The organism is Peribacillus sp. NPDC097264 (assembly GCF_050277925.1).
Classification (GTDB): domain Bacteria; phylum Bacillota; class Bacilli; order Bacillales; family DSM-1321; genus Peribacillus.
Map to the genome: position 1 here is coordinate 1 of NZ_JBNNSR010000013.1, position 57,671 is coordinate 57,671.

Annotated in this window: 57 protein-coding genes, 1 pseudogene and 1 riboswitch (1 of these 59 running past the window's edge); of the genes and pseudogenes, 14 read left to right on the plus strand and 44 right to left on the minus strand. The window is 41.3% G+C overall.

Annotated features, from left to right (window positions below):
* The first annotated feature begins 257 nt into the window (after window positions 1–257).
* Together ACQKL0_RS17800 and rluF are read left to right on the plus strand one after the other, a co-directional pair.
* Window positions 258–1,151 (plus strand): DMT family transporter, encoded by an 894-nt coding sequence (locus ACQKL0_RS17800; protein ID WP_427688913.1) that lies wholly within the window; start codon window positions 258–260, stop codon window positions 1,149–1,151.
* 87 nt (window positions 1,152–1,238) lie between these two features.
* On the plus strand, window positions 1,239–1,946 hold the full coding sequence (gene rluF / locus ACQKL0_RS17805; protein WP_402872080.1) for a 23S rRNA pseudouridine(2604) synthase RluF: 708 nt from the start codon (window positions 1,239–1,241) through the stop codon (window positions 1,944–1,946).
* Between the two features lie 201 nt (window positions 1,947–2,147).
* Here rluF and ACQKL0_RS17810 read toward each other — a convergent pair whose 3' ends face one another.
* From ACQKL0_RS17810 to ACQKL0_RS17895, 18 genes are all read right to left on the minus strand, one after another.
* The gene (locus ACQKL0_RS17810) at window positions 2,148–3,116 is read right to left on the minus strand and encodes a sugar phosphate isomerase/epimerase family protein (RefSeq protein WP_427688915.1); all 969 of its coding nucleotides are present in this window, start codon (window positions 3,114–3,116) and stop codon (window positions 2,148–2,150) included.
* A 21-nt stretch (window positions 3,117–3,137) separates the two neighbouring features.
* Window positions 3,138–4,178: a Gfo/Idh/MocA family protein gene (locus ACQKL0_RS17815; RefSeq protein WP_402872084.1), complete on the minus strand. Its 1,041-nt coding sequence runs from the start codon at window positions 4,176–4,178 to the stop codon at window positions 3,138–3,140.
* Window positions 4,179–4,196: 18 nt separating this feature from the next.
* Window positions 4,197–5,219 carry a Gfo/Idh/MocA family protein gene (locus tag ACQKL0_RS17820; RefSeq protein ID WP_402872086.1) on the minus strand — a complete coding sequence of 341 codons (1,023 nt, stop codon included), beginning with the start codon at window positions 5,217–5,219 and terminating at the stop codon, window positions 4,197–4,199.
* An 18-nt stretch (window positions 5,220–5,237) separates the two neighbouring features.
* Window positions 5,238–5,960, minus strand: coding sequence for a ThuA domain-containing protein (locus tag ACQKL0_RS17825; RefSeq protein WP_427688917.1), 723 nt, complete (start codon window positions 5,958–5,960; stop codon window positions 5,238–5,240).
* 189 nt (window positions 5,961–6,149) lie between these two features.
* Window positions 6,150–7,193, minus strand: a complete 1,044-nt coding sequence (locus ACQKL0_RS17830) for a LacI family DNA-binding transcriptional regulator (RefSeq protein WP_402872092.1) — start codon at window positions 7,191–7,193, stop codon at window positions 6,150–6,152.
* A 54-nt stretch (window positions 7,194–7,247) separates the two neighbouring features.
* Entirely contained in the window at window positions 7,248–8,069 is an 822-nt protein-coding gene (locus ACQKL0_RS17835) for a carbohydrate ABC transporter permease (RefSeq protein WP_402872094.1), read from the minus strand.
* Window positions 8,066–8,926, minus strand: a complete 861-nt coding sequence (locus tag ACQKL0_RS17840; protein WP_402872097.1) for a carbohydrate ABC transporter permease — start codon at window positions 8,924–8,926, stop codon at window positions 8,066–8,068. Before ACQKL0_RS17840 ends, ACQKL0_RS17835 begins: the two co-directional genes overlap by 4 nt.
* Before the next feature lie 110 nt (window positions 8,927–9,036).
* Complete coding sequence (locus tag ACQKL0_RS17845; RefSeq protein ID WP_402872101.1) at window positions 9,037–10,332, minus strand: ABC transporter substrate-binding protein; 1,296 nt, start codon at window positions 10,330–10,332, stop codon at window positions 9,037–9,039.
* A 390-nt stretch (window positions 10,333–10,722) separates the two neighbouring features.
* Window positions 10,723–10,908 carry a hypothetical protein gene (locus tag ACQKL0_RS17850; protein WP_402989277.1) on the minus strand — a complete coding sequence of 62 codons (186 nt, stop codon included), beginning with the start codon at window positions 10,906–10,908 and terminating at the stop codon, window positions 10,723–10,725.
* A gap of 197 nt (window positions 10,909–11,105) precedes the next feature.
* Window positions 11,106–11,945 carry a YitT family protein gene (locus tag ACQKL0_RS17855; protein ID WP_402872314.1) on the minus strand — a complete coding sequence of 280 codons (840 nt, stop codon included), beginning with the start codon at window positions 11,943–11,945 and terminating at the stop codon, window positions 11,106–11,108.
* A gap of 173 nt (window positions 11,946–12,118) precedes the next feature.
* A complete protein-coding gene (locus ACQKL0_RS17860) occupies window positions 12,119–12,796 on the minus strand; it encodes an ABC transporter ATP-binding protein (RefSeq protein ID WP_402958533.1) in 678 nt (225 codons plus the stop codon).
* Window positions 12,793–13,881, minus strand: coding sequence for an ABC transporter permease (locus ACQKL0_RS17865; protein ID WP_402958535.1), 1,089 nt, complete (start codon window positions 13,879–13,881; stop codon window positions 12,793–12,795). Before ACQKL0_RS17865 ends, ACQKL0_RS17860 begins: the two co-directional genes overlap by 4 nt.
* A gap of 108 nt (window positions 13,882–13,989) precedes the next feature.
* Window positions 13,990–15,369, minus strand: a complete 1,380-nt coding sequence (locus ACQKL0_RS17870; protein WP_427591639.1) for a sensor histidine kinase — start codon at window positions 15,367–15,369, stop codon at window positions 13,990–13,992.
* On the minus strand, window positions 15,369–16,043 hold the full coding sequence (locus tag ACQKL0_RS17875; protein ID WP_402958539.1) for a response regulator transcription factor: 675 nt from the start codon (window positions 16,041–16,043) through the stop codon (window positions 15,369–15,371). The genes ACQKL0_RS17870 and ACQKL0_RS17875 overlap by 1 nt, the downstream gene beginning before the upstream one ends.
* A 666-nt stretch (window positions 16,044–16,709) precedes the next feature.
* Window positions 16,710–17,084: an immunity 22 family protein gene (locus tag ACQKL0_RS17880; RefSeq protein ID WP_402958541.1), complete on the minus strand. Its 375-nt coding sequence runs from the start codon at window positions 17,082–17,084 to the stop codon at window positions 16,710–16,712.
* Window positions 17,085–17,096: 12 nt separating this feature from the next.
* Entirely contained in the window at window positions 17,097–18,620 is a 1,524-nt protein-coding gene (locus ACQKL0_RS17885) for a T7SS effector LXG polymorphic toxin (protein WP_427688919.1), read from the minus strand.
* Window positions 18,617–18,817, minus strand: coding sequence for a DUF5344 family protein (locus ACQKL0_RS17890; protein ID WP_427688993.1), 201 nt, complete (start codon window positions 18,815–18,817; stop codon window positions 18,617–18,619). Before ACQKL0_RS17890 ends, ACQKL0_RS17885 begins: the two co-directional genes overlap by 4 nt.
* A gap of 451 nt (window positions 18,818–19,268) precedes the next feature.
* A complete protein-coding gene (locus tag ACQKL0_RS17895; RefSeq protein WP_427688921.1) occupies window positions 19,269–20,675 on the minus strand; it encodes a M28 family peptidase in 1,407 nt (468 codons plus the stop codon).
* 253 nt (window positions 20,676–20,928) lie between these two features.
* Between ACQKL0_RS17895 and ACQKL0_RS17900 the strand changes: the two genes are divergently transcribed.
* From ACQKL0_RS17900 to ACQKL0_RS17910, 3 genes are read left to right on the plus strand one after another with little or no spacing between them, the layout of a single operon-like run.
* A complete protein-coding gene (locus tag ACQKL0_RS17900; protein WP_427688923.1) occupies window positions 20,929–22,077 on the plus strand; it encodes an iron-containing alcohol dehydrogenase in 1,149 nt (382 codons plus the stop codon).
* 11 nt (window positions 22,078–22,088) lie between these two features.
* Window positions 22,089–23,684, plus strand: a complete 1,596-nt coding sequence (locus ACQKL0_RS17905; protein ID WP_427688925.1) for an ATP-binding protein — start codon at window positions 22,089–22,091, stop codon at window positions 23,682–23,684.
* 1 nt (window position 23,685) lies between these two features.
* Entirely contained in the window at window positions 23,686–25,116 is a 1,431-nt protein-coding gene (locus ACQKL0_RS17910) for a sigma-54-dependent transcriptional regulator (RefSeq protein ID WP_427688927.1), read from the plus strand.
* Window positions 25,117–25,168: 52 nt separating this feature from the next.
* Here ACQKL0_RS17910 and adhP read toward each other — a convergent pair whose 3' ends face one another.
* The gene (gene adhP, locus ACQKL0_RS17915; RefSeq protein ID WP_402872317.1) at window positions 25,169–26,182 is read right to left on the minus strand and encodes an alcohol dehydrogenase AdhP; all 1,014 of its coding nucleotides are present in this window, start codon (window positions 26,180–26,182) and stop codon (window positions 25,169–25,171) included.
* Between the two features lie 274 nt (window positions 26,183–26,456).
* Between adhP and ACQKL0_RS17920 the strand changes: the two genes are divergently transcribed.
* The gene (locus tag ACQKL0_RS17920) at window positions 26,457–26,753 is read left to right on the plus strand and encodes a DUF3892 domain-containing protein (protein WP_402872134.1); all 297 of its coding nucleotides are present in this window, start codon (window positions 26,457–26,459) and stop codon (window positions 26,751–26,753) included.
* 158 nt (window positions 26,754–26,911) lie between these two features.
* Here the strand turns inward: ACQKL0_RS17920 and ACQKL0_RS17925 are convergent, their stop codons facing one another.
* Together ACQKL0_RS17925 and ACQKL0_RS17930 are read right to left on the minus strand one after the other, a co-directional pair.
* Complete coding sequence (locus ACQKL0_RS17925; protein WP_402989301.1) at window positions 26,912–27,724, minus strand: hypothetical protein; 813 nt, start codon at window positions 27,722–27,724, stop codon at window positions 26,912–26,914.
* Window positions 27,725–27,825: 101 nt separating this feature from the next.
* Window positions 27,826–28,335 carry a YbaK/EbsC family protein gene (locus ACQKL0_RS17930; RefSeq protein WP_402958553.1) on the minus strand — a complete coding sequence of 170 codons (510 nt, stop codon included), beginning with the start codon at window positions 28,333–28,335 and terminating at the stop codon, window positions 27,826–27,828.
* Window positions 28,336–28,498: 163 nt separating this feature from the next.
* A riboswitch (PreQ1 riboswitch) is annotated at window positions 28,499–28,543 on the plus strand.
* Between the two features lie 6 nt (window positions 28,544–28,549).
* On the opposite strand from ACQKL0_RS17930, the gene ACQKL0_RS17935 reads away from it, so the two are divergent.
* The 5 genes from ACQKL0_RS17935 (at window position 28,550) to ACQKL0_RS17955 (ending at window position 34,183) form a co-directional block, all read left to right on the plus strand.
* The gene (locus ACQKL0_RS17935) at window positions 28,550–29,035 is read left to right on the plus strand and encodes a QueT transporter family protein (RefSeq protein WP_402872143.1); all 486 of its coding nucleotides are present in this window, start codon (window positions 28,550–28,552) and stop codon (window positions 29,033–29,035) included.
* A gap of 112 nt (window positions 29,036–29,147) precedes the next feature.
* Window positions 29,148–29,807, plus strand: coding sequence for a TVP38/TMEM64 family protein (locus ACQKL0_RS17940; protein ID WP_427688929.1), 660 nt, complete (start codon window positions 29,148–29,150; stop codon window positions 29,805–29,807).
* A gap of 107 nt (window positions 29,808–29,914) precedes the next feature.
* Entirely contained in the window at window positions 29,915–31,546 is a 1,632-nt protein-coding gene (locus ACQKL0_RS17945) for an ATP-binding protein (protein WP_427688931.1), read from the plus strand.
* A gap of 325 nt (window positions 31,547–31,871) precedes the next feature.
* Entirely contained in the window at window positions 31,872–33,500 is a 1,629-nt protein-coding gene (locus ACQKL0_RS17950; RefSeq protein WP_427688933.1) for a copper resistance protein CopC, read from the plus strand.
* Between the two features lie 20 nt (window positions 33,501–33,520).
* Window positions 33,521–34,183 (plus strand): YcnI family protein, encoded by a 663-nt coding sequence (locus ACQKL0_RS17955; protein ID WP_402872155.1) that lies wholly within the window; start codon window positions 33,521–33,523, stop codon window positions 34,181–34,183.
* Window positions 34,184–34,229: 46 nt separating this feature from the next.
* Here ACQKL0_RS17955 and ACQKL0_RS17960 read toward each other — a convergent pair whose 3' ends face one another.
* From ACQKL0_RS17960 to ACQKL0_RS17985, 6 genes and pseudogenes are all read right to left on the minus strand, one after another.
* Complete coding sequence (locus ACQKL0_RS17960) at window positions 34,230–35,207, minus strand: S8 family peptidase (RefSeq protein ID WP_427688935.1); 978 nt, start codon at window positions 35,205–35,207, stop codon at window positions 34,230–34,232.
* A 296-nt stretch (window positions 35,208–35,503) separates the two neighbouring features.
* Window positions 35,504–35,611 (minus strand): annotated as a pseudogene (locus ACQKL0_RS17965) (SEC-C metal-binding domain-containing protein); the annotation flags it as partial.
* Between the two features lie 580 nt (window positions 35,612–36,191).
* Window positions 36,192–36,812, minus strand: a complete 621-nt coding sequence (locus ACQKL0_RS17970; RefSeq protein ID WP_427688937.1) for an AmiS/UreI family transporter — start codon at window positions 36,810–36,812, stop codon at window positions 36,192–36,194.
* A 205-nt stretch (window positions 36,813–37,017) separates the two neighbouring features.
* Complete coding sequence (locus tag ACQKL0_RS17975; protein WP_402872166.1) at window positions 37,018–37,587, minus strand: nitroreductase family protein; 570 nt, start codon at window positions 37,585–37,587, stop codon at window positions 37,018–37,020.
* A gap of 13 nt (window positions 37,588–37,600) precedes the next feature.
* Window positions 37,601–38,773 carry a toxic anion resistance protein gene (locus ACQKL0_RS17980; RefSeq protein ID WP_402872169.1) on the minus strand — a complete coding sequence of 391 codons (1,173 nt, stop codon included), beginning with the start codon at window positions 38,771–38,773 and terminating at the stop codon, window positions 37,601–37,603.
* Window positions 38,770–39,423 (minus strand): 5-bromo-4-chloroindolyl phosphate hydrolysis family protein, encoded by a 654-nt coding sequence (locus ACQKL0_RS17985; RefSeq protein ID WP_402872172.1) that lies wholly within the window; start codon window positions 39,421–39,423, stop codon window positions 38,770–38,772. The genes ACQKL0_RS17980 and ACQKL0_RS17985 overlap by 4 nt, the downstream gene beginning before the upstream one ends.
* A gap of 261 nt (window positions 39,424–39,684) precedes the next feature.
* Here ACQKL0_RS17985 and ACQKL0_RS17990 point away from each other — a divergent pair, with 261 nt between their 5' ends.
* Entirely contained in the window at window positions 39,685–40,002 is a 318-nt protein-coding gene (locus ACQKL0_RS17990) for a hypothetical protein (RefSeq protein WP_402872175.1), read from the plus strand.
* Window positions 40,003–40,155: 153 nt separating this feature from the next.
* On the opposite strand, the gene ACQKL0_RS17995 is transcribed toward ACQKL0_RS17990, so the two are convergent.
* The 8 genes from ACQKL0_RS17995 to ACQKL0_RS18030 form a co-directional block, all read right to left on the minus strand.
* Window positions 40,156–40,899, minus strand: coding sequence for an ABC transporter ATP-binding protein (locus ACQKL0_RS17995; protein ID WP_402872178.1), 744 nt, complete (start codon window positions 40,897–40,899; stop codon window positions 40,156–40,158).
* Window positions 40,896–42,047 (minus strand): ABC transporter permease, encoded by a 1,152-nt coding sequence (locus ACQKL0_RS18000; protein ID WP_427688940.1) that lies wholly within the window; start codon window positions 42,045–42,047, stop codon window positions 40,896–40,898. The genes ACQKL0_RS17995 and ACQKL0_RS18000 overlap by 4 nt, the downstream gene beginning before the upstream one ends.
* Window positions 42,047–43,264, minus strand: a complete 1,218-nt coding sequence (locus ACQKL0_RS18005; RefSeq protein WP_427688942.1) for an ABC transporter permease — start codon at window positions 43,262–43,264, stop codon at window positions 42,047–42,049. The genes ACQKL0_RS18000 and ACQKL0_RS18005 overlap by 1 nt, the downstream gene beginning before the upstream one ends.
* Before the next feature lie 16 nt (window positions 43,265–43,280).
* The gene (locus ACQKL0_RS18010) at window positions 43,281–44,849 is read right to left on the minus strand and encodes a hypothetical protein (RefSeq protein WP_427688944.1); all 1,569 of its coding nucleotides are present in this window, start codon (window positions 44,847–44,849) and stop codon (window positions 43,281–43,283) included.
* Between the two features lie 51 nt (window positions 44,850–44,900).
* Window positions 44,901–45,158, minus strand: a complete 258-nt coding sequence (locus ACQKL0_RS18015) for a zinc-ribbon domain-containing protein (RefSeq protein ID WP_427688946.1) — start codon at window positions 45,156–45,158, stop codon at window positions 44,901–44,903.
* A 332-nt stretch (window positions 45,159–45,490) separates the two neighbouring features.
* Window positions 45,491–45,718 (minus strand): hypothetical protein, encoded by a 228-nt coding sequence (locus ACQKL0_RS18020; protein WP_402958590.1) that lies wholly within the window; start codon window positions 45,716–45,718, stop codon window positions 45,491–45,493.
* Window positions 45,719–45,890: 172 nt separating this feature from the next.
* Entirely contained in the window at window positions 45,891–46,601 is a 711-nt protein-coding gene (locus tag ACQKL0_RS18025) for a GDSL-type esterase/lipase family protein (protein WP_427688948.1), read from the minus strand.
* Between the two features lie 140 nt (window positions 46,602–46,741).
* A complete protein-coding gene (locus ACQKL0_RS18030) occupies window positions 46,742–48,433 on the minus strand; it encodes a methyl-accepting chemotaxis protein (protein ID WP_402872195.1) in 1,692 nt (563 codons plus the stop codon).
* Between the two features lie 289 nt (window positions 48,434–48,722).
* On the opposite strand from ACQKL0_RS18030, the gene ACQKL0_RS18035 reads away from it, so the two are divergent.
* Entirely contained in the window at window positions 48,723–48,917 is a 195-nt protein-coding gene (locus ACQKL0_RS18035; RefSeq protein WP_402958596.1) for a DUF1657 domain-containing protein, read from the plus strand.
* Between the two features lie 25 nt (window positions 48,918–48,942).
* Window positions 48,943–49,800 (plus strand): DUF421 domain-containing protein, encoded by an 858-nt coding sequence (locus ACQKL0_RS18040; protein WP_427688950.1) that lies wholly within the window; start codon window positions 48,943–48,945, stop codon window positions 49,798–49,800.
* A 6-nt stretch (window positions 49,801–49,806) separates the two neighbouring features.
* Here the strand turns inward: ACQKL0_RS18040 and ACQKL0_RS18045 are convergent, their stop codons facing one another.
* From ACQKL0_RS18045 to gatB, 9 genes are all read right to left on the minus strand, one after another.
* Entirely contained in the window at window positions 49,807–50,355 is a 549-nt protein-coding gene (locus ACQKL0_RS18045; RefSeq protein WP_427688952.1) for a YitT family protein, read from the minus strand.
* Between the two features lie 171 nt (window positions 50,356–50,526).
* Window positions 50,527–51,897: a 23S rRNA (uracil(1939)-C(5))-methyltransferase RlmD gene (gene rlmD / locus ACQKL0_RS18050; protein ID WP_402872214.1), complete on the minus strand. Its 1,371-nt coding sequence runs from the start codon at window positions 51,895–51,897 to the stop codon at window positions 50,527–50,529.
* Window positions 51,898–52,343: 446 nt separating this feature from the next.
* A complete protein-coding gene (locus ACQKL0_RS18055) occupies window positions 52,344–52,919 on the minus strand; it encodes a GNAT family N-acetyltransferase (protein ID WP_427688953.1) in 576 nt (191 codons plus the stop codon).
* A gap of 64 nt (window positions 52,920–52,983) precedes the next feature.
* Window positions 52,984–53,898: a diacylglycerol kinase gene (locus tag ACQKL0_RS18060; protein WP_402872220.1), complete on the minus strand. Its 915-nt coding sequence runs from the start codon at window positions 53,896–53,898 to the stop codon at window positions 52,984–52,986.
* Window positions 53,899–54,078: 180 nt separating this feature from the next.
* Entirely contained in the window at window positions 54,079–55,002 is a 924-nt protein-coding gene (locus ACQKL0_RS18065; protein WP_427688954.1) for a LiaF transmembrane domain-containing protein, read from the minus strand.
* Window positions 54,999–56,072, minus strand: coding sequence for an NINE protein (locus tag ACQKL0_RS18070; protein ID WP_427688956.1), 1,074 nt, complete (start codon window positions 56,070–56,072; stop codon window positions 54,999–55,001). Before ACQKL0_RS18070 ends, ACQKL0_RS18065 begins: the two co-directional genes overlap by 4 nt.
* Complete coding sequence (locus tag ACQKL0_RS18075) at window positions 56,065–56,529, minus strand: hypothetical protein (protein WP_402872228.1); 465 nt, start codon at window positions 56,527–56,529, stop codon at window positions 56,065–56,067. Before ACQKL0_RS18075 ends, ACQKL0_RS18070 begins: the two co-directional genes overlap by 8 nt.
* On the minus strand, window positions 56,526–57,068 hold the full coding sequence (locus ACQKL0_RS18080; RefSeq protein WP_427688958.1) for an RNA polymerase sigma factor: 543 nt from the start codon (window positions 57,066–57,068) through the stop codon (window positions 56,526–56,528). The genes ACQKL0_RS18075 and ACQKL0_RS18080 overlap by 4 nt, the downstream gene beginning before the upstream one ends.
* Window positions 57,069–57,214: 146 nt before the next feature.
* On the minus strand, window positions 57,215–57,671 hold the final stretch of the coding sequence (gene gatB / locus ACQKL0_RS18085; protein WP_427688960.1) for an Asp-tRNA(Asn)/Glu-tRNA(Gln) amidotransferase subunit GatB. The gene runs 971 nt beyond the window's last position; the window shows 457 of its 1,428 coding nt (coding positions 972–1,428); its start codon lies off the right edge, out of view — the gene reads right to left on this strand; its stop codon occupies window positions 57,215–57,217.

Sequence of the window (57,671 nt, forward strand, 5' to 3'; positions counted from 1 at the left end):
TCAGTAAATTATTATAGAAATAGAAAAACAGGTGGAGAAAAACAACTCGTTTTTCTCCACCTGTTTTATTTTAGGGACTTATTAGACAGCCTCTTTTTTCTTTATTTCATAATTCAAAGCTTCCCGCGATGAATGAATAGCATCCCTTCCTGGACAAGAATAATCCCTCAACGTAATCTTCACTATTTATATTGCTTCCCTTTTTCTATATTGGTATATTTATTGAATATTCAATCACTAAAGAAAGAGGCTACCCCATGAAAAAATCTTATATTCTTTTATTTCTTATCTTGGCTAACTTATTCTGGGCCGGTAATTATATTTTCGGCAAATACGTCGTTGCTGAACTTTCGCCGATTCAACTCACGTTTTCACGCTGGCTAATTGCTGTTATCCTATTATTTCCTCTTGCTCATTGGATTGAAAAACCCGATTGGAAAAGTGTATGGAAAGCATGGAAAGTACTATTACTGATGGGCATGCTCGGCATCATCGGCTATAATTTTTTCCTGTATTGGGCTTTGACCTATACGACTTCCATGAATGCCGCTCTCGTTAATTCGATTACCCCTGCGGTCATCGTCCTGTTTTCCGTCTTACTATTAAAAGAGAACATTTCATTCCTACATGTGATTGGCCTTATTCTATCCTTATTCGGAGTATTATTGGTCTTAACGAATGGACATCTTCAGACCATTTTCCATCTTACCTTCAATAAAGGAGATCTGTTGATGATTCTGGCGATACTTGTCTGGACCTTCTATTCACTCATCGCCAAAAAGATAAAAAATATCCCGGCCATATCAGCCACCGCCGTATCCGTTTTACTTGGACTGATTCTGGCTGCTCCGTTCGCCTTTAGTTCGGGGCTGAACCTTGATTTAAGTACTCAAGCGATGGTAGGCATTTTATATATTGGAATCTTTCCATCCGTTTGTTCCTTCATTTTCTGGAACATTTCACTGCGTCATATTGATGCAAGCCAAGCTGGCGTTTACCTTAATCTCATTGTCGTCTTCACTGCGATTCTAAGCTTGATGTTGGGTCAAAGCATCACAGTAGTCCAGATTCTTGGCGGCCTTCTTGTCTTCTCCGGTGTCTACTTAGCCACTAAAAAGAAGAAGGATAAAAAAGCTGTGGCTTCTGCTTAAGTAGACATTTTAGCTTTCCCCTTGTTTATCTAGCATGATTTACGTTATCTTTATAGAAGAAAATCTGAATGTAAAGGTGTGCTTTAGTTGAGAATCAATAAATATATTAGTGAATCAGGGATTACTTCGAGACGAGGCGCCGATAAATGGATTGCTGAAGGTCGAGTGACCATAAACGGAGCTGTAGCCGAACTTGGCAGCCAAGCTGAACCGGGCGATGATGTTTGTGTCGATGGCAAACCGATAAAAGTGGAGCAGCAGTATGTATATATTGCACTGAATAAACCAACAGGCATCACAAGCACGACTGAAAAACATATCAAAGGAAACATTGTCGATTTTGTTAATCATCCGCTACGCATTTTTCATGTGGGTCGTCTTGATAAAGACTCAAGCGGTTTGATTCTGCTTACAAATGACGGAGATATCGTAAATGAAATCCTCCGGGCAGAAAACAAGCATGAGAAAGAGTACATTGTCACTGTTGATAAGCCACTTACGGATTCCTTCCTACAAGAGATGTCATCAGGCGTAGAAATCTTGGATACGAAAACACTTCCATGTGAAGTCAAGCCGCTTTCACGCCATACGTTCAACATTACCTTAATGCAAGGGTTGAACCGGCAAATCCGCCGCATGTGTACAGCACTAGGTTATGAAGTCCGTGAACTGCAGCGCGTTCGCATCATGAACATCCACTTGGACAGGTTACCCCTCGGTCAATGGCGCGACCTGACAAAAGAAGAATTAAACGAACTATTTGCAGAATTGAATTACACACCAAGAAAAAGATGAGTGAAGAGGATGCCCCCAGATTTGGGAGCATCTTTTTTAGCTAGCTGCATTCCTTTTATCGGTCAAACTGCGTAATATATCAGTCAATTTCAACATTTTATCGGTCTAGTTGAAGATATATCGGTCTAATCCAGCTTTTTTTCGGTCAAAGTCCAATTCGACTCCAAAATAAAAAGCAACCATTAGGCTGCTCATTATCGGTTATACCCACCATAGATCGGTTGGACTTTCGTTGATCAGGACGGTTTTCAAGTTCGTCACGGCTCGTTGGAAACCTTCTTCGATCGACATGAGCGGATCTTCGTGTTCGATGCTGACGACGTAGTCATAGCCATAAGTACGAAGGGCACTCATCATGTCGGACCATTCTTGGAGGCTATGGCCGCAACCTACTGAGCGGAAGTTCCAGGCACGTGTCTGGATGTTGCCGTATGGTTGCATGTCGGTGAGACCGTACATATTGATATTATCTTGGTCCAGATAGGTGTCTTTAGCATGGAAATGATAAATGGCTCCAGCTTTTCCAAGAATTTTAATGGCGCCGACAGGTTCGATTCCCTGCCACCAGAGATGGCTTGGGTCAAGGTTGGCACCGATTGCGTTCGATGTGGCTTCCCGTAGCTTCAACAAGGTGTATGGTGTGTGGACAAGAAAACCCCCATGCAGTTCGAGTCCAATTTTAATATGATGTTCATCAGCAAGCGCAGCGATTTTTTTCCAATAGGGAATCAGTTTTTCTTCCCATTGCCATTTCAAGACGTCCGCATATTCGTTCGGCCATGGAGCAACCGGCCAATTCGGATATTTGGCACCTTCGTGATCACCTGCGGTACCGGAAAAGGTATTGACGACAGGTACATTCATCAAGGCAGCTAACTTAATCGACTTTACTAGATTTTCATCACTTTCCCTTGCCCATTTTTCATCTGGGGAGATAGGGTTGCCGTGACAGCTGAACGCACTGATGGCTAGCCCCCTTGATTGGATGGCTTCCATGTAGCCCTGCCGCTTTTCTTCACTCTCCAATAGCTCATCCAGTGGACAATGGGCATTACCTGGGTACCCGCCTGTACCGATTTCCACTGTTTTCAATCCAGAGGCTGCCACATAATCAAGCATTTCCTCAAATGTTTTTTGTCCGAATAGTACTGTAAAAACGCCTAGTTTCACTCGCCTCACCTCACCTTTGCATTAATTGATGCTCATGACTTTTCCGCTTGCGGAACTTTGGTAAATAGCTTCAATGATTTTCGATACTTTCATGGCTTCCGCCGGTTTTACCAACGGTTCGGCAAAACCAAGGCAACTATCGATAAAGTTCGCCGCCTGTTGAAGATCCGGTGTGTCCTCACCTGGCATCCAAACCGCTTCACTATTCAAAAGCATCCCGTGCTTCGCCTGGTTCAATATGAGCGGGAACACATCTAGACCACCCTGTGTTCCGGATAAACTCAAGACTGTCGCTTCTTCGCGGATATTCGCGGCCCACGACGTTTCAAATAACAAAGAAGCTCCATTTGCAAATTTGATATAAGCCGTTGCATGATCATCCACTTCAAAAACGGAAGCATCGAAATTGCCCCATAGATTGACTTGATCGACACCCTTACTGACATAATTATATGTCGAACCTACAATTTCGATTGGTTCTGGGTCATCCATCAGCCATAAAGCCAAGTCAAGCAAGTGACAGCCATAATCGATCACACTGCCTCCGCCTTGCAATTCCTTGCTCGTAAATACGCCCCAACCGGGGACTTTCCTGCGTCGAATGGCCTGAACTCGTGCCACGTATGGCTCTCCAATTTCACCTGCTCGAATCATTTTTTTGGCAGCCTGGGCTTCCTTCATGAACCGGTAATGATACGCAATGGAGAGCACTTTTCCAGATAAGTTTGCCGCATCGGTTATTGCCTTACATTCCTCAGTCGTGATGGCCATCGGCTTTTCACATAAAACATGTACACCAGCCTGCAATGCCGCTATGGAAATCTCGGCATGAAACTTGTTCGGTGTGGCTATCGTGACCGCATCCACTTCGGCAAACATATCTTCATAATTGGTAAAAACTTTTTCAATATGATGTTGCCTGGCGACATCTCTCGCCTTCAATTCATCAATATCCTGAATTGCATATAAAACCACTTTATCCTGTAATGTTTGGAAGGCTGGGATATGCCTTTTTTGGGCAATCCCCCCAGCACCGATAATACCCATTTTCAATTTGTACATGATGACTATTAAACCCCTTTATAAGCGGACGATTTGTCTGGATGCATTTGATTCCATTGCGCCGAGAATGACTTTTAGTGATTGTAATCCTTCAATTCCTGTGACAAGAGGCTCTTCATTGTTTACCACACTTTTTATAAAGTGGCTGATTACTCCAGTATCATGCTGTCCGCCAGAGTCATTTGTCTGGATGCCCCCTAATTCGAAGGTTTCGGTCTTCCCATTCTTATGATGGATAATCAGTGAATATTTAGGGTCGTCTTCTAGACGCAATACGGCTTTTTCCGCATAAATGACCGTTGCGTTGTCTTCTTTTGCGTACGACCAGCTTGCCGTCAGGGTACCAATAATACCGCTTCCCGTTCGCAGGATGCAGGCAGCGCTATCATCAACATCCGCCTGTTGCTTTGCACTCGTTTCCACAAAAGCTCCGACTTCCACAAATTCCTCGCCTAACACATATCGCAGTAAATCGGCTTTATGAACACCTAAGTCCCCCATCGCCCCGATGACCGCTTGATCTTTTTTAAAAAACCAGCTGTTCTCCCCATCGACACTCCAAGTTTCAGGTCCTGAATGTCCAAAAGCTGTCCGGAAGCTGTAAATCTTTCCTAATTCCCCACTCTCAATTAGCTTTTTGGCTTTTTGATGTGAAGGGACAAACCGCTGATTATGACCAATCATTAATATCTTGCCGCTTTTTACAGCTGCTTCATTCATTTTTTCCGCATCTTCTAAAGAGGTCGCCATGGGCTTTTCACAAAGAACATGCTTTCCAGCTTCAAGAGCAGCGATCGTGATGGGGGCATGCAGGTAATTCGGTGTACATACACTAACCACGTCAATATCCTTATTCTTTAAGAGTTCTATATAATCAGTATATGCTTTTGCGTCATACCTTTGTGCCGCTGCATTCGCCCTGTCTTGCGCAATATCACAAACGGCTACAATATCGGTTTCCTGATGCGCTTCATATTCCGGAAAATGCCTATTTTTCGCAATGCTCCCACAACCAATGACTCCCACTTGTACTTTGACCATTCTGCTCTCTCCTTCACTTCATCTCTTGGATGAGATATTCTCCAATGGTACCGCTTTTCCATAAACCACATTGTTGTGAGAACGTGGCTTGACCCACTTGACCGCATTCTTTATCACCCGCTGTATCTCTGGGTTATAGTAGGTCGGATACGTTTCATGGCCAGGCCGGAAATAGAATATCCTTCCTTTTCCACGTTGGTACGTGCATCCGCTTCGGAAAACTTCGCCGCCTTCAAACCAGCTCATTAAGAGCAATTGATCTGGTGCGGGTATATCGAAATGCTCCCCGTACATTTCTTCCTTCTCAAGCTCAATATATTCACCGATTCCTTCAACGATGGGGTGAGCGGGATCCATGACCCAGAGCCGTTCCCTTTCATCCGCTACGCGCCATTTCAGATCGCAGGTCGTTCCCATTAATTGTTTGAAGATTTTCGAAAAGTGTCCTGAATGGAGGACGATAAGGCCCATCCCTTCGAGCACCCGCTTATGAACACGTTGGACGATTTCATCCTGCACTTCATCATGTGCAATATGCCCCCACCAGAGGAGTACATCCGTTTCCTTCAGTACCTCTTCCGTCAGACCATGCTCTTTTTCGTCAAGCGTAGCCGTGTTAACCTCAATCTGATCTTCTTGTAAGAACTCGGCAATCGCGCCATGGATCCCATTTGGATAAATCTCTGCTACCTCTGGCTTCGTTTGTTCATGGCGATACTCGTTCCATACCAAAACCTTCATCAGAATCTCCTCCATATGTTTTTTCGGCGACTTCCCCTGCATGTTTAACTAATACCTCTTATTTTGTTACGCAAACGTTTGCGTTAGAAACAATAAAAAAATAATTTTGAATAATAAGATTAAATACATTGGTAATCTATATTGTAAATTTATGTTAGGAAAAATCAAGCTTTAATTGCTAAAACAATTCTACAATTTCTCTGTAATTTCTTTTTCAATAGCGGAATGTGACTCACGCTGTACGATTTTGGTAGGAACCCGGATACTCTTTTCCATCATTTTAGGATCGGCTATTAAATCAAATACGCACTTTGCTGCTTCATAGCCCAGTTGGTACGTATGAATATCGACCGTGGTTAGTGGTGTACTTAAGAATTCGATAAACTCCGAGTGATTAAAGCAGACGACACTTATTTGTTCCGGAACTTTCAACTTCTTTTCCGCTAACACGCCCAATAACAGCACACCCAATAATAGGTCCATGACTATAAATGCCGTTGGTGATTCAGGTAAATTCAGCAGTTCCTCGATGGCTTTTATGCCATCGGCGCGATTCAATGGAATCAGTTTAATACTTTCCTTTGGCACGCTTAACTTTGCCTGTTCCATTGCTTGTCGGAATCCGCTTAAACGCGCCTGGATCACTTCGAATTCAGGACTGCCCCCTAAAAAGGCAATCCGTTGATGACCAAGATTGATGACGAACTCCGATAATTCCTTAGCCGCTTGAACATTGTCGTTATCAATGAAAGTGATGCCACTCATATCCGTCCTTGGCTTCCCTACCAAGACAAATGGGAAGCTTTGTTTCACTAGATAGGGCACCACTTTATCATCCTGCTTCGAATACAAAACAATCATGCCATCCACGCGTCTACCTTGAACCATTTTAACGACGTCTTCAAAAATGGCATCCTCGGTTTCCCCAGTCGTTAGCGAAAGGCTATACCCCTCTTTATTACAAAAGTCGCCAATGCCTCGGATCACTTCTGGAAAGAATGGATTGTACAGGGATTCCCTAGCCGAATTTTTCATTACGATTCCAATGGTCTTCGTGGATTTTGTAACCAAATTCCGGGCATTTTCATTCATATGATAGCCCATTTCCTTCAATACCTTCCGTACTTTACGCTTTGTCTTTTCACTAATGGTCGGACTGTTATGAATAACACGCGATACCGTGGATGGAGCGACATTCGCTTTCTTGGCAACGTCTTTGATCGTTACAGACATTTTCATCTACTCCCGTTCATCGCACAGGGCTTATTATTCCCTATATCTAAATAGTTATTTAACCGCACCGTCAGCAATTCCTTTAATAATTTGTCTTTGGGCAAAAAAGTACGCAATGATGACTGGAATGATTGACAAGGTAAGTCCTGCCAAGGCAAGATGCCATTGTTTCGTATATTGACCGAAAAAGAAGAATAATTTAAGTGGAATGGTCTCAGATCCCGCACCCCCGATAACAAGCGATGGCAAAAGGTAATCATTCCAAATCCAGATGACATTCAAGATCCCGACCGTGATTGACATCGGTTTCAATAATGGAAAAATGATATACCAGAATACTTGAAAACGGTTGGCTCCATCGATTTTAGCCGCTTCATCCAGCGTGATGGGGATCCCTTTTAAAGTACCATGATATAGGAATATGGAGAGACTGCATCCAAACCCTAAGTACATGATGATCAATCCGGTGCGATTCAACATACCCATCTGACCAAATTGGGCTACAAGCGGGATCATCACCGATTGGAATGGAATAAGCATGGCTGCCACAAACACGAAGAACAGCAAAGAACTAAATTTACTTTTATTTCGTGATAGCGCGTATGCGGCCATTGCTGAAAAGATAATAATTATCACGACACTGACAACCGATATAAAGATGGAATTGAATAAAGTCCGAAGAAAATCCAATTGTTCGAAGGCCTGAGTGAAATTTTCTAGTGTCCAGGTATCCGGCAAGCCCAATGTGTCAGAGAAAATCTCGCGTTTCATTTTAAAAGCATTTACGATCATTAAATAAAAAGGGGTGAGCCATAACAAGGCCAATACAAACCCGATCAATCCGACCAGCCAAAGCTTCCAATTCTTTCTCATCATAGCTCAACCTCCCTTTTCTTATTGATATATACCTGTGTCAAGGAAACGGCTGCCACAATCACGAAAAAGATCACGGCCTTGGCCTGTGCATAAGCCATATCATTTTCGGTAAACGCGGATTTAACAATGTTCATTGCGACCATTTCTGTTGAATTGTATGGCGCACCGTTCGTCAAAGAAAGGTTTTGATCATATATTTTGAAAGAGTGTGAAAGCGTCAGGAACAAACTAACCGTGAAGGCTGGTGCCACAAGCGGAAAAGTTATATGGCGAAAACGTTGGAAGCTATTGGCCCCATCGATTTTAGCCGCTTCAATCAGGTCTTCAGGAACTGCCTGTAAATAAGCGATATAAATGATCATGATATATCCCGCCATCTGCCAGGACGTTAAAATGATCAATCCCCAAAATCCAGTCTCGGTTGTGGAAAGCCAACCATTAAATGCCTCTATGCCGGTTACATCGCCAATGGCACCAAAGACTTTGATGAAGATGAACTGCCAAATGAAACCAAGAATCAATCCACCGATTAAGTTCGGCATAAAGAAAATGGTCCGAAGAAGGTTGCTCGATTTCAGTTTTGAAGTCACGATAAGTGCCAAGCTCAAACCAAGAACGTTTATGACCACAATCGCTGTTACAGAAAATTTGATGGTGAACCAAAATGTATCCAGGAAGCCCTTGTCCGAGAATAGGTTTATATAATTTTTGAGACCCGTGAAATCGGGCGTACCCAAACCGTTCCAATTCGTAAATGAATAATAAAACCCGTAAATGAGCGGCACGATCACGACCAAAATGAGCGCGGCTAGAACAGGTGTCAAGAACAGCCAATATGCAGCATCTCGATTTCGCATTTGAAACCGACCTCCTAATATAGTGTGTAAGTAGCGGATATATTTATAGAACAAACAACCAATCGACACAAGTTAGGCTCGATTGGTTGTTTCCCTATTTAACGGAATGCCTATTTACTGTGGATTTTCTCCCAGTTTTCAATGTTTTGTTTGACGAGTTCATCCCATGTCATTTTACCGGTTACATATTTTTGGACACTTGCACCCAGATCATCGTTCCACCCGACTGGATATCCATTGAACACCCATCCAATGGTATTTCCCTCTTGTGAATACTTATAAATTTCTTTTGATAACGGATCGGCAATTTTTTCAACGTCATACCCTTCATAGGCTGGAATGAATTTAAAATCTTCTAATACAGCTTTTTTACCTGCATCGGATGTATACATCCAGTCTAGGAATTTCCTCGCTTCTTCCTGAACTTTCTCATCCGATTTCTTATTTACTGCCCAATAGTTCGGTACCCCGACCGGCATGGCTGCCGTGTCCCCATTCGGAATAGGGATGATGCCTATGCCATTTTCAGCTAATTCGGGATCCATGTCATACACTGTGTTATACACCCAGTTCCCTTGCTGGATGATTGCAACCTTTTCAAGGGAGAATAACTCTTCTACTTGTTGGGAGTAATCAAGGCTTGCCGTTGGCTGAACAGAATATTTATTTTGAATATCGACCAGTTGTTTGAACTTGTCTCCATCCGAGAACTTGACGGTTTCCGCCTTGCTTGCCGTCAACACGTTTCCATCAAACTCCGGTGCTAAAAAGACATTGGATAAATGGTTTCCCGTTACCCATTTCTCTTTGACCGGATACGCGAATACTGCATCAAGCTTCAATTTGCCTTTCTGTGAATCCAGCTTCTTCACTGCATCCTCTAGAGCTGTATAGCTTGTAAGTTCTTCCGCCTTGATTCCGGCTTCTTTAAAGACCCTTTTGTTATAAATCAGGCCATACCCTTCCTGATTGAATGGAAGCCCAAGAATCTGCCCGTCCTCTTCAACGCCATCCAACGTCCCATCCAGTGCTGCCTCTGCAGCTTTCGTATCCTTCAAATCTGATAATCTATCTTTATATTGTTCCACATCGATCGGTCCGCCAATATTAAACACCGCTGGTTCCTCACCGGAAGCAAATTTTGCGGTAATGGCTGATTTATAATCATTCCCGCCGCCAACTGTCGATACTTTGATTTTCACATTTGGGTTCTCTTTTTCATACTGCTTGGCCAGAGTCTCAAATTGCGGCTTAAACTCTACTTTAAATTGGAAAATATCCAGCGTCACTTTATCTTTATTATCGGAATCACTGTCCCCGCCAGTAGAAGAAGAGCAACCTGCCAAGACCACACTAAATATCAATAAAATAGAAAAGATTCCCCCATACCATTTTTTACGCTTCATGCCTATCAACTCTCCCTTTTTCCGTAATTTCCTATTCCTTTTAAGAAAACGTTTGCATAAAGTATGAAAAGTAGATATCTTATAAACTGTCATTTCACTATTCTATTGAAAGATAAACCACCACCTTACAAACCTAATTGTAATCGGTTACATTTCTTTTTCTTTATATTACCACTTAATGACATTACTTACAATTAAATGTATAAGTCTACGAATATATTACGTTTCTTCTTCTAAATTATATGATTGAATACCCAAGAATTATTCCTTCTCCTGATTATATAATTTGAACGGATATCCATTCTGGGTATTTCTTCATCTTTTTCAACCATTCAGAATGCAAGCTGTATTTCATTAGAGAAATGGGAAACCAAAAGGCTTCCCTTCCATTCACTTCAAAACCATTTTCACGTTGGAAGACCCATACTCTTCCTTCAATTCGTAATATTTATCACTTGCTTGTCCAAATTCCTCGAACACACCACTAATAAGTAATTCATCCGTTTCCTTATCCACTATGCTGTACTTAATATTGCTCTTCCCAAACTTTCTGTCATCCACTTTTAAAAGAATCATGCTAAACACCTCCATATATAATGGCTGTATTCCTCATGATGGTTGGATTCTTACTTACATAATATAACAATTTATTCAAAATTCACAGATTTTTTTGTCATTTTCAGGGAAATAAAAAAAGACCTGCCTAGGCCCCTTGAAATAAAGTCCGTTTATCCATATAAAAAAAGGAGCCCAATCCGGCTCCCAAAATGATTTTATGACTTCGAAATATCCACGAACCCCTCACCAAATACATCCCTTACATCATGTATCGCGATAAAAGCTTGGCTATCGGTAGACTGAACAATTCTCTTTAACTTGACGACCTCTTGTTTACTAATGACAATATATAGAATTTCCTTCGCATCTTTCGTATAGTAGCCATGTCCATCAAAAACTGTGACCCCTCTATCCATTTTAACCGTTACTTGTTTCGCAATGAGATCTGCTTCTTTCGAGATGATGGTGATTGCCTTTTTCGGGTTTACACCCTCAATGATGAACTCCATTACTTTCGTTCCAATATATAGCATAAGGATGGTTAGCATGAGACCTTCCGCACCGATAATGAAATAGGATGAGACGGCCACGATTATATCAAAGAACAATAACCCATAACTTATGCTCCAGCCTAAATATTTATTTGTGATCCGAGCAAGAATGGTAGAACCTGCCGTCGTACCGCCCACCCGAATGATCAAACCAATTCCTACACCAGCAAACACACCGCCAAATATGGCATTGATTACGATTTCATCCGAAGAAACGTTCCAATTCTCCGTTAAATGTAGAAAAAGAGAATGGAAGGTGACGGCAATAATCGTATAAATGGTTGTAATCCTCGATAAAAATTTATATCCGACAATCAGAAGGAATGCATTCATAATGAAACTTACCAGGCCCGGTGACCACTGGAATAAATAGAATAAAATGATGGTAATCCCCGTTACTCCACCTTCACCGAGATCATTGGGAATAACGAAAAGATTGATTGCCAACGCAAAAATGAACGCACCTATTATTATAATGAGAACATCTAAAGAAGTCTTTTTCATATGTAACTTACCCGCCTTTATATAAACAATTTCCTTGCTATATAGTAACACGTAATTGATTCCTTCATTGATTTTCTTAATCTGTTAAAATAATTCATCTCTTAAATCAGGAATGGTAAAAGGCCACTGTACTCCCGCTAAACCGGAATACAGTAGCCTGCATACTACCTCTTTTATAGAAGAATCTTGCCATCCGTAATGTTGACGACACGGTCACACAAATCTAACATTCTCTCATCATGCGTCACCATGATGGCTGCCTTGTTTCTTAACTTCACCTCGGTCGCAAGCATTTCCACTACCTCTCGCCCCCGCTTTGAATCAAGGCTTGCAGTGGGTTCATCTGCTAAAATGATGTCTGGATTATTCATCAACGACCGCGCAATTGCTACCCGTTGACGTTCACCGCCTGAAAGCTCTTCTGGCAAATGATTGCACCGATGACTAAGTCCGAGATGACTAAGTAATTCATCAGCTTTTTTCACAGCTTTCTTGTCACGTTGCCCAATCAGTTCTGAAATAAGCAGAAGCTGGTCACGTACGGTAAGGTACGGAACAAGATTGGATGATTGAAAAACAAAGCCAATTTTCTCTAGACGGACACGTGTTAATTTCTTCGGAGAAAATGATGTTATATCCTCATTATTTAAAAGCAAACTACCTTTACTTGGGGAAAGTAAAGCACCTGCTATAGAGAGGAAAGTACTTTTCCCCGAACCTGATGGACCAACAACGGCCACAAATTCCCCAGCTTTCACTTGAAAGGTAACATCGTCAAGAGCCCTCACGATATTCTCACCTTCACCGTAAATTTTGCTGACGTGATCGAATGATAGTTTATGATTCATCATGCTACCCTCCCAATGGCTTCAATGGCATCAATTTTTGACACTCGATATAGTGATAACAAGGAACCCAATACCGAAACAATCAATAAAAGAATCGAATATTGAATGACCAAAGAAGTACTTAATTCAAAAGGCATTCCTTCTGGCATGATGAAAGTGACCCCGTATGTTAGTGCAACACTACTTGCTATACATACCACCGCAAGCATGAACACTTGGCCCACGATACTTTTTGCAAGGTAGCCAGTACTTGCTCCGAGTGCTTTCATGACTCCAAATTGATTCGTCTTCTGTAAAGTGATGACATAGAAGAACACAGCAAGAACAAATGCAGCAATCACAAACAGAAAGGCTATCATCATCGCCAATGTACCTTGTTCTTCTTTAAATCCCGGGATACTTTGAAGCATCTCATCCTTCGTAATGAGATCCACATCAGACACAGACTTCAACGGACCTACTTGATCCATTTGAACCGCAATTGTGCTAATTGCGTCCGTGTTTTTCAACCGAGGATTAATCCCCTGCCATCCCTTAACGTTCATGTATACAACAGGTGTATGGCTGTAGGATTGATTTTCGGTGAATCCTACGATAGTGAATTTGTTACCGGATAATTCATCTACTACCGTATCCCCTACCTTATAGCCGTCCTCTTTTAAAGAATCATTGGCTACTATATCGCCTTTCTTCTTATTATCATAGCTTTTCCCTTCCACGATTTTGGGTGCAAGGAACCCATTGGCATCCGTTGCAAAAATCGTGACATCCGTCTTTTTCGATGTACCTTCTTTATTGAAGGTCAACATCATTTGACCCAGGGCCTCCGCTCCTTCAACACCCGTTGAAGAACGAACCTCACTTAATGTATCCAGCGGAATAGTAGATCGGTTTAGTTTATGCTCCACGTTAGACTCCATCATGAAATAGTCAGCATCCATGCCTTGTATCGATGAAGCATTTTCAGCTGAAAGTCCATTAGCCAATCCAGAAATGATAAAGACCAGCCATGCGACCAAAACCATGATCAACCCGATCAGTAAGTAACGCACCTTTGAATGTTTCAGCTCACGTATTGCTAAAAACATTTTTTCATCTCCCAATTCTTTTGTTACCGTTTGAACATCCAATCCCTTATGTTCATGTGGTATACATCGATTGTAATGAATCATTATGAATGGAAGATGAACAATTGATTACATAAGCGGCAAACGAACATAAAAAGTAGACCCTTCCCCAAGTTCACTCTGAACCGCAATCGTTCCACCGTGAAGTTCCACCGTCTTTTTCGTAATGGAAAGACCTATGCCGCTCCCGTTCTCACTGCGATTACGCATTTTATCAACTTTATAAAACCGTTCAAAAATATGAGGAAGCTCTTCATCAGCTATCCCCATACCGGTGTCTTTAATGATCACTTCGACCATCCGGCCAATTTTTTTGATGCGTATAATGATTGAACCCCCACTTTCAGAGTACTTAATGCTATTCGTTATCAGGTTTGTCCATACTTGAATTAACAGCTTCTCGTCTGCAGAAATCATGGTGGATGGTAGATCCATTTCAATCACCATGTCTTTTTCCCGCCAACTCCATTCCAGCATGAACAGCACTTGCCTTATTTGCTGAGCTAAATCAAAGCTTGTACGCTGTAGGGGATCGTCTCCTTTATCCAATGAAGCGAGAATCAGAAGCTGCTTACTCATTGCCGACATACGCCGACTCTCCTTTTCAATAATGGACAAGTACTCCTTTCGTTTTTCCTTCGTTAACTCTTCCGATTGCAGGGTTTGGGAGAAGCCCTGGATCGAGGCGAGCGGAGATTGAATTTCATGTGAAACATTGGAAACGAATTCCTGTCTCATGTCTTCCAATCGTTGGATGCTCTGAGTCATTTTCGAAAAATGTTTCGCCAAATCCCCAATTTCATCACCACGGGTAACGTTCAATTCACCACTATAATCCCCATCAGCAATCCTTTTTGTCGCTTCCGTTAATTTGGTAATGGGCTTAACTAGAAAACGTGTGTTAAAAATAATGAAAAAGAAACTAAGTAAGATCATAAGAACGAGCAAAACGGCCAGGAAAAAGCGAATTTCCCCAAACTGCTTTTCAATATCAGGCCTAACGAACAAGGCGTATTTTTCGCCATCCACGTTCAGCGGAACCCCAATACTATTTTCTAATGCATCTTCAAAAAAACCGGTAATGAACAGCCCGTTATTATAGGTTTCAATCCCTTCATAGACTTTCCCGTTCAAGACATCAGAAACCGTATCCCCATCCAAATCCGTTTGATGAAACGATTTGCCATAAGAAGTAGCCTTACCCTGTTCATTGATTAAGTACAGCTGGTAATGCAATCCTGATACATGGTTTAAATAAGCATCAATATCCTGATCAGGATTTTCCTCATACAAAGAAACGATCTCCCTTGCGACCTTGCTGATTTTCTCTCCATTGTAGGGTTTAAGAACTTGATGGTAATACACATTAGAAAGTAAAAAAGCAATGACGCTAGCAAGCACCATGATTAAGATCGTTTGGACAACGATTCGAAAATAGAGTGTTTTCACTATTTTTTGACCCCCAGCTTGTATCCCAATCCCCTGACAGTCGTGATGACAAAATCATCCGTACGTCCTGTGAATCGTTCACGTAACCGTTTGATATGAACATCCACCGTCCGGTCATCCCCTTCAAAATCTGCTCCCCACACAAGTTCGATAAGTTGCTCCCGCGTAAAAACCTGATCGGGAAAACTCCCTAATTGAGCAAGCAGTTCAAACTCCTTAAGCGGAAGAAGCAATGTATTTCCCTGAATTCGGACTTCATAACTTCTTCGGTCGATGATGGTTTGATTTAATGTTATTAACTCAGCATTCACCATACGGTACCGTCGCAAAAGCGCTTTTATTCTAAATAAAAGCTCTTGTGGCTCGAAGGGTTTAACGAGATAATCATCCGTCCCGGCATAGTATCCCTTTTCTTTATCAATGAGCTGATCCTTAGCCGTAAGTAAAATAACCGGTAAATCATATTGATCGCGTATCTCCTTACAAAGATCCAGTCCGTTTTTATAAGGCATCATGATATCCACAACAGCCAGATGAATCCGTTCTTTCTCTAATAATAAGGAAGCCACATTCCCATCCTTCGCTTCGAACACCATGTATCCTTCTTTTTCTAAGTGAAATTTCAGTAACTCTCGAATATGCCGATCATCATCTGCAATTAATATATGTATCAAAGAAACACATCTCCGCTTCTTAATATGAATATCCCTACAATAGCAATATTCGAGCTCTTAAAACAACCCAAGCCTATTTAAAATAAAACAGGTAGAGGGTTTTTATCCCTTCATCAAAACCTATAAAGAAGTGATATATCCTTCTGAAGCTAAAAACCTTGAAGTGTATATTAAACACATATAAACCTAGACCACTTATTCGTCTAGGTTTTATGTTTTGCCTATTAAAATTATTCCTTCCAAATATGTTTTACTTACCTTCGTATTTATTCAATGTCCACAAGTAAGATAAACTAAAAAGTCTGCGGATAACCAAACATCCCTCATCATATTTAGTTAGAAAATTATCCTCTAAATCAGTTGTCCCTTAGGTATAGCTTTGGAGAATAAAATGGTGGTAACTGATGATATTATGGTTATTTACTTAACAAAATTAAGAGTAAATTGGGCATACGTTTAAAAGGTGTTGTACGTACTATATAATTTGTAAAAACATCAAATTTGGGATTGCAAGGGTTATCTCTATTCTGTAAGTAATAAATAGTTCATTCGTCACTAGGTATCTCTTCAAACTTTGCCAATCAAGGTTTCACATAAATTACATTATCTCAGGTATATCAATCTCTTTGCCTGGAGACTTACTAATTAGAACCTTTAAGAGTTCTCTTATTCATAATTAGTAGTAGCAATAAAATCAAAAGCACCAGTTGAACTAATTTCATTGTTATATTCAAAATTATATATTAAAATTACTGCATTATATGATTTCTTTAGGTTTATACTTTTCTGGATTTTTGGGATGACAATTTCTTCATACGAACACCCATCTAATAATGCTGATATATCACTACTACTATTCTTATAGACTGCTTTTTCTATTGTATCCTCATCAGTTTCATCCATATCAATATTAAAATCGATAAAGAATTGGGAAGGGACAGACTCGCCATCCTCATCATACGTTAAATCAACATACTCTCCTATTGGGTCCTCATCGTTAATATTCCCTAACCAAATTGAAACCCATCCTTGTTTTTCCATTATAGTACCCTCCTACTTTAATCTTAGACCTTGTGGTAAAGACGAAACTCCACCCTCTAATCTATAATTAGCCCAATTATTAAGCCGTCTAACAAATGTATTATAGTCGCTAGAAGTATCTATTATTGCTAACAATTCATTATGTGCTTTAGTTGAGCCTAATCCTCCGTGAACACCCTTTGGATTGACAAATTTGACATCGGATATAGCTGTTCTTAAGTCTTTAATCTCTTCAGCACCAATATTCCAACACTTAAATTGCGGAGCTCTTGAAACTAAGTGCCATTCATGTAAACCTCCAGGTTCTCTAAGCTGACGTTCAATTTTCTTTCTAATCTTTTTATCTTTCCAAAGTTCGTCTAGTTCATTACTTGTAAGGGAATTGAAGAATTTATTAAAATTCCCATTCTTTGCAGTTGGTATATCATCAACAGTTAATTTGTTTATATCTTTAGCATTATCTATACCCTTACCAGCATCCTTAATCTTAACACCTTTTAGCACATCATGACCCTTATCTAAGACTTTTATGGGTTTAATGAAAGTGAACGCTGCAGCTGTTATTCTTTCATTTGTAGTGGAACCGGGACCAATCATAGTAGCTATATCGCCTAGAAGGAAATCAGTTGCCGCTATGGCATATGGGGCTAGGCCATCCGGAGTTCCTGAACCGTTACCACCAAGTACCTTCCTTTTCCCTTCAAATGTTAAAGCATAGTCCCCAGTATTTGAATCCATTATTGAATCATCGCTTCGATTGCTTTTAATATTCTGTTTGGCCAGCCCTGCATAGATTGCTTCCATTTCCTTTTCGAGCTTCCGGGCTTCGGCCTCTTGTTTCTTAAACTCCCGGTAGCCTTTCATGTTCTCGGCCACTTCATCCTTCACTTGATAGGCTGCACTCACTTGAAAGGCGCTTTGGTTGAAGTTCATCGGGGAAATGGTACCGTCCTGACTGGTGGCTTCAATGAGAGCCTGCACAAGTCCAATGGCCACTTTTTCCTGGTCCTCGCTCACTTCATATTCCTCGACCAGTTTACTGTCTACATCCTTCACTTTCTTGATGGTCGTATTCTTTTCTTTTTCGGCTTTTTCCATTTTCTCATGGAAATCTTCTTGTTTGAACACCGTAAGTGGAAGGATATCATCAATGTTTTGAAAAATCTTCTGGAGATCGGTGGACTGCTGGTTCACCATCGATTTGGCATTGGAAAGACCATGGGTCACTTCCCCCTCTAAAAAGGGCACCTCGACCACGGTTTCACCGGATAGGTCCGCTTCTTCCAATATGGCCGGAATGCCTTTTAGGAAACTGATTTGCGTGGTGAATAATTCGATCCAGGCATTCGCCACGGTGACCTGTGCCCGATAAAAGTTCTTGATGGCCGTCGCCCCGGCTCCGGCCAATTCTTCATCAAGGTCGACGATTCCCTGGATTTCCTTTTTAAGCGTTTCGACCTGCCCCTTGAGGTCCTCATATTGCTTGGCCCGTGACTTGACGGCCGACTTCAAAGGCTTAGCTTCGAATATCGTCATAATGGCTGATACCCCTGTGCAGTATGGGTGATGGCTTCATCCTGCTCTTTCAGTAAATCCACGTTGGCCCGGGTGTCTTCCAGATTCTTTTTGACGATCGTCAGGTATTGATTGAAGGTCTTTTCCAGATTGGTTTCCCTTTCCTCCCAATTCGATGTAAAGCTCAGATCGTTATTGCCGAGCTGATCGGCCGGCAGTGCCCCATTGCCGTCCCATCCACGGCCATTTTCACCTGGCCCACTTGCTTTGTCACGGCGGAATGATTCAGTTTAATTGTCGTCATTTACAACACCAACTTCTTTAAATCGGATATTTCTACATGTATCCTTCTGTTCTAATCGGGTATTCTTCCCATTTATACTATCCATTTCACTAAAGAAAAACGTAGAGTGAACATCACTCCGTCCTTGTACGTATCCCAAAAGAATCACCTCATAAATAATTTCTCGAATAAACAAATGTCATATTTTACATATTTTTCATTATAAGGATTAAAGTCCGAGAGATAAATAGGGATAAATACGCTACTTTAGTAGTTTTATAGGAATTTCATCACAACAATCTCGATATAGGATTAAGTCTTTTCACCTCCTTTTTTTTAAATAAATCAAAAAAAGGATGCAATCTGCATCCTCTTGGCTTTCATTTTTATCTAATATCCTGTTTGAAGTGTAAATGAGGCATTCTTTGTTTCTTACCTTTTTTATGTTTCGGTTTCGGTTTTTTCTCTTGCACTTTTGCTTGGTCATAGACCGCTGTCCCCGCAATACGTGCTACATCTTGAAGCTTTTCTTTTGAGATTTTATCAATCGTATCATCTGGGGAATGATACCAAGGCTCTGATGGATTGTGGATGAACAAGGCAGCAGGGATACCTGCTTCAGAGAAGGATACATGGTCACTTCGACCTCCCTCTCCATAAGGGGTAGCTACACCGTTCAGTCTCTTGCTAGAAGCCTGTGCAAGATCCGTTACTAGATTCGGTTCACCATCATTCGTCAAGAGGATCAAGTCCCCCGCATCCCTACTACCGACCATATCCAAGTTGAAGTTCGCAATGCTTCTATTGATTTCATCTTCTGATAGATTGTCCACATAATCCTGCGAACCTAGCAATCCATTTTCCTCTGCTCCAAAGGTGATGAAGCGAATTTCCGTGTCTGTAGGCAGGTCCTTCAGAACACGGGCAAGCTCAAGCGTGACAGAAGTTCCTGATGCATCATCATTTGCACCTGGTGCCCCAGCTACTGAATCATGATGTCCGGTTACATATATGATGTCACTCTTCTTCGCCTTTATATTCTTGGTTGCTTTTTTCGTTGCCACTACATTATAGGACGTTTTTTCTCCCGAAGAAGCACCCTCGATTTTCAAGGAGGCCTTCACCTTTTCTCCATTTTCCAATTTTGCTACGACTGCTTCACCTGCCGTTTTCGTAATTGTGACAGACGGTGCATATTGGTCATTGACTCCTCCGAGTGTCCCGTTTAAATCTCCCTCTGCATTATTGTAAATGATGACTCCCACAGCCCCTTTTTGAGCTGCATTCACTACTTTCTCAGCAAAAGAAAGGCTTCCTCGTTGTATGAGAGCAATCTTTCCGGCAACATTGGCTTGTTCAAGCTCCTCCAACGTTCCTAATCCAGCGTATACCACATCACCTGAAACGTCCCCATTTACTGAATAGGTTAAATGTTTTGGTTGAACTTCCCCATCATATCCGTCGAAAGCCAGTTCCACCTTGTCAGGATCTGTGTAGGATAAGAATTGAAACTCTTCAATATCCGCTTTGTAGCCATATGACTTAAACTGCTTTTTGATGAACTGGACCGCTTTATACTCCGATTCTGTCCCAGCCACGCGAGGTGTTTGCGAGAGGTATTCAATATTCTTGTAGATTTTGTCGACATTGATTCTCTTAACAATTTGCTTATCTGTGGAGGGGGCTTTTTCACTCGGAGATGAATGAGCAGGTGCCGCCAATGCAGTGGTACTACTAACGCCTCCCAACGCTAACGTAGTAGCTAATGTAAGAGATAGAAATGGTTTTTTCATAGATTTCCTCCTAATTTCAATAGATTCTTATAATCCATTGTAAATTATTCAGAATATTTAAAATAGGTATATTCATCCTAATTATCCCATTTCCCCGCTAGTCTATAATACCTTTTATAAGCGTTTACGCTGGGATACGATTTATTTTTTGTCATCCTATATAAAAATTCTTTCGAACATACAGGAATTTAGCTTTTTTTCTGGAAAGTAGTACAAAGAGAATACGACTTTAATCAGGGAAGAAGGGGCGAGGATGTCCATTACTAAATTCGTGATGCCTGAAGTGATTTTTGGAAAAGGTTCGATAGAGCAAGCGGGAGAGGCATGCCTACGTTTAGGGGCCAAAAAGGTGCTGATTGTAAGTGACCCTGGTGTAGCCAATGCCGGCTGGCTGGATATCGTCATAAAATCCTGTCAAGATGCAGGACTTGCCTACGCTTCCTTTATCGATGCAACGACAAATCCTAAAGACCGTGAAATAGAAGCCGGCTGTTTGACGTTTCATAATCATGAGTGTGATGCCATCATAGGGGTTGGCGGAGGAAGTGCGCTGGATGTCGCCAAAGGGGTCGCTTTATTGGCATCAAACGGCGGAGTCACCAGTGATTATGAAGGGGTCGATAAAGTCCATTCGCCTCTTCCACCCATGGTGATGATCATGACCACGGCTGGATCCGGCTCGGAAGTCTCCCAATTTTCGGTGATTGTCGATTCGTTCCGCGAGAAGAAAATGACGATCATCTCAAAGTCGCTCGTACCCGATATTGCCATCATCGATCCGGCTACGTTGACAACTTTGGATCCAGACTTGACTGCGGCAACGGGTATGGACGTTTTGACTCACGCCATTGAAGCCTATGTTTCTATCGCAGCAACACCACTTACTGATGTTCAAGCACAGAACGCCCTCTCCATCGTCTCCCGTTACCTACGCCCTTCTGTTGCATCTAAAAATAATGAAGAAGCAAAAGAGGCGATGGCCATGGCTAGCCTGCAAGCCGGACTTGCCTTTTCCAACGCCATTTTAGGAGCCGCCCATGCGATTTCCCATGCCATCGGCGGAAAGTACCTGCTTCCACATGGGGAAATCAATGCAATCCTTCTCCCCCATGTCATGGATTTCAACCGAATTGCTTCCCCTAGGCGATTCAGCCATATTGCGGAAATCATGGGAATCGACACACGGACCTTAACAGAGCAACAATCAGGCGCCGCCGCTGTTGCCTTCGTTCGGGAGTTATCCCAAGATATAGGCGTGCCTCTAAGTTTAGGGGATGTCGGCATTACTACGGATATGATTGAACTAATAGGCATGACCGCTATTGATGATGCCTGCATGATTACAAATCCTCGTGATATGTCCATAGAACAGATTAAACAATTGCTCCTTACAGCCCTATAGGAGGTGCAACCATGAACAAAAATGAAATGATAGATTTAATGACCGGTGTACGGTCTTCGAAAAAAACATACTACACTGAACTAAAGAAGACCGTCGATGAGTTAAAAAAGAAGAATCTACAACTTGAAATCATGAATGATATTACCAAGAACATGAACGGAGACTTGGATATTCATCTTATTCTTCGAAATGTAGTCGATAAACTAAAACGACTGGTCTCATTTGATGACTGTCATTTCATTATTTTATATGAAGAAGATCCGACTCTACTCCATATATGCCCTAATGAACCATGCGAGCTTAACATTGAATCCAAAGACCAATTACATTCGATAAAGGAGCCGATCCTGATAAACGTCGAGATGCTCCCTACTTATCCAGAAAAAGAACAACTTCTGTCCCTTCAGATAGAAACGCTCCTCTTGATTCCTGTGTACGGAAAAAATGAAGAAATCGGGATTTTAACCTTCGGCAGGAAGAATAACACAGCATGGCTCAAAGAGGAGTTAGATTTTCTAAAGCAACTATCCAATCAGCTAGCGCTTACTTTCGAAAATGCTCTGCTCTATATGGAAGTACTTCATTCTAAGCAGGAATGGGAGGATACCTTTAAGGCGGTAGAAGATATGATTGTCGTCTTTGACCGGGAGGGTGGGGTCTACAAATCCAATGATGCAGCCAAGGATTTTTTTGAATTAGAACCTTTGAAAAAGGCCTCTCAAGCTCTCGTTCAAGAAACCTTCTCACTTGATAAGCCAGGGTTTCAGGAACTCCTTCTTCAGCAAGGAGCCATAATGGAAATGCACGCCTATCCCATTCAAAACAAGGAACAGCAAGTATACGGGGTTATCGCTTATTATAAAAATGTTACCGAAAGAAGAAAAATGGAAGCTCAATTACTTCATGCCGACAAGCTAGGGGCCATCGGTGAAATGGCAGCGGGAATAGCCCATGAATTGAATAGTCCATTAACCGCCATCATTGGTAACTCTCAGCTTTTATTGAGAAGCACACTTCCGGAACACCATGATTACAACCTGCTAACCGATATCCAAAATTGCGGCGACCGATGCAGGCAAATCGTAAAAAGTCTGCTTACCTTTTCACGGCAGGATGAATACAAGTTCCACTATTATTCTATGAACGAAGCCATCCACCAAGTTTTGAACTTGCTGAAGTTCCAACTCGAGAAGAAACAAATATTCATTCACCTTTCCCTACAGGAAGACCTGCCGTACATCAAGGGCAGCCAACAGCAGATTGAACAGATTATCATCAACTTGTTATTGAATGCCAAGGATGCCTTGAGTGATCTTGATGAATCAGCCCCAAAAACAATCACCATCCAGACCTTTTTAGAAGAGGAATATATGATCGTCCAGGTGGCTGATAATGGGACAGGAATTGAAGCCGAGCGCCTCCCTCTTATTTTCCACCCTTTTCATACGACAAAAGACCGCGACAAGGGGACTGGACTGGGGTTGTCTGTTAGTCTTGGCATCGCGAAAGATCATGGCGGCAAAATTGACGTATGGAGTACGCCAGGCCAAGGAAGTATATTTTCACTGAAGATCCCCCTACCGACAGAAGATGAGAGGAGTGAATAACATGATTCATTTACTTGTAGTGGACGATGAAAAAGAGGTGGGTACCTTTTTATCCCGGCTTTTTACGATGAAAGGATACAACGTACACGTCATACATAGTGGAAAGGACTTTTATGCAATCGATTTTAATCAGGAGCATTATGATGCTGCGATGATTGATTTGAAGCTTCCTGATTGTGACGGCCTTTCCCTTTTACAACATCTCAAACAAAAACAACCTCGTTGCAAGGCACTCATCATGACTGGTTACAGCACAGTCAAGACCGCCGTCCGCGCTATGAAACTTGGCGCAAGTGATTATATGGAAAAACCCTTTGCCGATATTGAGGTATTAGAAAAGCAGATTGAAAACCTCCTGAATGAAAACACGGATGTGAATCAGCATTTCTTTCAGAAACTGGCCAGGGACTCCGGTCTCATCGTCGGTGAAAGTGTCATAATGAAAGAACTGACAGAAATGGCGTTCAAAGTCGCTCAAAAATCGGTTAATGTCTTAATAGAAGGGGAAACGGGAACGGGTAAAGAGGTGCTCTCCCGCTTCATTCACTCAGCAAGCCCGCGTAACCACGAGCCCTTTATCGCGATTAATTGTGGAGCCATTTCAGAATCCCTGCTTGAAAGTGAATTATTCGGCCATGAAAAAGGCGCATTCACCGGTGCAACCCAACAACGAAAAGGCTTTTTTGAAATAGCCGGAAATGGAACCCTTTTCCTTGATGAAATTGCTGATGCCAGTCCAGCCATCCAAGTCAAGCTTCTGCGGGTCCTGGAAACTAGGGAATTTATGCGGGTCGGAAGCAGTGGGACATTACGGACCAACGCACGATTGGTAGCTGCCACTAATGAAAATCTTCAGCAAGCAGTAGAAAACAATAAATTTCGGGAGGATCTATTTTACCGCCTGAATGTTGTCACTCTTGAAATACCAGCATTACGTCATAGAAAAGAGGATATCCCTCTACTTGTCGAGCATCTGGTCGAAAGGAATGGTCAGGCAGATGTATCCTTTTCACAAGAGGCTATCGAAAAATTACAGCTATACGACTGGCCCGGAAATATACGTGAGCTATCTAATACCGTGATGAGAACCTTAACCCTCGCAGATCATGGACAGGATATCACTGCGGACGATATCGTTCTCCCTACCCATCAGGTCATTTCATCCAAGAAACAAGCTACAATGGATCTTCACTCTCCTGAAAACCCTCTCGAAGAATGGCGGAAGAAACTTGTAGCCGATTTTAATGAAAAAGATGAGCTGACGCTTGAAAACATACTCTTGGAAATCAAACAGTTCGAATCTACCATCGAAAAAGAGCTCGTCCTGCAAACCCTTCAAAAAACGTTTGGAAACCGGAATGAAGCCGCCAAGCGCCTACAGATTTCAATGAGGAAATTACGTTATATACTAAATGAAAAAAAACATACCTGACTCTTATATGAACAAGGGTGCCCCCATTAATAGGATACCCTTTCATTTTTTTCTATTCCATTGTTAAAACGATACGACCGTTAATTTCACCCTTTTCCATCATTTTAAACACATCATTGATTTCATCAAGCTGTCTTGTTTCAATATTCGTCCGTACTTTTCCATCTGCCGCAAATTGAAGAGATTCTTGTAAATCTTTTCTTGTACCAACGATTGAACCTCGCACCGTTACCCCATTTAATACCGTATCAAAAATAGGGATAGGAAGTTCATCATTCGGCAATCCGACCACGACGAGTGTTCCGCCTCTTTTGACTGAACTGTAAGCCTGTTCAAATGCTTTTTTCGTTACGGCAACAGAAATAGCTGCTTGTACGCCACCAACTTTATCCTTAATTGCTTGAACGGGGTCGCTCTTCAACCCATTCACTGTATAATCCGCTCCTAGTTCTTTTGCCAGCTCAAGCTTATCATCTTGAATATCGACGGCAATGACATTGAATCCCATCGCCTTCGCATATTGAAGCGCAACATGCCCAAGTCCGCCAATACCATAGATTGCGACCCAGTCCCCTGGTTTTGCTTCTGAAACCTTAAGCGCTTTATACGTCGTCACACCTGCACAGAAAATTGGGGAGACCTCGGCAAAATCTAGCCCTTCCGGAACCTTGACAACATATTTTGCCGGTGCCTTACAATATTCCGCATATCCTCCGTCCACCGAATATCCTGCATTGAGTTGATCCAAGCAGAGCGTTTCACGACCCGTCAAACAGTATTCACAGTCGCCACATGCCGAATAAAGCCATGGAATTCCTACTCGGTCACCGACTTTCAATGTTGTGACGCCCTCTGCTACCTTCTCGATAATCCCTACTCCTTCATGTCCAGGAATAAGCGGGAGCTTTGGCTTCACCGGCCAGTCGCCATGTGCTGCATGTAAATCCGTGTGACATACGCCACATGCCTTAATTTTAACTAAAATCTCACCATACTCTAAATCCGGAATCGGTACATCCTTAATTTCAAGCTCTTGTTTAAATTCATTGACGACCGCTGCCTTCATTGTTTTAACATCCTTCAATGTTTTCGATTCCACCGTACTTGTCCCCTGATTTACATTCATGATTCTATTCCTCCCTTAGGTCCGTGTTTTTCTCACTTCCACTTATTTATAATGCAAGTGCCATGCCAAACAGAAAAGTCCAATCAAGTTAGGTTCAAACGTAAACCCTAGCCGAAAATTCGGCCCATTATGACAGAAATCCGGCTCAATGATGACGAAAACCAGTTCGTATATTGCTGGAGAAATGGTTCACCCTATAAAGAGGAGGTGTACAATGGACACATTTGAAGAAGCCTATGAATCCTACAAACAACAAGGAACGCCACAAGCGAACCAACAAGGTGGGAACGATAAAGAAGAAATTGTCGCCGTACGGAAGAATGAGGAAGATAATATCATCGCCATCAAGACAAATACCGGACGGGAACTGGACTATCCCACCGCTCTTTCAGAAGCCAAGGCCGGAGCACTCGCCAACGTAGATGTCTTTCATAAATATGGTCGGGACATTTTACGAAGTGAGCCTGATGGCATTAAAGAAAATAATCTGGATGAACTGCCTGAATTTTAAAGACCGAGAAAAGCTGCCTTCCATTCAGGCAGCTTTTTTCCGCAACAAAAAAAGAACCGCATACTAACAGGTTCTCCTAACGACTTCCTCAAGGTTTTCCGGGATATTGAAAATGGAGCAACCAGCACTCTCCCTTTCTGTTCACTCCTTCTATCTGTTTACCATTCATAATGATAGGACTCAGAGATTTCCAGCAAGCGGCCACAGATTTCGACCACTTCTATGATTTCAATCCAAGACATATCCATCCCAAGTTCATTAGCATGTGAAATCTTATCCCGTAACTTCCTGATGGCATTGGCATCTTTCTTCCCTTTACTTTTGGATGGGATTTGAAAAAATGTTCTCAACTCTTTATCTTTATGAATAATGTCGAATTTATCGCTAATTTGTAGACATTCAATTAAATTAATCTCCTCATTTTTCTCCATTCTCCTTTCATATAATTCACTTGCCTTATGTAGACGATCCTCACTAATCATCGGATACCAGCTTTCACCCCCGAATCGATGCATGATAATATCACTAAGTCTCATTTCCAATAAAGTGATATAGCCAAAAATCAGCATCCTGATTGGTGGTTTTTGGAGGTCGGCATGCGTGATTAACTTTTTGATTGAATTATTCTCTAACACGAATACCCTCGTTTTCTTCTTAAAAATGCCTAACAATTGGATCAAGGGCGTTGAATCCGATACAAGTTCCCTTGGGGAAAAGAGCTTCATATAATCCGAAATGTTCCCTTCGCCAAGTTCATGTCTATCGATATAACCAACGATTTCCCCCTGGTCTTTCACGGCCAATGTATCAAAGTGTTTTTCCTCCATTACATTTTTGATATCAATGGCCGATTCATCTTTTCCACAAAACTCAAACTCTTGGGCTATGCTTCTGACCGTGATATTTTCCTCATATAGATTTTTAAGACTGTGATAACTACTATTATTGTTTTTGTACTCTACATTGGACATCCATGACCCTCCATCATTAGCATTCTATCCTCATTCATTAGAACCTAATAACTCCCCACTATCAGAAATAAGTCCACATGAAGTGGACTTTATTCCTTCATTCAAATGATATGTTTCTGCATATCTTCATTCACTTCTTGTTCCCAGTCCTTGCAAACATCTACCCAGTCCTTTGCTTTTGAGAATTGAAATAAATCCCCGAGTGAAAGTTCAATGGCTGAGTTCGCGCTCCCGCAAGCCGGGAAAACTGTCTCAAACCGTTTCATCGAAACATCCAAGTAAACATCCAGTTCATTTGCCAATCCAAATGGGCAGACACCCCCGATTGCATGTCCGGTCTGTTCAAGAACTTCTTCTGGAGATAACATCCTTGCCTTGAACCCAAACATTTTCCGGAACTTCTTATTATCGACTTTCGCATCTCCAGCGGCCACGACCAAAATTGCTTGGTCTCCTTCTCCCCTAAATGACAACGTTTTGGCAATGCGCGCGGGTATAACCCCGATTGTCTCCGCAGCTTGGTTTACTGTGGCACTAGATGTTTTGAATTCCATCACATCATGTTCCCTGTTCCATTGTTTAAAGTGGGCCCTAACACTCTCGATTGACATTTACTTTCATCCCTTTCCTTTAACTCTTTTTATGAATCGTACCATTCTTCACTATAGTAAAGCAAAATCTCTTTCCTTTATTCTAAATATTCAATATTTCGCATAAAATCTTGAAATTGACGAAAGAGGCCAAAATACGATACTATTAAACTTCGGGCAAAAGCCTAACGTGGTTCGTAACCATCCCACGATAAAAAACTAGGGAGAGAAAAATATGAATATTCGTACGCTCGCGATAAATGGTCTATTGGCTGCCATCTATATCGCTGTCTCATTCGTGCTTCAGCCGATTATGTTTGGGGTGCTTCAATTCCGCATTCCCGAAATGTTGAATCATCTTATTGTATTTAATAAGAAATATATATCCGGCATAGTCGTCGGTGTGTTCATATCGAACCTTTTCTTTTCACAGTTAGGGGCATATGACTTGATTTTTGGGGTCGGGCAATCTCTGATAGCCTTATTGCTTGTCATCTTTTCTTCCCGTTTCATAACGGGCATTAAGGGTCGAATGGCCATGACCATCATCATATTCACGGTTACGATGTTCCTAATAGCCATAGAATTGAATCTAGTCTTAGGATTGCCATTCTTAATAAGTTGGGCAACAACAGCAGCCGGGGAATTCCTCGTCCTACTGATCGGGGCACCCATCATTTATATGATGAATAAAAGAATTCAATTTGGAAAGTTGCTTTGAACTCACTGTGCATAAAGTAAAAGAACATTCTATATTCAAAGAGCTGTCTGCTACATGCAGCGGCTCTTTTTTTCAACCATACTCAAAAAAATTGATAAATGGTGGTGACTTTTTGCAGAAAAAAATACTGATGTTACTCGTCCTTCTGATTGTAGTAACATTCATCGGGCTAAATTCAGAATTATTCACGATGATTTGGAATAGCGACTTGGAATCCGTGATAGCCATATTGACAGAAAATCTCCTTCTTACCTTTGTAGTGACGTTCGTTTTGATGATCATTCAGAACTCCTTTACTGTCATCCCCCTGATTTTACTTTTAACAATTAATGTAACGATCTTTGGCTTTGCATTCGGGTATCTATGGAGTTGGTTAACAAGCGTGGTCGCGTCAGGAACCATTTTCTATGCTGCCAGGCACTGGTTCCAGTCATTGATTTTAAGAAAGATGGGTACCGACTCGCAGGATTCCGTCAAGGATCATGGGTTTATGTATGTCTTTACCGGTAGAATTTTCCCTTTCATACCGACAAGTTTAATAAACCTTGCAGCTGGAGTTAGTTCCGTCACCTTCAAAGATTTCTTAATGGCAACAGCATTAGGCAATCTCATCTACTTCTTCTTTCTCTCTTTAATTCCATATGGACTTCTTTCCGTAGAGATGAATCAATATACATTGATTGTACTCGGTTTCCTGCTCTTAACCTTTTTCCTTATCTACAAGCGCTTCAAGAAAAAAAAGAACCTATCACTCTTTAAGAAAAACAGGTAACCTTGCTGCCTGTTTTTTTGTGTGGAATCGTATATTTTCAGCCAATAGTTTGTTAAAATGTGTATGTATTTCAGCTTTGAAATGTCGGAGAATTCAGGGAGACCCATATGCCGAGACGTATCATATTAGTAATCTACATTCTTTCTGGAATGACCACATTACTTGTTTTCAATTACTATTTAATGAATTCCTTGAATACTAAAGAGGCGTTCCTTCAACTCCAGCGAGCAGAAGGGTTCATCTTTGTCCTATTAATCGGTTTGATTTTATTTCTCTACTTATCTAAAAGAGAAGAGTTCAAACAACTAAAAGAAGAAGAACAACTTCGAAGTACCCTTATTAACTCAATGGTAGACTTTGTGAATTTTAAGGATGGAGAAGGTAGATGGCTAGAATCGAATACGTTTGGACTTCAGTTATTCCAATTGGAGAATGTGGACTATAAAGGAAAAAAAGATAGCGAGCTTGCCGAGTACTCCCAATTCTACAGAGATTCATTGATTTACTGTGAAGATTCCGATCAAGAAACATGGGCAATGAAGAAGATTACGCGTTGTGAGGAGAATATTCCACTGCCAAACGGTCATTTTAAGACCTTCGATACCATCAAAGTCCCATTATTTCATGAAGATGGTTCACGAAAAGGGTTAGTAGTCATAGGTAGGGATATTTCAGAAAGAATTGCCGCGGAAAGTCAATTGCTTGCTAGTGAACAGCGTTATAAGTCTTTGTTTGATCACAACCCTTCCCCCATGTTAATGCTTGATTTGAAAGGAACCATCACAAACGTCAATCCAAGATTTGAAACCGTCACTGGATTCCGTAAAGGTGAAGTTCAAGGGGACCCTTTTATTGATTTGGATTTTTCCGCAGAAGCTAAAGAGCTCATCCAATCATCCTGTCAATATGTCGTGGAAAATCAGAAGGGGATTAAAAAAGGAAAAGATATAGCGCTTGTTACCAAATACGGGAATTCCATTTTACTTTCTTGTACTTTTGTTCCCATGTTAGTGGGCAAAGAATTAGCCGGTATCATTACGTATGCAAAAGACGTAACACAAATTCGTGAAACAGAAAGACGCTTACGAAAATCCGAGAAACTTTCGATCATCGGTGAACTTGCAGCAAGTGTTGCTCATGAAGTGCGCAACCCTTTAACGTCCTTAAAAGGGTTCGTTCAACTCCTGAAAAAAAACGACCAACCCCATGATCAATATTACACCATCATGCTTAGCGAATTAGACCGAATCAACTTAATCGTTAGCGAATTGCTTGTCCTAGCAAAGCCTCAGGAAATCATGTTCAGTCAAAATCAGATCGTAGAATTGATCGATGAAGTCAGATCCTTGCTTCTTGTAGAAGCCGATTCTTCTTCCGCTCAAATTTCTATCGAGGTAAAAAACGATATACCGCTTATTTTATGCGAAGCAAACCAGCTGAAACAAGTATTCATCAACATGGTCAAAAATGCTCTGGAAGCAACAGCATCCCATATTTCGATAGAAATTGAGCATATTAACCATTCCATTTCCGTTACAATCAAGGATAATGGCTGTGGAATCGAGAAAGATCGCATGAAACATCTCGGGGAGCCCTTTTTTTCATCTAAAGAAAAAGGGACTGGGCTTGGACTGACCGTAAGTTGCCGAATTATCGAAGCGCACCAAGGAAAAGTACACTTTAGTAGCAAACTAAACCATGGTACCGAAGTTAAAATTGAATTGCCGATATATAAATAGGATAAGTACTTGTTTACTTGTCCTATTTTGTTGTGTTCGGGATATAAGTAAACGTCCCCATACACACGATTGAACCGGCCAAAATCACCTTCTCGCCTTTTTTATCTTTTTCAACGTACTCCCCCCTACATTTCCTGTAATATGGTAAGGTCAGAGTACCATGGTAAGCTTAATTATTTCTTAATGATGCATAATAGGAAATAGAATAATTAGCTTATAGATCAAGAAAATGTAGAGAGATTCTCTTCATTTTTTCACTGTTATTTCACATTTTCATTTTATACTAGTTCATAGAAGTACTAAGAAAGGTTGCTGGCACAACAAAATGAAGAATTACATATGGCTGTTCGTCAGTCTACTTGCCTTGTTTATCTTACCGGTAACGGCCTTTGGCCATGCATCCATTTTGAGCTCGAATCCTAGCCCAAATGAGAGCTTGGATACTATACCTGAAAAGATCAGCATTCAATTCAGTGAAACTATACAATCTTCCTTTCACTCACTTGCCATGTACAGCAAAGAGGGGAAGGAGATCCCACTTCAAGATATCCAAGTTTCAGGGGATACTCTTGAAGCTACATGGTCAAGCTCTTTCGATGAAGGGGTTTATATCATTAAATGGAGAGTGGTTTCTAGTGATGGTCACCCCATCAAAGGTACAATTCCCTTTCAATATGGGGAATCCAACATCCCATCCGATCAACTGATCGGCGAAGAACATGCAGGCTTTCCAAGTACAACACAAATAGTCCTGCAAAGCCTTCAATATCTTTGTTTTGCCGCTCTTACTGGTGCACTCTTTTTTTATTTATCATTGGTGAAACGCCCTACTCCTGATCAAATCAGCAATAGGGCCCGACGCTATATCTGGCTATCTTATACCGGACTGGCGATTTCCATTCTATTGAGTCTACCTTTAAAAGTTACGATTGACGCTGATGTAGGTTGGTGGCATGCTTTCAATGGCATCTACCTAAAAGAAGTATTACAGTCCACCCAATTCAGAAATATTTGGATGATAGAAATAGTGTTGCTAATTGCCTTACTTGTGGCAATTTTGGCTATATGGAGAAATTACTTCAACAAGGTTTCTCTCCTAACATCCTTTATCCTTATATCTGCCTTGATGGTTTGCAAGGCCTTAATCGGACATACCATGGATACAACTCATCAATACCTGGCTGTATCTATGGATTTTCTCCATGTAATGTCCATGGCATTATGGCTAGGCGGTTTATTGGCTATACTGATAATTCTTCCAAAGTCCTATAATCCGAAGCTGACTGATGTTGATAAAAAAACGTTTTATTGGTCAATCATACAGAAGTTTTCCTCATGGGCCGTTCTTTTTGTGATTGTCCTGATCGTCAGCGGACTTTACAGTAGTTTTCAACATGTCCCAACTCTTCATTCATTGCTAAATACGACATATGGACAATTATTACTCGGGAAAATCGGACTTATGTCCATCATGTTAGGGTTTGGGGCATTTCATTTACTCCGTGGGAAAAGAAAAACGAAGAAGCTGGGCCTCAGTACTGGAATAGAATTCAGCCTGGGAATCATCATTCTCCTTATTGCTGCTCTTTTAACAAATGTTCAGACAGCCAAGTCTTCTCCAGGTCCTGTAGAGAAAACGGAAATGACTGAAAATAATGATCAAGTAACTTTATCGGTGACCCCCAATGAAATCGGTGAGAACCTCATTCAAGTGGAATTAATAAATAATGAGGGCATCCCTTATACAGATATCGAACAGCTTACAGTGGTCATGGAGCCTTTAGATGAAGACACAGGGGAAGTAAAATTGCACCTTCAGGAAGAAGAAAAGGGTATATTCAAAACCAAGTCGCTTATAACCATGTCAGGAAAATGGAAGATTCAAGTTCATGGTTTAACGAAGGAACTCCACTCTATTGATGCGGATTTTGTAATATTAGTAGGAAACTCATAATGAGAAGGGAAGAAATAAACATGAAAAATGGTACAAAGCTAATTATCGGTGCATTGGCATCTCTATTCCTCTTTGCTGGATCTGCAAATGCCCATGTCACGGTCAACCCAAGCTCTTCAGCACCTGAAGCTTGGGAAACCTATACACTGAAAGTTCCGGTTGAAAAAGAATCATCTACCACGAAGGTTGCCTTAAAGGTTCCTGAAGGCATCACCTTTTCAAGTTACCAACCAGTCCCCGATTGGAAAGTGACAACGGAAAAGGATAAAAAAGGACATGTAAAAACAGTAACCTGGGAAGCGACTGGTGATGGCATTGCTGCAGGCCAGTTCCAACAATTCACGTTCGTTGCCCAAAATCCAAAGGATGAGGCCGATATCGCTTGGGATGCATTTCAATATTATGCCGATGGGGAGATTGTCGAATGGAGTGGAGAGGAAGGTTCTGACCTACCACACTCCATAACAGAAATTACGGCAGCTTCCAAGAGCAATGAAGATTCATCAGTCCATGAACATGCCGAAGAAGGTGATCACTCTCATTCCGATTCCGTAGACAAATCGAAGGAGTCCACAGACAAAGAAGAGAATAACGATCAAACACTGATCATCATACTTGGCCTTTTGTCTTTGATCATCTCGATTATTGCCCTTACGATAGCCGCACGTAAAAATAAGAAGTAATCATTTAAGAAGATGCCCCAAAATCACTTGGGGCATCTTTTACTTATTATTCTACAACCATGGTCTTGCTTGCCTCAATGGTTCTTCTCATTTCATTCTGTGCACTATGCGTGACCATCGATAAATTCAACATTCCATTTCCTTGTGCCTTCTTGCTTATCCCCAAATCTTCCGTATTTTTTACCAGTTGGGCATATAGTTCCGCCTCTGTTAATTTACGACCGAATTCTTTTTCTGAGATGATTTTCAAGAGGGCTGCAGCTCCGCTCACATGTGGTGTAGCCATTGATGTCCCACTGAGCTTAGCATACTTGCTTCCTGGATATGTGGAGAGAATATCGACACCCGGTGCCACTAAGTCAATTTCATCATTCGTATTCGAAAAATCTGCCAAGTTCCGGCTTAAGTCCACTGCCCCCACTTCCACCACTTCTGAATAAGCTCCTGGATAATCTAACTCATCCGTATCATGGCGGCCATCTCCACCGTTCCCTGCTGCACAAACGACAAGAATATCATTCTGTATCGCTTTTTGTATGAGCTGATGTTCCTTATCATCCGGGGGCCCTCCCAGTGAAAGTGAAATGACAGAGACCTTTTCACCCTGCGGCCCTTTCCAATTGATTGCATACTCCAATGCCCCATTGATCCAGTTGATATCTCCCTGGCCCTTTCCATTTAAAGCCTTCAAAGCTAGAATACTCGCTTTCGGTGCCACACCTACTACACCTACATCATTCAGGGTCGCTAAAATCGTACCACTGACATGGGTTCCATGCCCATTATCATCATGGTAATCCCCGGTTTCAGTAAAATCCCTTCCGTCAATGATTCTCTCTTTTAAATCGGGATGTTCCTTATCTATACCAGTGTCAATGACCGCAATGACCACACCTTCACCATAATTGCCTTGTTCCCATATTTCCGGTGCCTTTATAAGCTCCACACCTTCAGGAACTTTCTCATTGGCCTTTTCCATTATTTCTAACACTTTGTAAGGAATTAATCTTTTTTCTTTCGACATTTGATTACCCCTTCCTTCGTCAATAATTTGACTATCCTCGGCGAGGGAGACCTATCCCATCTGGTTGTCGTTAACCATTAAAGAGATAAAAAAGAATCTCTTCAACTTATATATACCAGATTTTCGAAAATAAAAAATAGTTTTACATAAAATTCCAACTATTTAACTACCTTTATTTCTCACTGGCCATTTACTTACTTTTTCATTATAGAACATATGTTCTTTAAATACCACTTAATTTTCCCATTTTTTTAATAAAAAAGGCAACTCCCATTGAAGTCACCTTTTCGATATAGTTAAGCCCTGCCACAGCACTTTTTGTATTTTTTCCCGCTACCACAAGGACAAGGATCATTCCGACCTATGACAGGTTCTGTATGGACATGAGGCATTTTCGCCGCTTTTGCACTCTCCATAATGATCTGGGTACCCTTTTGCTTCATTTTTTCGTAGCGTTGTTTAAACAGTTCCATTATATCTTTGCTATATTTCAATGTATCTTCGGCGATATCCATTGCCTTTTGTTTGGAAGTATTATAATCCTCTAGAACAAATTGATTATCATGGAAAGAAACACGTATTCCAAAATGTTGCCCCGCTTGCTTATTATCTTTCTTTTCCTCAACGAACTCTAGATAGACTTCCTGGCAATCGCAAGTCTGATGCATGCAATAGTAATCATAAATCCAATACGTTTTATCTTCATACTTACTTTTTAATGCAATGCCGTTTTCAACGCCAAAGACATCCAAATATTTAATCGCTTTTCCATCAATAATTTCAAATGGATCAATCGTTCTCATCTATTAGACACATCCTAATTCATCAAAATTTATTAACCTCATTTATTGTACAACCTAAATCCTAAACCGTCACTTGAAACGAAGCAGACAAAGGCGTATCCCTATTCTTCAACTACAAAAGCTATATATAAAAGAGGAGCAGTACCTCCGTTTATGGCAAACGGAGATACTGCTCCATGAGTTATGCTGCTATAGCTTTTGTTTTTTCTTTTTTCTTGTAAAATAATAAATAACCCAGATACCCGATGTAGATAATAGATACAACCAATACAATGGCCCAAGCTTTGTAAATGGTTTGGTTATCAAAGACACCTGTAAGGGTCAATAATGATGGAATAGTCAGTGTAACCCATGATAGTACAAGCGAAATTTTCCCGACGAATTCGGAAATGGGCAACTTCTTACAGTTGGTCAAATAGAACATTCCCCAAAGGAACGACCATAATACCCAGTTCAACCCCTTCACCATGTCACCATATTGAGCAAACTCTACGGTTGCGTACACAAGGGACAAAATGGATACCCATAGTGAAAAGTACCCGAGACCGCTTCCATCCATCCCTTTTAGAATGGTTATTCCCAAGTACAAGTAGGTAAAACCAAACAAGAATATCGATGCATGTCCTAAAGACATTGCATTGCTAGATTCTGAAACAATAATTAAATAAAACGCACCGAGCACCTGAAACGAGCCAACAAATAAATTAAATACCGCAACATTTCTTGCATCGGCTTTTCCTAACGTCATTTTTCCATTTAGGAATAAAGTCGCTCCTGCAAGAAGTAATATAATATTTCCCATATTTAAAAGAATGAACGTGTGTTCACTCTCTATGTCCCTCCTCTTTATTAACTCTGCACAAACAAAAAAGCATCACTTCATTCAACATGCTATTTTACGATCTTTTAGTTTTCTAATATAGTAATTGACCACTACTTTGATAATACCATATGTTTGTGTTTTAAATCTAATTGAAAAAAAAAAAAGAAGCGTTTCCGCTTCTTGTTCATACGATCCAAGTCGTCAATTGGTCGATTGGCGTTTTTTTTGCTGGTTTGGGCTCCATATCCGGATACCCCAGATAGATAAAAGCCAGGATTTCCCCTTTGGCCGATAAACCGAAAAATTCCCTCACCTTATCATGATAGGCAATTTTACCGGTTCTCCATACCGCACCCAGCCCCAGCGAGTGTGCCGTTAATAGCATGTTCTGAACAGCACTGTTGACCGCACCATACTCTTCAGTTAGAATGACATTTTTCTTATCGCTAGGCTCAATGCCTACCGCAATGATGACAGGCGCCCTCAGTGGGTTTTTCTTTGCTTTTTCCATTTTGCTTATTAGGCTCTCTGGTGTGTCATCCACATTTTCAAGTTTAGTGATTTCCTCAAAAACCTGACCAAGCTTGTTTCTTCCTTCACCCATCAGTACGAAAAACCGCCAAGGCTCCGTTCTAAAGTGATTAGGTGCATAAGTTCCGGATTCGATAATTTGTTCGATGATTTCTTTGGGCACAGGATCTTGTTTGACCAGCCCAATACTTCTTCTCGTTTTAATGGCTTCAAAAGCATCCATCGTAGATTCCCCCTTATCCTTTTATCTCCAGAAGCTTCTGCTTCAATTCATTTTCCATCACGGCAAGTTCCTGCTCAGCATGACGTCGTTTATGTCTTCCTTCTTCTTGAATTCTAAGCGTTTCTTCAAGAGTGGAAATTAAATTGGCCTGTGTATTCTTAAGCGTTTCAATGTCTACCAGCCCCCGCTCATTTTCCTTGGCGGTTTCGATCGTATTGACTTTCAACATCTCCGAATTCTTCAATAACAGGTCATTCGTCGTTTTGGATACCTGCTTTTGTGCCTCCACGGCATGACGCTGTCTGATTAAAGTCAATGCAATGGCGACCTGGTTCTTCCAAAGTGGGATGGCCGTCATGATGGAGGATTGTATCTTCTCGACAAGTGCCTGATTCGTATTTTGAATCAACCTGATCTGCGGAGCGCTTTGAATTGTGATTTCGCGGCTCAATTTCAGATCATACAGCCTTTTATCGAGTCGTTCAGCAAATTGGCGCATATCGTTGACTTCCTGGAACTTCATCTGGTCATTGCTCATCTCAGCAGATTTCTTAAGCGCAGGAATGGTTTGCTCATATAACTCTTCAAGCTTGATTTCCCCTGCTGCGATATAGACATTCAACGCTTGGAAGTACTCCTTATTCGTTTCATAGAGCTTTTCCAAGATTACAATATCCGATAGGAGTACATTCTTGCTACGATCAAGCTTGACGCTGATTCGGTCGATTTGAGCGCCTGTTTTTTGGTACTTCGAAAGGGCTTCCTGTACCGAGCCTGACAGTTTGCCGAACATTCTAGCGAAGAACGAGGGTTTTTCGGCCTTCAGTTCATCCGGGCTCAATTCGTTTAATTTCTTCATTAGATCACTGATGATGTCGCCTACCTCACCAACATCCTTCTTTTGCACATGCTCAAGCATCGAATTGGAAAAGGACAGTAGCTTTGATTGGGCCGGTGTTCCATACGATATCATGGCCTGATGATTCGTCGGGTCGATCTGTTTCGCAAGCTGATAGGCCTTCTCCCGATTCTCCTCCGGAATCACATCGATGAGTTTGACCGGCTTTGCTTCCTGTTTGGACAATGTTTCTTGCTCCTTCACCTCAGCAAAAGGATTGGCTAAAAGGTCATCCATTAAATTAGAGCTACTGGCATTATTCAACAAATCAGAATCCTTATTATTCATTTTAGCCTCCTGCTTTCCTCTATTTGTGACTCTTTGCGTGTTTTAATGGTTTGTTTCGCAACATCCAATTCAAAATTGAGGGTATCAATATCATCGGAAAGGACTTTATATAAATCTTTTTCTATCGTTTTAGTAAGATCCTTCAACGTCTTTCTAGTTTCGGTCAATGACAGTTCAAGCTCCTTGTTCTTTCTCGGTTGCTGGGCCAGAAAAACATATTTCTCTGCCAATTCCGTTGCGGAATCCAAATGAGAATAATAAAACGATTCAGCTTTATAGAACCTTTTCGGCTCTTTTTTAGTCAGACTATATATTTTCCTGATCATTTTAATCATATCCTTCCTCTGTTTGAAGGAAGAAAGGTGACGCACTGAAATAAGTGCCTTTTGAACCCGCCAGATTTTTGGCTTTGCTTCATCTATATTTTTCTTTATATATTGATATTCTTTCCTTGTAAGTTGATGTTTTTTTAAAAATCGTGAAGTGAAATAAAGTGAACCCAACCAGTAAGTGAGCCCCCCTCCGACCAGTGAAAAGACCACCGAAAGCATGAAGGATTGATCTAAGGCAAATAGGCTGATCAATCCCACCAACAAAGCTATCGGGGCTGCAACCAGCATAGGAACAACATCAGCAAGAAATCGATTCATTAGTATTATCCTCCTGACTTACACTCTTTTCTATATATACGGATGATCGCTACTTTAGTTTCATAACGGAAGAAAGATTTCTTCCTTACCTAAACGATATAGGAACTGGCGGATTTCTGCAAATTTATTGAAATGATTTCTTTTCCTCAAATCAGAAACCTTTCATATGAACATCCCCTAGGCAGCCATCTTTGTCACTTTCTTAACTCCCACATAGACTATTGATATCTGTCTATCCAGATTTTAAAGGAGAGTGAAGTAATGAAGCATCACGGTTTCTATCCGTTGCCCCAACAAAACGGAAATCACCAGTTCCAAGAGCTGGATATCGAGGCCAAGCTCCCCCAAACGCAAACGATTGAAGGAAGAATCCTGGAACTTGAACGTCAAAATGAACGCCAACAGCTGAAGAGAATCAGCCAGGTTCATCACGATGTCTCACGCATAAACGCTGCCGTGGACCAGGTAAACCAGATTGTGAATAGGCTCAGTGAACATGATCAGCAACGAAATAACAAAATCACCAAACATCCATGGGACGACGAAATTATCCCGTTTCGCTATACCGTTGAAGACTAATGCATAAAAACAGCAGGGCCTTGCACCTGCTGTTGTATATTTATTTCATCCAAGGCATCATATGACTAATTCTGGATGGATATACCTGCCGAATCTATTAATCAAACGTTTGATTAATAGAGGTAAAGCATACTTTAGCGCAGGGTATAGCTTTTATGAAACCGTGTCATCCGTCTTCCTTAATAATCGATACACCACTTCTTCTATCCCTATATTGTAATACCCCATTTCCCGGAAGCTCTCGGCCGCTTGCTTCAGAGTCCCGGTAAATTTCATGACCCCTTTTTGCAACACACCAATACGGTCACATAACTTCACGATTTCACTCATATCATGGGTAATGTATACAATTGTCTTCCCTTGCTCTGCCAATCTCTTTACATATTGATTAATTTCAAGCTTGGATTGAAGGTCGATCCCGACAGTTGGTTCGTCCATCAAGAGAATATCCGGATCGTGAATCAGAGAAACGGCAATGTTCAGTTTCCTCTTCATTCCTCCAGAGAGGCTCGATACCCTTTCATCCCACTTATCCTCAAGCTGTACGGCATCACATAGCTCCAGTAGACGTTCTTCCGTTACTTTTCCCTTTACAAACTTACTCCAAAAACGAAGATTTTCTTTGACGGTAAACTCATCCCATAATGCGATATCCTGTGGGACAAAACCAATGAGTTGACGAACTTGCTTCGTTTGCTTTTTTAAATCCAGCCCATTAATCCTGATGTTGCCACTAGAAGGCTGTAATACGGTTGCAAGGATGGAAATGAGTGTTGACTTCCCTGCCCCGTTGGATCCCAAAAGTCCAAAGATTTCTCCTTTTCCTATTTGCAATGACACATCATCAAGTAGCAAGTTATCTCCGTATCTCTTTACGATATTATTAATGATAATCATCTGACGTTCAGCCCCCAATTTGTCGTTTTCCAAAGCAACGCTATGCAAACTCCCGAAAATAATACGGTCCATCCAATCTCGCTAAATGACGTATACAACGGGTAGGCCGTAACCCATAGAATTTTCTGAGGAAGCCAAAGGGATATAAATTCAAACGTTGGGGAAATATCACCAATCGGAAAAAAACTCCCCCCCGCAATTGCCAGAATGAATGCCATTAATGAACCGGCCACATAATAGCTTCCGAGATGATGCATCCGACTCGCCGTCCACATGCTGATGGAAGTTGTAAAAACGATGAACAGAACCATTCCAAGATATAGAAAAAGTGTAGTTTCCATAAGTTGAAAATACCTTAAAACCATTAAACTGCAAGCAGCTTGAAGAACATGAAAAAGAATATAGGCTCCTGACGTCTGTCTTAAATAAGAGGCGAGTCCTATATTCGTCGTCATTATTCTCGGAAATAAAACGGAGCGTTCCTTCACGACCCAATCCGATGTAATGAAACAGGACAGCATGGTGAAGAAACTCCAAACACCTAGGTAGGAAGTAAATAGAACATCTTTATTTTGTGTTCCCGCTATACTATTTTCACTGACATAGTTTATGGTCATCAACGGTTTTGGATCCAACTGATCTTTCGTATATTCGAATGCCTCATCCCACACATCCGCCTTTATGCCTTTTTCTTGTTGATAGAGCTTTTCCACTCGATTGGCAGCTTTGACGGAGCTTGTCACCTTCGTAACCTCACTCGCTACCACTTCACGAACAATACCCGAGGCTATGGAAGTTGGTGAAGTCCACAGCTCGATGCTCTCTTTTCTTTTGTCATCTAATATATGCGCCTGAAACCCTTTCTTTAAGACGAATATACTGTCTACCTCATTACGGGAAAGAAGGGTATCGGCCTCATCGAATGAGGTCTCTTTCACGACGATGCGTTGCTGTAGCTCCATTTGTTTGATGAGGTTTCCTGAAAAATCCGTTTGGTCTTCATCTACGATAGCAATCGGGATGACCAATTCCTTTTGTTGCTTCTCCAGTAACGAACCCACCCCAACAGCGGCCACGATCGGTAGCAGAAACAATAGGAGGGTAATAGGCTTGAACATATGCTTTAGTTTCTCTATCATGACTCCCATTACCTACTCCTCCTTATTTGTAAAATCCCCTTTATGATGAAGACACTGCACAGAGATAAAATGATGAGCCAAGAACCAATTTCGACAGGGGCATAGGCTGCTTCCTCCTGCACCATTGCGAACATGAACTTGAGGACCCATCCATTTAATGAAAATAAATTCAAGATTTGTAACCAATCCGGAAAATATACGACGGGTATGAAATGCTCACCAATGACAGCCCCTAAAAGAATAAGGCCGATGCCGGCAAATTGATAAAATCTTTCATTCCGTATCATCGCCTCCATCCAGCTAAAAAAGGTTATAAATACGAAAGCAGCCACGAGTGTACTGCCGATCCATATACTTATCTCCATCGGTTTAGAGATCCCATTCCATAATAAGTAGAGAAGAGCAATCAGGATGGAACTGACCGAAACCATGATATATGCCGCAAGCATTCTAGATAGGGTGGATTGAAAATGAGAAAAACCCAATCCCAAAAGACGGTTTTCTATGGCTGCACTTTCATTTCTTTTCAGTAATAGAAGCCCTAAAAAGCTCCATATCATGATAAGCAGTATATAAAAAGAGATAGCATAATAATGTAATAGACTTTCCTGAAAAAGATTCTTTTGCTTTTTTTCATCAAAGATTTCCCCACGACTTAGTACATGGAGGGAGAAGGAAAGAACATCCCTTTTGAATTGTTTCTTCTGCATGCCCTCGGATAACTCCGCCTCTTCCATGAAGTAATCGATTGTATTGATCCCGCCTTGTGCAGCTGAAGTAAAATCAGCCGCACTTTCCATCACATGACGGACAAGCTGGGATTGAAGTGGTCTTTGGCTGTTTCCCGTAACTTTGACGGGTGTATTGATGCCTCGTGCTACGTCACGGCTAAATCCCTTAGGAATGTAAATAACTGCCGCTACCTTATTATTATGGAGGAGTTCATATGCCTTTTGTTGACTGGTATCAACGGTGGTCATGACCCCATTCAAATGCGGGCTATCCGTAAGCTGCTGGATGACCATCTTCGTTTCTACCGTAGGGTCTTCATTTATTACAGCTACCTGAAATGCTTGAACTCGGCTCTCCTCTTTTAAAAAGTGATTCCCAATCACACCCGCACCCAATAAAAAGAAAATAGGAGTCAGCCACAATGCTGCGGCCGATTTCCTATTTTTCAACAGTACCTTTAGATAAAAGGAAGTAAATACAAACATGTTCCTCATATAAAACTCACCCTACTTAAAATGCATCATCAGAATCTTCATCTTCAAAATCATAATATCCATCATAACTCGCTTCATCGCCATAATCGTAATCGAACATATCTTCAGAAATGAGCCCGTATTTCATACCGAGCTCCATAAGATTCGTCCCTACTTCTTGCTGGATTTCATACATCTCATCAGGAGAAATGTCGACAACACTTAATCCCTGACCAGAATCAAGCTTAAAATCCTGCATATCCACTTTATCTTTCAGCTTCGTCTTGGAATCCAGGTTGATTGTGACGCTTCCCGATTCCGAAGCATCCTCTAGTCCGACTGTCATCTTGAATTTTGAATTAGAATACTCATCCTTTATGTTCAGGTCATTCTTCTGTTCAACCGTTCCCTTCCATGCAGACGGCATATCCGAGAAATCCGCACCATCAAAGTCCAGGTTGAATGTCCTGGTGATATCCTGTTTCCCAGCTTTTTCTTCTTTGATGTCACTCTTCATCGTAAACTTGATTTCATTGGTATCACCAAACTCTTTAAACATAAAGGCTGCCTTGAGATCTTCAGTCCGCTTCTCTTTTTTTGCGGCAACATCATTCGTGACACTGAACATTACCTCTGTATCCTGATCATTATCAGGTGCTAAATTGATACTGAATTCTTTGAATGCCTGATCATCCCCGTAAGGAATGTTTTTACCTTTCATGACCACATTAACTTGATCAGAGCTATCCCCTATTGATGTCGTTACTTTACGGTCGATGATTCGCTCTTTCTTGTCTATTAATAAAGTGGAGGTAAATCCTTCAGCAAAACGGATATCCTTCAATTCACCCTTAGCGTCTTTCAAGCCGTCAACCAATTGGCGTTTCATTGCCTTTGTATCTTGCATCTCTTCATCTACCTGTTCGGTTAAGGCAGCAGCACCCGCCACCTTTTGAGCCCGTTTCACTAGAATATTATGAAGCTCTGTATCTTTAATCATTTCATCCATTAAGTCGTCTATGAATGTTTTAGTTTCAGAAGCAGAAAGTTTCAGAGTGACTTTCCTTACCTTCATGGCATCGCCTTCGTGCTTATATTCCACACCTTTTTCAACCTTGAATTGATCATCATCCAAATTATCCATCAGGAAAGATCCATAGCGTTTTTGTATATGTTTCTGTTCCTTCTCTGTCAGTTTCAAATCCTGCCATTCAAGGTCTGATATTTCCAATGTTTCCGGTCCATCATATAACGGATCCATAATCCGCATGAACTCCCCATATTCATCAAAGTTCAGGAAAAAGAACTTATCATATAACATGGGCACCTTTAGTCCGGCTTGGTCCTTGGATTGGACCATTTCCACATCCATTGCTTTTTCCTTATCAATATTTAATGCGACGGTGTAATGACCCTGATTCGTTTTGGGATCCTGATCCATTTTGGCGGAAATCGATGCCTGGCCCAATAGTTCCTTGACCATCTCGAAGTCTGGATCGCTCCCTAAGGAATCCATGTCGACATCCCCACTTAGTGTCATCTCCGAACGGGAAGGTTGCTGCATCGTTTTCTCTTGGAATTCCAATGAATCACCATGCTGATCCATCCATTGATCTTTTGCATATTGATACGATTTATATTCAGAAAGTAGATATAATTATTTTGGGGATTTATGAAGAATAATGGCTGCAGCTGCACTGGAAATAAGGATGATTGTTAAGATTGCCGCAATGATTAGCGTTCTTTTGTTAAATCGCTTCTTCGAGGGCTTTTCCTCAGCTTGCTCCTGCCTCATTTCTGCAGCGGCTATTTCTTTTTCCGTGAGCTGTTCTTCCCCCGGAAGTACCGCACCGCATGAAGGACAAAATTTTGCATCCGCATCCACCGGCTTACCACATGTTTTACAATTTTTCATTTTTCATTTCTCTCTCCCTTATCCTGCTTATGACTCCATAAACTACTAAAACGTTAGTCCTTTATCATCATAAACAACATATTTCTATAATTCTATGTTTTCGACAAAAAAAGACAAATCCTACAGGAATAATAGGCATGAGTACCCATTCAATTTACGTATCACCCCTTACCTCAATTTTTTCTTATTCCTATTGCTCGGTGTAAATGACACATCGCCTTATCCTATGTACATCCAACCTGACATTATTACTGTAAATGCCGTTTTCGGGTAAACCACCCATATCAAGCTAAAAAAAACGGGAGCACCTTAGCGCTCCCGTTTCACCTAACTCAGTTTATAAGTTGAGCTAATTTTTCATTTCTTGCGTCTTGCTCTTCTTTGGAAGATAAATCATACTTCTTTAGCAGATGGAAAAGTTCATTAAGCATTTCTTGCGTCTGCTCTTTTTCCAGCAACTCCTTCAAAGCTTCGCCTAGCGTTTTTGGCAAGAAATCCTGTTGGCTACTAAGCTTCATCCTGACATCTTGCCTGGTATGGTTAAGATTGCATGCTCCCAATGATCATTCACTCCTTATTTCTTTCATGGCATCATGAAACCCAAGCATACTACCGTTCCCCCCCATTAATCAAACGATTGATTAAATTTTAAAAGGGACCATCCTCTTCTTCATCACAAAAAAAGCCAACATACTAACATGTTGACTTTAACGTCTTTGAAAGGATGACCTTCTACTTCTTTTTAGTTATGCCTTTCCAAAACTCTTTGGCAACTACCTTATACCCGGACTTACTCAGATGGATATCTTGTTTATTCGGAAGATACTCTTTATATTTTTTCCCTATTTGAGTTTCAGTCGATACGTAGGTATCCCCATTTTTCTTTGCTACCGCTTTGATTTGTTCATTTAGACTTTTCAATAGTGGCAAAAGAAGTTCCTGTTGCTCTTTCGGATAGTAGGGGAAGGGATTATAATAACCCATCACATATACCTTGGCCTTTGGGTTCAGTTTATCGATCGTACGGAGAATGCTTTGCAAATTAATACGGACCACATCGATTGCTTCCTGTGCATTGTAAGGGTCCGTCTTAATTTTACCTAGGAGATCATTGGCACCAATATCAATGGTGATGTGGGTCGCTTCTTTAATTTCCTTTCTGACCTTACTGCTTTTAACCAAATCATTCTTCAATTTTTCAGAGGTATACCCGGGTACACCAAAATTATCGAAATCGGCCAGCTTATATTTATTCTTCACAAAAGAATCCGCAATATAATCGGCATATCCATAATCGATGACCCCATCCGGTGTTTGCCCAGCAGCCAACGAATCCCCTAAAGCGACATACTCCACTTTCGCCTGTTTGGCCGTTGCACTAAATGGCGTGGCCACCAATGCCACCGCTAATAACATACTTGCCGCCTTCTTCTTATTATTCATTTCCTCTCCCCTTTTCCTAACCCTTTTTTGTCTCACTACAATAGTTCTTTTTTCCCTGGTAGATTCCTTCTTGTTCAGAAGATAACTTTCTGACAAAAAACCACAAAAAAAGCCCGGTTTCCCGGACATCTCTTGTTTGCTTAAATTTTGAAAGCAACGACCTTCTCTTTCAATTCCTCGGCCATCCTCGCCAGTGATGAAGCAGAGGCGGTGATTTCCTCCATGGAAGCCAGCTGTTCCTCTGAAGCTGAAGCAATTTCGGCCGTACTTGTTACCGATCCTTCCGCAATACGGGTTACTTGCTCAATGGCCGCGCTCACTTGATCTACACTCGCTGCCATTTCCTCCGATACAGCGGATGCCTCTTGTATTTCGGAACTTACCATTTCTATCGACTCTAGGATGGAATCGAATGTTTTCCCAGTCTCCTCGACAAGTTTCATTCCCTCTGTCACTTCCTGGGTACCATAGTTCATCGTATTGACCACAAGTACCGTATCATCTTGAATATTCTGAATGAGGTCAGCAATCTGCTTAGCTGACTGGCGAGATTGTTCAGCCAATTTCTTGACTTCATCAGCCACGACTGCAAAACCTTTCCCATGTTCACCGGCTCTTGCCGATTCGATAGCCGCGTTCAAGGCTAAGAGATTCGTCTGGTCGGCTATGCCCGTGATCACTTCGATGATCTTGCCAATTTCATTGGATTGATCATTCAGTTTTTTCACCACTTCATTTGATTCGTTTGTGGACGTTGAAATGGATTTCATTTGTTCAATCACTTTGTTAAGATACTCGCTACCGATATTGGCTTGTTTTGCGGCCTCCATTGCCGATTCAGTAACAGCGGAAGTCGTTAAGGCAACTTTCTTGGTACCGATGGCCATGACTTGGACACCCTTTGAACTCTCTTCTACATAGTTATTTTGAGTTTCAGCCCCACCGGCCACTTCTTGTATGGCCGTTACCACCTGTGTTGTCGCAGAATTGGTTTGTTCCGCGCTTGCCATCAGTTCCTCCGAAGAAGCAGCAACTTGATCCGTTGCAACATTCACCGTATTGATCAAACTTCGCAAATTACCTTTCATTTCATTAAAAGAGCTGGCCAATTCACCGATTTCATCCCTATTCTTCACTTTCACATCTTCTATCGTCAAATTTCCGGCTGCAATCTGTTTCGCTGCAGCTGAAACGAGCAGCACAGGTTTTGAGATGCTCCGGTTTATGATTAAAGCAATCGCCACCCCCGTGATAATGGCTAGGACGCTTATAATCAGAATAATCCTTTTCACCCCGTTAACCTGAACGGACAATTCATCACTTTTTTCTAAAAGGGCAGCCTGTTGATAATTAAATGCCTCTTCACTCACTTCATTTAATTTTATTGTAAGGGGAGCTCCTTGATTGTTCATTAAGTCGATGTATCCTTTTTTATCATCTAGATCCTTTAATTCAATTAGCTGTCCGGCCAGCGTTTCATATTCGGTAGCATAGCCATTTAGCTCGTCCAAAATTTCCTTTGCCTCGGGATCTAGACTAAGCCCACTATATGTATCGAAAGCTTGTTTGAAGGAATCCTTCGATTGTTGGAACGCTGATAAATATTTATCCGTATCATTGACCAAGTACCCTCGGAGGGCGATTTGTTCCGTGCGAATCGCGTCGACCATTTTTGTCGAAAGAGAAATCTTTTTGACACGGTCTTCTATAACACTTGAATAACTATCGTCTACACTGTTGAACTGATAAAATGTAATCCCCGTTATGATAGCTAAAAGAGACAATACTCCGCAAAAGCTCCATAGTAATTTTTTCTTTACAGTCATCTTCATCTTTCCATCTCCTACTTAAGTTGCATTTTTCTATTACGCGAGTACGTGATAATGATTGTATCGGTGAAAATACGGTTAGTTTTAGTTGGTAAATAATTACATTAGACTTCTTTGTAATAATTTGCGTCATACCCTTCCATCTTTTATCCACTTATGGCAGGAGAAAAAAATGAACAACATGCCCGCTCACCAAATAGGACAGAATAATATTATCTTGGATATATTGTTCGAATTTCAGCAAGATAATCTAGAAGGTCAAGTATCAACAAAAGAATAAGGAGACTTCTTGATGACTATTTTAACTGATGTCAAACTATGTGCCGCCAACCTTAAGGGAGTGGAAGCTGGACTCTCTAGCCTGGCACTCCGAACTCAGGATGACGAATCGAAGCGAATCTTACACGAAACGATGATGAAAGTGAATGAAGTGAGGAAAGATATTCAAAAGAGGGTCGGAAAGTTAGAGAGCGAAGGATTACAATAAGACCGGGGTATGGAGGTGCTAAATAATGCCTGATTGGTTACAGGTGGTGTTACGATCGCTATTTTTTTTGATCGTTCTTTTTTTAATTACGAAATGGTTAGGGAAAAAACAAATCTCCCAACTTTCATTTTTCGAATATGTCACGGGGATTACGATTGGAAACGTGGGGGCGGAGTTAGCCACAAAGGTAGAAGGAAATATTTTTCATGGAGTCCTCAGCATCCTCGTTTTCGCATTTGCTCCTTTCATAGCTGGCTTGATTTCATTGAAAAGTAAAATTTTCCGTGATTTGGTGGAAGGGAAAGCCACCGTGTTTATTAAAGATGGCAAGATCTTGGAGGACAATTTAAAAAAGGAAAAGTATACGACCGATGAATTATTATGGCTACTCAGAAGTAAGGACGTTTTTGATATATCCACGGTGGAGTTTGCCTTATTAGAGGCAAATGGTGTTTTTTCCGTATTATTAAAGAAAGAAAACCAACCACTCACACCAAAGGATATAAATATGAAGGTTGATTTAATCAAGGAGCCTCAAACGATCATCATGGATGGGGAAATCCTGGATGAACCACTCTCCGCCATTGGGCTGAATCGTAATTGGTTGAGTACGGAATTGGAGAAACTAGATGTACTCCTTGAAAATGTCTTTCTGGGGCAAGCAAAATCAAATGGAGAGTTAACGGTTGATTTATACGACGATAAAATTAAAGTCCCTTCTCCTCAAGAAAAGCCATTATTGCTTGCGACTTTAAAAAAGTGCCAAGCAGATTTAGAGGTATTTTCCCTCTCTACCGATTCAAAGGATGCCAGAGCAATGTATAGCAAAAATAGCGAAAAACTGCAACAAGCCATCGATGAGGTAGCCTTTCTATTGAAATAATAATTATTAATTTTTTATTCGCACTTCCATTATGGAAGTAATCACACCAATAATGATAATAGTCAGACATGAAAACAGAAAAATTTCTATTCCTAAGATGAATAAACCTGCTGATATGATTGCGGTATCAATGATGATAATGATTAAAGCAATATCCATGGAGGAGGATTTGGAGATGAATTTTGCCAACAAATCCGTTCCTCCACTGCTTGTTTCATATCTGAGCATAAGCCCTATCCCCACCCCGATAATTACCCCACCAACCAATGAACTGGTGAAAATAGAAACCGCAAATTCCCTTTTTAATGGGCTTAACCAATCCATGAAAAGAGAAGTCAATAGTAACCCATGGATGCTGCTATAGAAAAGGGAACGCTCATAACACCAGGCATATGTAAATAAAGGGATGCTAAGAACCAACATCGAAAGCCCTGTCTGAAAGTCAAAGAAGTAATGTAGAACGAGAGCGATCCCGATAATCCCACCATCTATCAAGTGATAAGGGACCAAGAATCCATTTATCCCAACACTAATCAAAAAGCTACCAACAATCACTGCCACTACTTTTTGAAAATTGATAAAACCACCTTGCTCCCTATTCGATATTCCTTAATATATGTCCAAATCTTAAGGACAAGAATGGGTAAATGAAAAAAAATCAAAAAGCAGGACCCTTATTGGATCCTGCTTCGGCATTCATTTTCTATTAAAGACAATTATTCACATTCACTTTAACTCTAATAACACAACATTTTCAACATGCGTAGTCATCGGGAACATATCAACAGGTTGGACATGAACAGCCTTATATCCGCCTTCTTCCAAAATATGAAGATCCCGGGCTAATGTTCCTGGGTTGCAAGATACATAAACGACTTTCTTCGGTTTCATCTCAATAATGGTATTTAGAAGCGTTTCTTCACAGCCCTTGCGCGGTGGGTCCATGACGATGACGTCAGCTGTATTACCTTTTTGATAGTATTCAGCAATCACGCTTCCTGCATCACCAACAACGAATTCGGCATTCGTAATCTCATTCAGTTCTGCATTGCGGCGTGCGTCTTCTATGGCTTCTTCCACCACTTCCACACCAATGACCTTTTTCGCTTTTTGTGCCAAGAATAAGGAAATGGTACCAATGCCACAATAGGCATCAATCACGGTTTCTTCTCCCGTTAATCCAGCATACTCCAGCGCCTTGTCATAAAGGACTTTCGTTTGGTCCGGGTTGATTTGGTAGAAGGATTTAGCCGAAATCGCAAATTTCACGTCGCCAATCATGTCATAGATTACTTCGTTACCCCAAAGCACGAACATTTTTTCTCCCAAAATGACATTCGTCTTCTTCGTATTCACGTTTTGAACGATTGATTTCACCTGTGGAAGTCGGTCAGTGATTTCCTTCACGATGGTTTCGATGAATGGGATACTCCTGGTCCGTGTAACAAGCACGATCATTAGCTCACCCGTTTGTTTAGCATAACGAGCCATGATGTGACGCAAAACACCTTTATGTGTTTGCTCATTGTAAGCGGGAATTCCCAGATGACTAAAGACTTCCTTCACAACCTGAACCGCTTCGCTAATCACTTCATTTTGAATGATGCTTTCTTTTGTTTCCACAATTTCATGTGTACGTGGTTTAAAGAACCCTGCAATCAGCTTGCCATCTTTCTCCCCGACAGGCACTTGCGCTTTATTACGGTAATGGGTAGGATCTTCCATCCCAATAACCGGATAAACCGTCGCATCCTCAAGTTTTCCAATGCGGGTCATCACGTCACGCACTTGTTTTTCCTTAAACTCCAATTGACCTTCATAACTCATATGTTGCAGTTGACAGCCACCATACTTGTTATAGTCTTCAGTAGGGATCTCCACGCGATATGGACTATTTTCGATAATTTCCATCAAACGTCCGAATCCATATCCTTTATTGGCCTTCAAGACTTTAATTTTTGCTTTTTCACCAGGTAGCGCGTTCTGAACGAAGATCGGATAGCCATCAACTTTAGCTACTCCAGCACCTTCGTGCGTTAAATCTTCGAATAAAACCTCTATAATATCATTCTTATTAACAGGTGTTGTTGTTTTCATATCATCTTCTCTTTTCTTTTTTAAGCTAACCTGTATTTTACCACAAACATAGCCTTGCCACAAAATGACTCACCAATTCACGCTATTCCTCATAAAAATATAGAAAAAGAATTCCTGATTAATTCATCGTTTTGTGCATAAAACGGCGCAGGATCGAGAAAAGTAAGGAAAAGTGAATGAGGTGAAGAAATGGGTTTATTCAGCTCCATATCAGACTGGAACTCAAACAGGCTAGAAAAACATCGAGCAAGCATGGAAGAAAAAGGCCTTTGTCCAGATTGTTACGGTCGGGGATACAGCTCTTTTGTACCGACGGAGTATCATTTTTCAGATATCCACGACTGTCCCGGCTGCAATGGTTCCGGCGCATATGCCGACTGGGCTGCCATGAATGGACAGCAAACATAGAAGGGTCAATCCTTACATCTGCAAGCCTGATCCCCAGTTTATACTGGGGTTTTTTCTAGTTCCTTGACCATATAGGCAAATTCCCCGTCACTCACTCTAATCATCTTCGTCTTTTTGTATCCTAATCGTTTATAAAGACGCCCTGCATCGGGATTAACATCTTCAACAATTAATGAAATACTTGGATATCCCTTCTCTACTCCGAACGCTTCCATTTGATGAATTAAAGATGTCCCAATACCTTTGCCGCGAAAATCGGGATCCACACTTATTGTATCCAAATAGAAGTCTTCCATCTCCGCTTCTTTGTCGATGTTAATGCTTGGGTCATTCTTTTTCCTTCTTAATCGTTCCGCTATCGGTTCATCCAAGGCCACGGCATCTTTTCCATGATAGGCGATGATCAATCCAGCCACTTGCCCATCCTGTTCATACACCAACGTATTTTCATAACTCATTCTGTTTCCCCTGCTTCTGAAAAAATCCCCAAGAACAGCAAGTATTTTTTCTTCCTTCGTTTCACCGGTAAGTGTTTCGGCTATTTCCTTGATGGCAAAACGTATTAATATTGCTGCCTTTTCTGCGTCTTCTTTAGTTGCTCTTCTGATAGTCACGTTCCTCAATCTCCTTACTAGAATAAAATGAAAAGGCCACTCAATGTGAAGTGACCTTTATTGATTATTTATTTTCCGGGTCATCCGCCAAAATGCCTTGTGGAATGAAAACATCGAAATGACGATACTGGTTAACGAATTCAGCTGGTGCCATACCACCGAATTCCCCATCTAGGTTGAGCATCATTTCTTTTTTTGATGTAATTTTGATTCTATTGGCTTTTACATAGATGACATTTCTATCATGGATATGTTCTCCGCGCATGGCCAACGTAACAATGCGTACGATATCTGCAAGATTTGCCTTTTTCAATATTAGCAGCGTGAACATCCCATCATTGAGCGATGCATCTGGTGCCAATTTTTCAAAACCGCCGACAGAGTTCGTGTTAGCTACTAAAAACAACATGATTTCGCCTTCAAAAAGCTTTCCATCATATTCTATCGAGACTTCCGTCGGTTTGATGGAAGGCAACATCTCGATTCCTTTAATATAGTAGGCCAGCTGTCCCAGCATTGTTTTGAGCTTGATTGGTACATCGTAAGTTAATTCGGTCAATCGTCCTCCGCCTGCAATATTGATGAAGTACTTCTCATTCATCTTTCCAATATCGATCGGCATCGTATGCCCATTGGCAATGATATCGGCTGCACCCTCAATGGATTTCGGTAAATGCAATGCCCGTGCAAAATCATTCGTCGTTCCCGTCGGAATGATTCCTAATTTCGGGCGTTTTTCTGCATCGGCAAGCCCGTTTACCACCTCATAGATTGTACCATCTCCGCCCGCTGCGATAACGATATCATATCCGCGTTCGATGGCAATTTTGGCAGCGTTCGTTGCATCACCAGCACCGGTAGTTGCATGTGTCGAAGCCTCGTATCCAGCTGCCTCTAGCTTGGCGAGCACTGCTGGTAAACTTTTCTTGATGGCTTCCCGTCCTGATGTCGGGTTATAAATTAACCTCGCTCTTTTCATTTCCCATCATCCTTATACGTATTGATTCCATAAGTTACATAATAATCCTTCACTTCACGAAAAGCAATTTCCCTCAAAAAAAAGGACCGTAAGCTGGCCCATCCTTATTTATTCATATCTGCTATCTTATCAGAGAAATTATATAGCTTTTTATGAATTTATTCTAGTATCTAGTCTTAATTAATGATACCGAACGTTCACGTTATAAGAATCTGAAATCGTCAAGGTATGACGTCCTTTGCCAAATTTCAACGTACCATTCTTTACGTCGCTATCTTCATCATCTTCCGTCTTCACGCTGACAGATTTCCAGCTATCTTTTGGCCCTTCCAGCTCTTCGACTCCAAATGCCTGTATCGTTATATCGCTTTTTTCCTGTAGATAGACAGTAAGAGAACCTGCATCATCTACATTCCAATCGTTAACTAGTTCTCTCGGCTTTAAAGTGAGGTCTGTGTCTTTTCCCTCGACTTCCAAAGCCAGGTCGGCAGGTATGATGAGCGTTGCTTCAAGGTTCATCCTATCTCCACCCAGCAGTCCATTTTGAACGGGGAGATCTTTCAAACTGATATAAAGTGTATCGCCTTTCCTTTCCACCATTAGATAGTCTTCAGCCTCTTTTAATAGTGACTCACTATCTTCCATTACACGTTCATCGTACGTGCCAAAAATGGAAACATTCTCATTGCTCCCTCCTTCAACCGTTAGAGGGTAGTATCCCGGATCCAATACGACCCGCTGAATTTCTTTCCCGGCTTTTTCATTGAAGCCAGGCAAATCGACGGTTTTTTCCTCGCTTTTCACCGCTGCCGTCACCTGTTCCATCACGCCGCTTGATGTTAGCAAAAGTAAAGCAATGCCCATCATTCCAAGCAGTCCCACAAAAATGATACTAATAAAATCATATTTCACGAAAGAACTCTCTTTCCTTGAAAAATAGATATAAAAGAGGATCTCGCCTCCTAAAATGATGAAAAGAAGCGGCCACCAGGATAAAAGGATCATCGTCAAACTCATATCTGAAATCTGGGAGAGCAACAAAAGTACGCCTAACCCAATTAGGGCCACTCCCATTGACACCGTCCCAACTCTCCATGTTCTCATTTTGTTTCCCCCCTAACTTTCTCTTTCTTACTTCCAGACAGCAATTTGATTCCGCCGCCTATTAATAGGACACATACAATCCCTTTTTGAAAATAATCCCTAAACCAATACTCAAAGTTATCACCTAGCCATTGCTGTAAATATGGGACTGCTGCGGGTACTATGATATTGCTCGCGAAGAAATAAACGCCTATAGCCACCAAACCATAGCCGAACCACTTTTGTTGATGGGCAATGCCTGTAATGATTGGCGTGTCCACCAGTGGTCCTTCATCCATTTTGGATGCTTTTTGCAAGCCATCAAAAAAGCTATAAAACCAGATGATTGGAATGAGAAAGAAGAAAAACCCCAATCGAAGTAAATCCAGGATATAGATGGCGAATAAGAAACCTGCCATTAATTGGATTCCGCGTTTTTGTAAGCCTAAATATAAGTGGCCTGCACCTGGGAACACGGAGAATAATGTGGCAACCGATTTACTCTTCTTGCCGGATTCCCTTCTCTCTTCCAAATCTTCTAAAACCGACCGGTCAACCAGCTCTTCCCCTTTTTGCTTTTTGTTCAGCTGTTGGATGCCATCAAAAAAGCTGTACACCCAAATCACCGGTAAAAGGGCCATGAATATTAACAAGCCATCTATATGGGTCATTGCCGTTATGAAAATCACCATAACGCCGAGCCCCAGGAACCCAATCAAAAACGTGAGCCCGCGATTCATGAGACCGAGCTGAAAATGGCCCAGGCCCGGTACGAATGACAAGACGATCACATAGAACCTTTCGGCCTCAGGCTGAACCATGCTACTGCCTTCCGAGCCTGATTTATTGTTTGCCCCTCTTAAAGAAGTAACCACCAAATCAAAAATGCTGATGAGGTACACGAAGACTCCCAAAATCGAAATAGCAAGGAAACCATCATCTTGACTAACTACGGCTAGTAGGATCCCTATAGCCCCTAATCCTACCGTAGCCAAAAAATAAAATAGCCCTTTGAAGATCCTGCCCAAGTAGAAATGGCCGGCCCCGGGAAAAAACGACAATATAAAGGCTAACACCGGACTTTTATTCATTTTTAAACCCCTCCTTATTTTTCTTTTCGATATCATCCATCCAGTTAAATGTTTTATCAATCAGTCCGTCTGTTACCGGCGGCGTTTCTTTTATAGCCCCAGACTCCACGTTATCGACGTATTTAGTCAAAGAGTGAAAGGCTCCACTCGCCATCAGTAACACAGTAAAGCCTGCCGCAATCAAATAGTGTTTTGTAATGGTCCTCATTGAACGGGTGTTCTTTGTTTCATCCTCTGCGGATGGCACGGTTTTGAGTGCTGCAATCGTGTTCATCACGCTATCCGCGATATCCAGTTCCTCGTTAGGCCGAACACTTTCCTCTCTTTCTAGCGCTTCCATATAATGCGTTAAACAATCGTCACAGGAGTACAGATGATTTTCATATTCTACTTTTAGAGCATCCGGGATTTCATCTGCGATATACGCAGTCCACTCTGTTACAGAAACATGTTTCATGAAAAATCCTCCTCTTTCCAATGTTTTTTCATCCAATTTCTTGCCCGGTACAGCTTTACTTCAACCGATTTCACTTGGATTTGCTGTTCATCGGCAATTTGTTGATAGGTTTTTTCCTTTATGTAAAAGTCGTGCACCACTTCACGGTATCCAGCTGGAAGGTCATCAAGTTTTTGTAGCACCAGTTTTCTTCTTTCATTCTGGAAGAATAGTGCCTCAACATCTTCGGATAAACCTAGATGCCCCTCTGATGGCTGTTCCTCATGCGATACTTCCTTTTTCCGGTCTCGTTTCCTCTTCAAGTCTATCGCATGATTGACGGCTATTCGCGTCATCCACGTTTTGAACCCTTGATTTTGATATTGGGGAAGAGAAGTGTAGATTTTGATGAAGACTTCCTGTGTGGCATCTTCAGCATCCTTTTGATTGTGCAGGACGGAATAAACCGTCCTGAAAACCGATTCTTTATACGTTTCAATCAAAATGCGGAAAGCATGATCATTCCCACTTCTTACCTTCTCCACTAACGCATCTGTCACTTCTCTCCCCCCTTTCATTTAAGCTTTCATGTTATAGACGAGACAAAAAGGAGTTATCCCTACAGATAACTCCTAAATAAATTTTTTACTGCATGTACTATTCTCCATGAGAAAACCGTACCACCCGGAAGTGATACGGCCATCGATTAGCGTTTATTGATTTCTTCAATCAAGATTTTATTTACAAGTTGTGGATTGGCTTGTCCTTTTGTCGCTTTCATGATTTGTCCGACAAGGAATCCAATAGCTTTTTGTTTACCCGCTTTAAAGTCTTCAATCGATTGAGGGTTATTATTCAAGGCTTCCTCAACAGCCGTCTTTAACGCACCTTCGTCAGAAATCTGGACAAGTCCTTTTTCCTTAACGATAGCTTCAGCGTCACCGCCGTTTTCAATCAATTCCTTGAATACCTTTTTCGCGATTTTAGAAGAAATTGTGCCATCTTTGATAAGTTTGATCATGCCTGCCAATGACTCGGCAGTCAATGCCACATCGTGAAGTTCTTTTCCTTCAGCATTCAAGAATGCAGAAACTTCACCCATGATCCAGTTTGACGCCAGTTTTGCATCCGCACCTGCCGCAACCGATGCTTCAAAGAAATCG

Excerpts from the sequence above, each read along its gene's own strand:
- ACQKL0_RS17935 (WP_402872143.1), top strand. The coding sequence starts at position 28,550 with ATGAATATTCGTACGCTCGCGATAAATGGTCTATTGGCTGCCATCTAT.
- ACQKL0_RS17855 (WP_402872314.1), bottom strand. The coding sequence starts at position 11,945 with ATGAAAAAGACTTCTTTAGATGTTCTCATTATAATAATAGGTGCGTTC.
- adhP (WP_402872317.1), bottom strand. The coding sequence starts at position 26,182 with ATGAAGGCAGCGGTCGTCAATGAATTTAAACAAGAGCTTGAAATTAAG.
- rlmD (WP_402872214.1), bottom strand. The coding sequence starts at position 51,897 with ATGAAAACAACAACACCTGTTAATAAGAATGATATTATAGAGGTTTTA.
- ACQKL0_RS17800 (WP_427688913.1), top strand. The coding sequence starts at position 258 with ATGAAAAAATCTTATATTCTTTTATTTCTTATCTTGGCTAACTTATTC.
- ACQKL0_RS17815 (WP_402872084.1), bottom strand. The coding sequence starts at position 4,178 with ATGTACAAATTGAAAATGGGTATTATCGGTGCTGGGGGGATTGCCCAA.
- ACQKL0_RS17930 (WP_402958553.1), bottom strand. The coding sequence starts at position 28,335 with ATGTCAATCGAGAGTGTTAGGGCCCACTTTAAACAATGGAACAGGGAA.
- ACQKL0_RS18070 (WP_427688956.1), bottom strand. The coding sequence starts at position 56,072 with ATGAATAAAAGTCCGGTGTTAGCCTTTATATTGTCGTTTTTTCCCGGG.
- ACQKL0_RS18060 (WP_402872220.1), bottom strand. The coding sequence starts at position 53,898 with ATGAAAAGAGCGAGGTTAATTTATAACCCGACATCAGGACGGGAAGCC.
- ACQKL0_RS17980 (WP_402872169.1), bottom strand. The coding sequence starts at position 38,773 with ATGAATAATAAGGATTCTGATTTGTTGAATAATGCCAGTAGCTCTAAT.
- ACQKL0_RS17905 (WP_427688925.1), top strand. The coding sequence starts at position 22,089 with ATGAACAAAAATGAAATGATAGATTTAATGACCGGTGTACGGTCTTCG.
- ACQKL0_RS17860 (WP_402958533.1), bottom strand. The coding sequence starts at position 12,796 with ATGATGAATCATAAACTATCATTCGATCACGTCAGCAAAATTTACGGT.
- ACQKL0_RS18010 (WP_427688944.1), bottom strand. The coding sequence starts at position 44,849 with ATGGATCAGCATGGTGATTCATTGGAATTCCAAGAGAAAACGATGCAG.
- ACQKL0_RS17925 (WP_402989301.1), bottom strand. The coding sequence starts at position 27,724 with ATGTCCAATGTAGAGTACAAAAACAATAATAGTAGTTATCACAGTCTT.
- ACQKL0_RS17885 (WP_427688919.1), bottom strand. The coding sequence starts at position 18,620 with ATGACGATATTCGAAGCTAAGCCTTTGAAGTCGGCCGTCAAGTCACGG.
- ACQKL0_RS17840 (WP_402872097.1), bottom strand. The coding sequence starts at position 8,926 with ATGCGAAATCGAGATGCTGCATATTGGCTGTTCTTGACACCTGTTCTA.
- ACQKL0_RS18005 (WP_427688942.1), bottom strand. The coding sequence starts at position 43,264 with ATGAGGAACATGTTTGTATTTACTTCCTTTTATCTAAAGGTACTGTTG.
- ACQKL0_RS17845 (WP_402872101.1), bottom strand. The coding sequence starts at position 10,332 with ATGAAGCGTAAAAAATGGTATGGGGGAATCTTTTCTATTTTATTGATA.
- ACQKL0_RS17895 (WP_427688921.1), bottom strand. The coding sequence starts at position 20,675 with ATGAAAAAACCATTTCTATCTCTTACATTAGCTACTACGTTAGCGTTG.
- ACQKL0_RS17960 (WP_427688935.1), bottom strand. The coding sequence starts at position 35,207 with ATGTCGAAAGAAAAAAGATTAATTCCTTACAAAGTGTTAGAAATAATG.
- ACQKL0_RS17970 (WP_427688937.1), bottom strand. The coding sequence starts at position 36,812 with ATGGGAAATATTATATTACTTCTTGCAGGAGCGACTTTATTCCTAAAT.
- ACQKL0_RS17865 (WP_402958535.1), bottom strand. The coding sequence starts at position 13,881 with ATGTTTTTAGCAATACGTGAGCTGAAACATTCAAAGGTGCGTTACTTA.
- ACQKL0_RS17880 (WP_402958541.1), bottom strand. The coding sequence starts at position 17,084 with ATGGAAAAACAAGGATGGGTTTCAATTTGGTTAGGGAATATTAACGAT.
- ACQKL0_RS17900 (WP_427688923.1), top strand. The coding sequence starts at position 20,929 with ATGTCCATTACTAAATTCGTGATGCCTGAAGTGATTTTTGGAAAAGGT.
- ACQKL0_RS17975 (WP_402872166.1), bottom strand. The coding sequence starts at position 37,587 with ATGGATGCTTTTGAAGCCATTAAAACGAGAAGAAGTATTGGGCTGGTC.
- ACQKL0_RS17945 (WP_427688931.1), top strand. The coding sequence starts at position 29,915 with ATGCCGAGACGTATCATATTAGTAATCTACATTCTTTCTGGAATGACC.
- ACQKL0_RS18075 (WP_402872228.1), bottom strand. The coding sequence starts at position 56,529 with ATGAAACATGTTTCTGTAACAGAGTGGACTGCGTATATCGCAGATGAA.
- ACQKL0_RS17830 (WP_402872092.1), bottom strand. The coding sequence starts at position 7,193 with ATGTCTGTAACGATCAAAGACGTTGCCAAGAAAGCGAATGTCGCTCCA.
- ACQKL0_RS17825 (WP_427688917.1), bottom strand. The coding sequence starts at position 5,960 with ATGAAGGTTTTGGTATGGAACGAGTATCGCCATGAACAAACGAAGCCA.
- ACQKL0_RS18025 (WP_427688948.1), bottom strand. The coding sequence starts at position 46,601 with ATGAATAATAAGAAGAAGGCGGCAAGTATGTTATTAGCGGTGGCATTG.
- ACQKL0_RS18035 (WP_402958596.1), top strand. The coding sequence starts at position 48,723 with ATGACTATTTTAACTGATGTCAAACTATGTGCCGCCAACCTTAAGGGA.
- ACQKL0_RS18015 (WP_427688946.1), bottom strand. The coding sequence starts at position 45,158 with ATGAAAAATTGTAAAACATGTGGTAAGCCGGTGGATGCGGATGCAAAA.
- ACQKL0_RS17990 (WP_402872175.1), top strand. The coding sequence starts at position 39,685 with ATGAAGCATCACGGTTTCTATCCGTTGCCCCAACAAAACGGAAATCAC.
- ACQKL0_RS18030 (WP_402872195.1), bottom strand. The coding sequence starts at position 48,433 with ATGAAGATGACTGTAAAGAAAAAATTACTATGGAGCTTTTGCGGAGTA.
- ACQKL0_RS17985 (WP_402872172.1), bottom strand. The coding sequence starts at position 39,423 with ATGAATCGATTTCTTGCTGATGTTGTTCCTATGCTGGTTGCAGCCCCG.
- ACQKL0_RS18040 (WP_427688950.1), top strand. The coding sequence starts at position 48,943 with ATGCCTGATTGGTTACAGGTGGTGTTACGATCGCTATTTTTTTTGATC.
- ACQKL0_RS18065 (WP_427688954.1), bottom strand. The coding sequence starts at position 55,002 with ATGAGAACATGGAGAGTTGGGACGGTGTCAATGGGAGTGGCCCTAATT.
- ACQKL0_RS17950 (WP_427688933.1), top strand. The coding sequence starts at position 31,872 with ATGAAGAATTACATATGGCTGTTCGTCAGTCTACTTGCCTTGTTTATC.
- ACQKL0_RS17920 (WP_402872134.1), top strand. The coding sequence starts at position 26,457 with ATGGACACATTTGAAGAAGCCTATGAATCCTACAAACAACAAGGAACG.
- ACQKL0_RS17820 (WP_402872086.1), bottom strand. The coding sequence starts at position 5,219 with ATGGTCAAAGTACAAGTGGGAGTCATTGGTTGTGGGAGCATTGCGAAA.
- ACQKL0_RS17835 (WP_402872094.1), bottom strand. The coding sequence starts at position 8,069 with ATGATGAGAAAGAATTGGAAGCTTTGGCTGGTCGGATTGATCGGGTTT.
- ACQKL0_RS17995 (WP_402872178.1), bottom strand. The coding sequence starts at position 40,899 with ATGATTATCATTAATAATATCGTAAAGAGATACGGAGATAACTTGCTA.
- ACQKL0_RS17955 (WP_402872155.1), top strand. The coding sequence starts at position 33,521 with ATGAAAAATGGTACAAAGCTAATTATCGGTGCATTGGCATCTCTATTC.
- ACQKL0_RS18000 (WP_427688940.1), bottom strand. The coding sequence starts at position 42,047 with ATGGGAGTCATGATAGAGAAACTAAAGCATATGTTCAAGCCTATTACC.
- ACQKL0_RS17850 (WP_402989277.1), bottom strand. The coding sequence starts at position 10,908 with ATGATTCTTTTAAAAGTGGATGACAGAAAGTTTGGGAAGAGCAATATT.
- ACQKL0_RS17910 (WP_427688927.1), top strand. The coding sequence starts at position 23,686 with ATGATTCATTTACTTGTAGTGGACGATGAAAAAGAGGTGGGTACCTTT.